Source organism: Flavobacterium sp. NRK1, assembly GCF_024054175.1.
Taxonomy (GTDB): domain Bacteria; phylum Bacteroidota; class Bacteroidia; order Flavobacteriales; family Flavobacteriaceae; genus Flavobacterium.
Map to the genome: position 1 here is coordinate 3,151,995 of NZ_JAMXLA010000001.1, position 57,671 is coordinate 3,209,665.

Annotated in this window: 57 protein-coding genes (2 of these 57 cut by a window edge); 34 read left to right on the forward strand and 23 right to left on the reverse strand. The window is 33.9% G+C overall.

The annotated features are described in order from the left end of the window. The 5 genes from NHE85_RS14490 to NHE85_RS14510 form a co-directional block, all read right to left on the reverse strand. Nucleotides 1–251, reverse strand: the 5' portion of a protein-coding gene (locus tag NHE85_RS14490; RefSeq protein WP_252812860.1) for a Maf-like protein. It extends 343 nt beyond the left edge of the window; the window shows 251 of its 594 coding nt (coding positions 1–251); it begins with the start codon at nt 249–251; the stop codon falls past the left edge of the window. After that, complete coding sequence (locus NHE85_RS14495) at nt 244–1,137, reverse strand: UbiA family prenyltransferase (protein WP_252812861.1); 894 nt, start codon at nt 1,135–1,137, stop codon at nt 244–246. Before NHE85_RS14495 ends, NHE85_RS14490 begins: the two co-directional genes overlap by 8 nt. Nucleotides 1,138–1,189: 52 nt before the next feature. Then, complete coding sequence (locus tag NHE85_RS14500) at nt 1,190–1,717, reverse strand: HAD family hydrolase (protein ID WP_252812862.1); 528 nt, start codon at nt 1,715–1,717, stop codon at nt 1,190–1,192. Further along, nucleotides 1,710–2,465, reverse strand: a complete 756-nt coding sequence (locus NHE85_RS14505; RefSeq protein ID WP_252812863.1) for a Rossmann-like and DUF2520 domain-containing protein — start codon at nt 2,463–2,465, stop codon at nt 1,710–1,712. The genes NHE85_RS14500 and NHE85_RS14505 overlap by 8 nt, the downstream gene beginning before the upstream one ends. Before the next feature lie 144 nt (nt 2,466–2,609). Further along, nucleotides 2,610–4,535 carry a M1 family metallopeptidase gene (locus NHE85_RS14510; protein WP_252812864.1) on the reverse strand — a complete coding sequence of 642 codons (1,926 nt, stop codon included), beginning with the start codon at nt 4,533–4,535 and terminating at the stop codon, nt 2,610–2,612. A 188-nt stretch (nt 4,536–4,723) separates the two neighbouring features. On the opposite strand from NHE85_RS14510, the gene ccsA reads away from it, so the two are divergent. The 3 genes from ccsA (at nt 4,724) to menD (ending at nt 10,255) form a co-directional block, all read left to right on the forward strand. Next, entirely contained in the window at nt 4,724–7,852 is a 3,129-nt protein-coding gene (ccsA, locus tag NHE85_RS14515; RefSeq protein WP_252812865.1) for a cytochrome c biogenesis protein, read from the forward strand. A gap of 95 nt (nt 7,853–7,947) precedes the next feature. Then, entirely contained in the window at nt 7,948–8,538 is a 591-nt protein-coding gene (locus NHE85_RS14520) for a glutathione peroxidase (RefSeq protein WP_252812866.1), read from the forward strand. A 61-nt stretch (nt 8,539–8,599) separates the two neighbouring features. Then, nucleotides 8,600–10,255 carry a 2-succinyl-5-enolpyruvyl-6-hydroxy-3-cyclohexene-1-carboxylic-acid synthase gene (menD, locus tag NHE85_RS14525; protein WP_252812867.1) on the forward strand — a complete coding sequence of 552 codons (1,656 nt, stop codon included), beginning with the start codon at nt 8,600–8,602 and terminating at the stop codon, nt 10,253–10,255. Here menD and NHE85_RS14530 read toward each other — a convergent pair. After that, the gene (locus NHE85_RS14530) at nt 10,239–10,754 is read right to left on the reverse strand and encodes a hypothetical protein (RefSeq protein WP_252812868.1); all 516 of its coding nucleotides are present in this window, start codon (nt 10,752–10,754) and stop codon (nt 10,239–10,241) included. The two genes, menD and NHE85_RS14530, sit on opposite strands and share 17 nt — an antisense overlap. A gap of 112 nt (nt 10,755–10,866) precedes the next feature. Between NHE85_RS14530 and NHE85_RS14535 the strand changes: the two genes are divergently transcribed. Both NHE85_RS14535 and ygiD read left to right on the forward strand, forming a co-directional pair. Beyond that, complete coding sequence (locus NHE85_RS14535; RefSeq protein ID WP_252812869.1) at nt 10,867–11,700, forward strand: S1 RNA-binding domain-containing protein; 834 nt, start codon at nt 10,867–10,869, stop codon at nt 11,698–11,700. A 25-nt stretch (nt 11,701–11,725) separates the two neighbouring features. Continuing rightward, nucleotides 11,726–12,556, forward strand: a complete 831-nt coding sequence (ygiD, locus tag NHE85_RS14540) for a 4,5-DOPA dioxygenase extradiol (RefSeq protein ID WP_252812870.1) — start codon at nt 11,726–11,728, stop codon at nt 12,554–12,556. A 34-nt stretch (nt 12,557–12,590) separates the two neighbouring features. Here the strand turns inward: ygiD and NHE85_RS14545 are convergent, their stop codons facing one another. Further along, a complete protein-coding gene (locus NHE85_RS14545; protein WP_252812871.1) occupies nt 12,591–13,784 on the reverse strand; it encodes a serine hydrolase in 1,194 nt (397 codons plus the stop codon). 224 nt (nt 13,785–14,008) lie between these two features. Here NHE85_RS14545 and NHE85_RS14550 point away from each other — a divergent pair, with 224 nt between their 5' ends. Genes NHE85_RS14550 through NHE85_RS14575 form a run of 6 tightly spaced genes read left to right on the forward strand, consistent with a single transcriptional unit; the run spans nt 14,009 to nt 19,615 of the window. Further along, nucleotides 14,009–14,851 carry a 1,4-dihydroxy-2-naphthoyl-CoA synthase gene (locus tag NHE85_RS14550; RefSeq protein ID WP_252812872.1) on the forward strand — a complete coding sequence of 281 codons (843 nt, stop codon included), beginning with the start codon at nt 14,009–14,011 and terminating at the stop codon, nt 14,849–14,851. 25 nt (nt 14,852–14,876) lie between these two features. Then, nucleotides 14,877–15,404 (forward strand): PH domain-containing protein, encoded by a 528-nt coding sequence (locus NHE85_RS14555; protein ID WP_252812873.1) that lies wholly within the window; start codon nt 14,877–14,879, stop codon nt 15,402–15,404. Next, nucleotides 15,394–16,896 (forward strand): PH domain-containing protein, encoded by a 1,503-nt coding sequence (locus tag NHE85_RS14560; protein ID WP_252812874.1) that lies wholly within the window; start codon nt 15,394–15,396, stop codon nt 16,894–16,896. The genes NHE85_RS14555 and NHE85_RS14560 overlap by 11 nt, the downstream gene beginning before the upstream one ends. 29 nt (nt 16,897–16,925) lie before the next feature. After that, nucleotides 16,926–17,828 (forward strand): 1,4-dihydroxy-2-naphthoate octaprenyltransferase, encoded by a 903-nt coding sequence (gene menA, locus NHE85_RS14565; protein ID WP_252812875.1) that lies wholly within the window; start codon nt 16,926–16,928, stop codon nt 17,826–17,828. Nucleotides 17,829–17,861: 33 nt separating this feature from the next. Continuing rightward, complete coding sequence (locus NHE85_RS14570) at nt 17,862–18,539, forward strand: metal-dependent hydrolase (protein ID WP_252812876.1); 678 nt, start codon at nt 17,862–17,864, stop codon at nt 18,537–18,539. A 41-nt stretch (nt 18,540–18,580) separates the two neighbouring features. Next, nucleotides 18,581–19,615: an o-succinylbenzoate synthase gene (locus NHE85_RS14575; protein ID WP_252812877.1), complete on the forward strand. Its 1,035-nt coding sequence runs from the start codon at nt 18,581–18,583 to the stop codon at nt 19,613–19,615. Nucleotides 19,616–19,650: 35 nt separating this feature from the next. Here NHE85_RS14575 and NHE85_RS14580 read toward each other — a convergent pair whose 3' ends face one another. Then, entirely contained in the window at nt 19,651–21,957 is a 2,307-nt protein-coding gene (locus NHE85_RS14580; RefSeq protein ID WP_252812878.1) for an acyl-CoA dehydrogenase, read from the reverse strand. A gap of 105 nt (nt 21,958–22,062) precedes the next feature. After that, on the reverse strand, nt 22,063–22,641 hold the full coding sequence (gene nudK, locus NHE85_RS14585) for a GDP-mannose pyrophosphatase NudK (protein ID WP_252812879.1): 579 nt from the start codon (nt 22,639–22,641) through the stop codon (nt 22,063–22,065). Between the two features lie 169 nt (nt 22,642–22,810). On the opposite strand from nudK, the gene NHE85_RS14590 reads away from it, so the two are divergent. Next, nucleotides 22,811–23,224 carry a hypothetical protein gene (locus tag NHE85_RS14590; RefSeq protein WP_252812880.1) on the forward strand — a complete coding sequence of 138 codons (414 nt, stop codon included), beginning with the start codon at nt 22,811–22,813 and terminating at the stop codon, nt 23,222–23,224. Between the two features lie 179 nt (nt 23,225–23,403). Here the strand turns inward: NHE85_RS14590 and NHE85_RS14595 are convergent, their stop codons facing one another. Next, entirely contained in the window at nt 23,404–23,910 is a 507-nt protein-coding gene (locus NHE85_RS14595) for a DUF2911 domain-containing protein (protein ID WP_252812881.1), read from the reverse strand. Between the two features lie 147 nt (nt 23,911–24,057). Between NHE85_RS14595 and NHE85_RS14600 the strand changes: the two genes are divergently transcribed. After that, nucleotides 24,058–25,977, forward strand: coding sequence for a DUF294 nucleotidyltransferase-like domain-containing protein (locus tag NHE85_RS14600; protein WP_252812882.1), 1,920 nt, complete (start codon nt 24,058–24,060; stop codon nt 25,975–25,977). A gap of 1 nt (nt 25,978) precedes the next feature. After that, entirely contained in the window at nt 25,979–26,587 is a 609-nt protein-coding gene (locus NHE85_RS14605) for a PolC-type DNA polymerase III (protein WP_252812883.1), read from the forward strand. Here NHE85_RS14605 and NHE85_RS14610 read toward each other — a convergent pair. The 3 genes from NHE85_RS14610 to acs all read right to left on the reverse strand — a co-directional run bounded on the left by NHE85_RS14610 (nt 26,584) and on the right by acs (nt 29,677). After that, entirely contained in the window at nt 26,584–27,030 is a 447-nt protein-coding gene (locus NHE85_RS14610; RefSeq protein ID WP_252812884.1) for a DinB family protein, read from the reverse strand. The two genes, NHE85_RS14605 and NHE85_RS14610, sit on opposite strands and share 4 nt — an antisense overlap. Further along, entirely contained in the window at nt 27,030–27,701 is a 672-nt protein-coding gene (locus NHE85_RS14615) for a hypothetical protein (protein WP_252812885.1), read from the reverse strand. Before NHE85_RS14615 ends, NHE85_RS14610 begins: the two co-directional genes overlap by 1 nt. 68 nt (nt 27,702–27,769) lie before the next feature. Next, entirely contained in the window at nt 27,770–29,677 is a 1,908-nt protein-coding gene (gene acs, locus NHE85_RS14620; protein WP_252812886.1) for an acetate--CoA ligase, read from the reverse strand. A 381-nt stretch (nt 29,678–30,058) separates the two neighbouring features. Between acs and NHE85_RS14625 the strand changes: the two genes are divergently transcribed. From NHE85_RS14625 to NHE85_RS14660, 8 genes are all read left to right on the forward strand, one after another. Then, nucleotides 30,059–30,670 (forward strand): flavin reductase family protein, encoded by a 612-nt coding sequence (locus NHE85_RS14625; RefSeq protein ID WP_252812887.1) that lies wholly within the window; start codon nt 30,059–30,061, stop codon nt 30,668–30,670. Nucleotides 30,671–30,673: 3 nt separating this feature from the next. Next, nucleotides 30,674–32,986, forward strand: coding sequence for an FAD-dependent monooxygenase (locus NHE85_RS14630; protein ID WP_252812888.1), 2,313 nt, complete (start codon nt 30,674–30,676; stop codon nt 32,984–32,986). A 15-nt stretch (nt 32,987–33,001) separates the two neighbouring features. After that, the gene (locus NHE85_RS14635) at nt 33,002–34,618 is read left to right on the forward strand and encodes an AMP-binding protein (RefSeq protein WP_252812889.1); all 1,617 of its coding nucleotides are present in this window, start codon (nt 33,002–33,004) and stop codon (nt 34,616–34,618) included. Beyond that, the gene (locus NHE85_RS14640; protein WP_252812890.1) at nt 34,618–35,043 is read left to right on the forward strand and encodes an acyl-CoA thioesterase; all 426 of its coding nucleotides are present in this window, start codon (nt 34,618–34,620) and stop codon (nt 35,041–35,043) included. Before NHE85_RS14635 ends, NHE85_RS14640 begins: the two co-directional genes overlap by 1 nt. Nucleotides 35,044–35,092: 49 nt before the next feature. Continuing rightward, the gene (locus tag NHE85_RS14645; protein WP_252812891.1) at nt 35,093–36,064 is read left to right on the forward strand and encodes a carbon-nitrogen hydrolase family protein; all 972 of its coding nucleotides are present in this window, start codon (nt 35,093–35,095) and stop codon (nt 36,062–36,064) included. Nucleotides 36,065–36,134: 70 nt separating this feature from the next. Continuing rightward, on the forward strand, nt 36,135–37,238 hold the full coding sequence (locus NHE85_RS14650) for a cupin domain-containing protein (protein WP_252812892.1): 1,104 nt from the start codon (nt 36,135–36,137) through the stop codon (nt 37,236–37,238). A gap of 16 nt (nt 37,239–37,254) precedes the next feature. Further along, nucleotides 37,255–38,175: a fumarylacetoacetate hydrolase family protein gene (locus NHE85_RS14655; RefSeq protein WP_252812893.1), complete on the forward strand. Its 921-nt coding sequence runs from the start codon at nt 37,255–37,257 to the stop codon at nt 38,173–38,175. A gap of 13 nt (nt 38,176–38,188) precedes the next feature. Further along, a complete protein-coding gene (locus NHE85_RS14660) occupies nt 38,189–38,944 on the forward strand; it encodes an Asp/Glu racemase (RefSeq protein ID WP_308219361.1) in 756 nt (251 codons plus the stop codon). Between the two features lie 58 nt (nt 38,945–39,002). Here the strand turns inward: NHE85_RS14660 and NHE85_RS14665 are convergent, their stop codons facing one another. Continuing rightward, nucleotides 39,003–39,386, reverse strand: coding sequence for a helix-turn-helix domain-containing protein (locus NHE85_RS14665; RefSeq protein ID WP_252812894.1), 384 nt, complete (start codon nt 39,384–39,386; stop codon nt 39,003–39,005). Nucleotides 39,387–39,582: 196 nt separating this feature from the next. Between NHE85_RS14665 and NHE85_RS14670 the strand changes: the two genes are divergently transcribed. Further along, nucleotides 39,583–40,113 (forward strand): hypothetical protein, encoded by a 531-nt coding sequence (locus NHE85_RS14670; protein ID WP_252812895.1) that lies wholly within the window; start codon nt 39,583–39,585, stop codon nt 40,111–40,113. A 347-nt stretch (nt 40,114–40,460) separates the two neighbouring features. Continuing rightward, nucleotides 40,461–41,774, forward strand: coding sequence for an ATP-binding protein (locus NHE85_RS14675; RefSeq protein ID WP_252812896.1), 1,314 nt, complete (start codon nt 40,461–40,463; stop codon nt 41,772–41,774). Between the two features lie 8 nt (nt 41,775–41,782). Here the strand turns inward: NHE85_RS14675 and NHE85_RS14680 are convergent, their stop codons facing one another. The 3 genes from NHE85_RS14680 to NHE85_RS14690 all read right to left on the reverse strand — a co-directional run bounded on the left by NHE85_RS14680 (nt 41,783) and on the right by NHE85_RS14690 (nt 43,365). Beyond that, nucleotides 41,783–42,724 (reverse strand): cation diffusion facilitator family transporter, encoded by a 942-nt coding sequence (locus NHE85_RS14680; RefSeq protein WP_252812897.1) that lies wholly within the window; start codon nt 42,722–42,724, stop codon nt 41,783–41,785. Between the two features lie 73 nt (nt 42,725–42,797). Further along, a complete protein-coding gene (locus NHE85_RS14685) occupies nt 42,798–43,154 on the reverse strand; it encodes a hypothetical protein (RefSeq protein WP_252812898.1) in 357 nt (118 codons plus the stop codon). A gap of 16 nt (nt 43,155–43,170) precedes the next feature. Further along, nucleotides 43,171–43,365 (reverse strand): hypothetical protein, encoded by a 195-nt coding sequence (locus NHE85_RS14690; protein WP_252812899.1) that lies wholly within the window; start codon nt 43,363–43,365, stop codon nt 43,171–43,173. A 222-nt stretch (nt 43,366–43,587) separates the two neighbouring features. On the opposite strand from NHE85_RS14690, the gene NHE85_RS14695 reads away from it, so the two are divergent. Further along, nucleotides 43,588–44,802, forward strand: a complete 1,215-nt coding sequence (locus tag NHE85_RS14695) for a DUF763 domain-containing protein (RefSeq protein WP_252812900.1) — start codon at nt 43,588–43,590, stop codon at nt 44,800–44,802. A gap of 7 nt (nt 44,803–44,809) precedes the next feature. On the opposite strand, the gene NHE85_RS14700 is transcribed toward NHE85_RS14695, so the two are convergent. Beyond that, nucleotides 44,810–46,342, reverse strand: a complete 1,533-nt coding sequence (locus NHE85_RS14700) for a DEAD/DEAH box helicase (protein ID WP_252812901.1) — start codon at nt 46,340–46,342, stop codon at nt 44,810–44,812. Nucleotides 46,343–46,500: 158 nt separating this feature from the next. On the opposite strand from NHE85_RS14700, the gene nfi reads away from it, so the two are divergent. Further along, nucleotides 46,501–47,208 (forward strand): deoxyribonuclease V, encoded by a 708-nt coding sequence (nfi, locus tag NHE85_RS14705; RefSeq protein WP_252812902.1) that lies wholly within the window; start codon nt 46,501–46,503, stop codon nt 47,206–47,208. A 13-nt stretch (nt 47,209–47,221) separates the two neighbouring features. On the opposite strand, the gene NHE85_RS14710 is transcribed toward nfi, so the two are convergent. Further along, the gene (locus NHE85_RS14710) at nt 47,222–47,734 is read right to left on the reverse strand and encodes a DUF6155 family protein (RefSeq protein WP_252812903.1); all 513 of its coding nucleotides are present in this window, start codon (nt 47,732–47,734) and stop codon (nt 47,222–47,224) included. Nucleotides 47,735–47,858: 124 nt separating this feature from the next. On the opposite strand from NHE85_RS14710, the gene NHE85_RS14715 reads away from it, so the two are divergent. The 3 genes from NHE85_RS14715 (at nt 47,859) to NHE85_RS14725 (ending at nt 49,907) form a co-directional block, all read left to right on the forward strand. Next, nucleotides 47,859–48,230, forward strand: a complete 372-nt coding sequence (locus tag NHE85_RS14715; protein ID WP_252812904.1) for a hypothetical protein — start codon at nt 47,859–47,861, stop codon at nt 48,228–48,230. A gap of 133 nt (nt 48,231–48,363) precedes the next feature. After that, entirely contained in the window at nt 48,364–48,657 is a 294-nt protein-coding gene (locus NHE85_RS14720) for a DUF3817 domain-containing protein (RefSeq protein WP_252812905.1), read from the forward strand. Nucleotides 48,658–48,662: 5 nt separating this feature from the next. Then, nucleotides 48,663–49,907 carry a mechanosensitive ion channel family protein gene (locus tag NHE85_RS14725; RefSeq protein ID WP_252812906.1) on the forward strand — a complete coding sequence of 415 codons (1,245 nt, stop codon included), beginning with the start codon at nt 48,663–48,665 and terminating at the stop codon, nt 49,905–49,907. On the opposite strand, the gene NHE85_RS14730 is transcribed toward NHE85_RS14725, so the two are convergent. From NHE85_RS14730 to NHE85_RS14740, 3 genes are all read right to left on the reverse strand, one after another. Beyond that, a complete protein-coding gene (locus tag NHE85_RS14730; protein ID WP_252812907.1) occupies nt 49,904–50,296 on the reverse strand; it encodes an acyl-CoA thioesterase in 393 nt (130 codons plus the stop codon). The two genes, NHE85_RS14725 and NHE85_RS14730, sit on opposite strands and share 4 nt — an antisense overlap. Further along, complete coding sequence (locus NHE85_RS14735; RefSeq protein WP_252812908.1) at nt 50,293–50,712, reverse strand: NUDIX hydrolase; 420 nt, start codon at nt 50,710–50,712, stop codon at nt 50,293–50,295. The genes NHE85_RS14730 and NHE85_RS14735 overlap by 4 nt, the downstream gene beginning before the upstream one ends. 124 nt (nt 50,713–50,836) lie before the next feature. Next, nucleotides 50,837–52,813: a thiamine pyrophosphate-dependent enzyme gene (locus NHE85_RS14740; protein ID WP_252812909.1), complete on the reverse strand. Its 1,977-nt coding sequence runs from the start codon at nt 52,811–52,813 to the stop codon at nt 50,837–50,839. 175 nt (nt 52,814–52,988) lie between these two features. Here NHE85_RS14740 and NHE85_RS14745 point away from each other — a divergent pair, with 175 nt between their 5' ends. The 4 genes from NHE85_RS14745 (at nt 52,989) to NHE85_RS14760 (ending at nt 56,240) form a co-directional block, all read left to right on the forward strand. Then, nucleotides 52,989–53,945: an isopenicillin N synthase family oxygenase gene (locus tag NHE85_RS14745; protein ID WP_252812910.1), complete on the forward strand. Its 957-nt coding sequence runs from the start codon at nt 52,989–52,991 to the stop codon at nt 53,943–53,945. A gap of 32 nt (nt 53,946–53,977) precedes the next feature. After that, entirely contained in the window at nt 53,978–54,328 is a 351-nt protein-coding gene (locus NHE85_RS14750; protein ID WP_252812911.1) for a translation initiation factor, read from the forward strand. A 108-nt stretch (nt 54,329–54,436) separates the two neighbouring features. After that, nucleotides 54,437–55,282: a substrate-binding domain-containing protein gene (locus tag NHE85_RS14755; RefSeq protein ID WP_252812912.1), complete on the forward strand. Its 846-nt coding sequence runs from the start codon at nt 54,437–54,439 to the stop codon at nt 55,280–55,282. 25 nt (nt 55,283–55,307) lie between these two features. Further along, on the forward strand, nt 55,308–56,240 hold the full coding sequence (locus tag NHE85_RS14760; RefSeq protein WP_252812913.1) for a transglutaminase family protein: 933 nt from the start codon (nt 55,308–55,310) through the stop codon (nt 56,238–56,240). Nucleotide 56,241: 1 nt separating this feature from the next. Here NHE85_RS14760 and ung read toward each other — a convergent pair whose 3' ends face one another. Then, complete coding sequence (ung, locus tag NHE85_RS14765) at nt 56,242–56,907, reverse strand: uracil-DNA glycosylase (RefSeq protein ID WP_252812914.1); 666 nt, start codon at nt 56,905–56,907, stop codon at nt 56,242–56,244. Nucleotides 56,908–57,038: 131 nt separating this feature from the next. Between ung and NHE85_RS14770 the strand changes: the two genes are divergently transcribed. Then, nucleotides 57,039–57,671: the 5' end (the start) of a DNA mismatch repair protein MutS gene (locus NHE85_RS14770; RefSeq protein WP_252812915.1), read on the forward strand. 1,542 nt of this gene lie beyond the right edge of the window; only the first 633 of its 2,175 coding nucleotides appear in the window; its start codon is at nt 57,039–57,041; the stop codon falls past the right edge of the window.

The window sequence follows — 57,671 nt, forward strand, 5'->3', positions numbered from 1 at the left end:
CCTTCGTGCCATACTATTGTATCACTGGTAATGAGTATCTCATCCTCAGACAAAGTTTCTTCTAATGCTGATGCTTTTAATTCTGCTAAATAGTCTGTAATTTCAGCACCTTGAAGCGTTTCCGGATAAATTTCTTCAACTTCTTTAAGACGTACTTCAAAATTAGTATCAAGCTCTCTTAAAAACTGCTGTCTGCGGGGAGAGCCTGAAGCTAAGATAAGTTTATAGTTTTTTAGTTTTTCCTTAAGCATGATACCTGATGTTGAATGTTATTATTGTGGCAGATAGTGCAGTAAAAAGTAATATTGCCTTAATCACAACTTCTAAAGCTGAAAAATCTTTACTTGTTTTAGCAGATAATATATTTATAAGTAAATACACAAGAGGTCCCAGTATAAAAAGTAGGCAGTATCCTAATGCCCATAATAATTCTCTTAAATATTCATTTATATAATAAAGCAACATAACTGCAGCTATAAGACCTATTACAAATGTTATTTTTACTGTTCGTTTTTTGCCTATAGCTATTGGTAATGTATTAAGGCCTTCATTATAGTCTGCATCTGTATTTTTAAGGTCATTTAATAAAGTAACTAAAAGTCCTAAAACCAAAGTAAAAATGGAATGATCTGTAATAAGCCCAAAAATTGTTGCTAATTGCACTTTGTCAGAAGCTCCAAATACCGGATATATAGCAAAAATGCCGATTATCATTACACTGAGAGCCATAAGGAATGCTATTGTTATATTTCCTAGTATAAAACTTTCCCTCAGGTTTGTTGAATAAAAATAAAGTGTACCTACAGGTATAGCAAAGGCTATCATAAAGCTCGGCCTTCCAATAAGATTGGACAAATAATAGCCTATTACGAGGCCACTAATGGTTAAGCCTCCATAAATATAGTAAGCAGCAGATTCTGATAAGCCAAAGCCTGCACTGCCTTTTGAAGTGATATTTGTAATAAGAAAACCACCGGCTGCAATAAGTACGCTTGCCAATACAAGTAATGTATAATTAGCATCATTAAGAGTAAGTGTTAATCCGGGTTGATAATCCAGAAACCCATATTTAAAAATAAACTGGGAAAACGCTAATAATAAAAGGTGTCCAAACCCTATGAGTTTTAAAAATTTCATGTAGAAAATTTAAAGTTTAAGTTTAATCAATTATACTTTAACGACTAATAAATTAATCATATCTGGCATTAAAATGTTCCATCCATTTTCCCTGAACTTTCATAACCTGTTCTATCACATCCCTAACACAGCCAGTACCTCCGTTTTTATGTGAAATATATTTGCTTATTTCCTTTATTTCCGGAGCTGCATCCTGAGGGCATGCCGGTAACCCTACAAGCTGCATTACATGAAAATCAGGAATATCATCACCCATATACAACACATGTTCAGGATTAATATTATAAATATCTACAAACTCGTCAAACGTTTCTACTTTGTTAGGTACTCCCAGATAAATATCTGTAATACCTAAATTTCTTAGTCTTATGCGCACACCCTCGTTAAGTCCACCGGAAATTATACATACAATATATCCGTTTTCAACTGCCGCTTTCATAGCATATCCGTCACGTATATTCATATTGCGTAACATTTCACCCGTGGGAGTTACATGTATAGAACCATCTGTTAATACTCCATCCACATCAAAAATAAATGTGGTTATATCATTCATTATTTCTTTATAGCTTTTAGCCATTTTTTTCTTGTATAGATTTTGTTAATAGGGTATATATAGCTTTTTGATTTTCATCTTTAATAAAATCCAGATGCCTCTGTATGGTTGTAACATCTCTTCTTCTGGCCGGGCCGGTCTGTGCCTCAAGTGGGGTAAGAGTATCAATCTTGTCTGCCGTTTCCTTTATTAAAGGTTTTAAAATAGCGAACGGAATATTATTTTCTAAACATATCTCACTGCCTATTTCGTATAGGTGATTAGTGAAATTATTCACAAATACTGCAGCTACATGCAGAGCCTGCCTTTGAAGAGAATTAATATTATACACAAGGTTACTTATACAGGAAGACAATTGTTCCAATATTTCATAATCTTTTACATTATCACTTTCCAGGCAAAGAGGTATTTGTTTAAAATCTACTTCTTTATTTTTTGAAAAAGTTTGTAACGGATAAAAAACGCCTCTGCGGTTTTTATTATTGATAACTTCTATTCCGGTACTACCGGATGTATGTACTACCAGCCTGTCATTAAATGGGAGTTGTGCTGATACTTCTGCAATAGCGTCATCACTTACAGATAGTATATAAACATCTGCTTCCGGCAATGTATTAAGATTGTTTGTTATGAGTCGCTTGTCAATTATATTAAATAGTTTTTCAGGATTTCGCGCATAAACACCAGCAAGAACAGTTTTATCCGAACTCTGAAAGGCTTTTATAAGATGCTGCGCCACATTTCCTGAACCTATAATCACTACTTTTAACATGGTCGCTAAATTAGTAAAAAAGTTTTAGGTATCAGGGTAAACAAGGTGTGGTAAAATGACGAATTCAATACGTCAGAACAATTATTTTAAAATGTATATTACACAATTAAAAAAGCGGATAATACAATATCCGCTTTTTAATTATTATTTTATCCATGAATTATCATTTGTATCAATATCAGGGAGCAATCTTAATGGGTCAATATCTATAGCTTTTACTTTTTTAGAGGATTTCAACAGATAATCCCATTCATTAGCACGTTGCCAAACTTCAACAGGAAGTGTTTTTATTTCTTTGGTGTCATCTTCATAAACAACTTTAAATACAACCGGCATAGGTACTTCTCCTTTATTAACAAAAGTAATAATTGCTGAATCAGGATTTTGTATAACTTTTGTTACTCCTAAATCTATATTACCATTCCCTATAAACCATCCTCTCCAGAACCAGTTAAGATTTTCTCCTGATCCATTTTCCATAGCATTATAAAAATCAGAAGGTTGCGGATGCTTAAAGGCCCATTCATTGATATATCCTTTAAAAGCATTATCAAAACGTTCTGCCCCAAGTATATATTCACGTAATAATATTAAACCCGTAGCAGGTTTAGAGTATGCTGTATAGCCTAAGTTCATAGGTCTTGCTACATCAGGATAAGTATTAATGCTTTCTCTGTATTTAGACCTGAACCAGAAAACCCCATTTCTCCCTTTAGCTGCATCAGATGGATATTCTCCATTATTAAAAGCCAGAGTGCTGTAATGATTTATAAAAGTATTAAAACCTTCATCCATCCATGCATATCGTCGCTCATTGGAACCTACGATCATCGGAAACCAGTTATGTCCAAATTCATGATCAGTCACTTCCCATAGGTCCTGTCCATGGCTTGAAGCATGACAGAATGAAACACCCGGATATTCCATACCACCTACATTTGAAGCTACATTGACAGCATTGGGATATGGGTATTCAAACCATTTTGAAGAATAATGTTCTATAGAAGCTTTTACATATTCTGTAGAACGTCCCCAAGCTAAATTGCCATCACTCTCTTTAGTATAAACGGACTGGGCTACTGCTTTTTTGCCGCTTGGCAGGTTGATTCTTGCTGCATCCCAAATAAAACCCTTACAGAAAGCAAATGCTATATCACGGCTATTTTTCATTTTAAAATGCCATGTAGATTTTCCGCTTTGTGAAGGTCTTGTAATTTTAGTGTTACCTGCTTCATTCGGGGCTATCAAATAAACTGTTTTATCGCTTTGCGAAGCTTTATCCCAGCGGTTAAGCAATTCTTTAGAAAGTACATCCTTAGGATTGGCAAGTTCTCCTGAGCCTACAACAATATAATCATAAGGAAGAGTAACTTTATAATCAAAATCCCCATATTCAACATAAAATTCACCTGCACCAAGATAAGGTTCAGTATTCCAGCCTGCTACATCATCAAAAACACACGCCCTTGGATACCATTGAGCCATAGAATAAACAATACCTTCTTTTGTTTTTAACTGTCCCATCCGGTCCATTCCTTCAACAGGTATCTTAAATTCAAAATTTAAGGAAACGGTTGCCGTTCCTCCTTTTGCAGGTATAGGCTCTTTAAGAAATACCTGCATACGTGTATCCGTAATAAGATACTTAGAAGAATTATCTCCTTTAACTTTAGCCGAAAGATCACTTATTTTAAAACCACCATCTGTATCTCCGGCATAACGGTTTGTTCCGGCAATGGGTGTAGTTAATGTACCTCTTGAATCTTCTGTAAAACGGTTTTGTTCTACATACATCCATATATAATTTAACTCTTCAGGACTATTATTATGATACGTCATTACCATTTTACCCTTAAGGATGCCTGCCTTGTCATCAATTTCAGCTTCTATATTGTAATCTGCCCTGTTTTGCCAGTACTCAGGTCCGGGAACACCCGAAGCAGAACGATATACATTGCCGCGACGATACATAACATCATCAAATTTATATTGATTGTTTTGTAATACTTCCTGTGCGAAAGATGTTAGTCCGCTAAGGCAGAATAGTAATAAGATTTTAGGAATTCTCATTAATGTTTTAGATTAGTTAGGGTAATAGTATGAAATAGGTTAGTATGATTGCCAAATATACCTAACTTATAAATATTATAAAAAAATATTTGCATGCTATAATGGCTTAATTTTTATAATTAAATGGGCTCTTAAAATGAAGTTTTGAGTACTTTTGCATCAATTTACAAAAACAACTTTCCGTACTCATGGATAAAATTATATCGTTCTTTTCCTCAACCCGTTTAATGGCAGTACTTTTTTTAGTTTTTGCTCTTTCTATGGGAGTAGGTACTTTTATTGAAGATGCCTATAATACAGATACTGCCCGACTGTTTATTTACAATGCCAGGTGGTTTGAAGCTATTATGTTATTGTTCGTAATAAATTTCTTTGGTAATATTAAACGTTATAGCCTTCATAAAAAAGAAAAATGGGCCACTTTATTACTTCACCTTTCTTTCATATTTATTATTGCCGGAGCGTTTGTTACCCGCTACATAAGCTTTGAAGGAATGATGCCAATAAGGGAAGGAGCTACAGAAAGCCGTTTTTATTCTGATAAAACATATCTTACTGTATTTGTAGATGGTGAGCATGAAGGCGAAATGAGAAGAAGGACTTTTGAAAAAAACCTTTTACTTTCCCCAGTAGCCAATAATTACTTTTCAATGTCTAAGGAATTTAGTGGAATACCAATTGAAATAGAATATAAAGATTTCAAACTTGGAGCTAAAGAGACTGTTGTAGAAGACCCAAAAGGTATTTATTATCTTAAACTTGTTGAAGCAGGTGATGGCGGACGCCACGAGCATTATCTTAAAGAAGGACAGGTAGAAAACATCCATAATCTTTTATTTGCTTTTAATGCACCCACAGAAGGTGCAATAAATATAACCCTGAAAGATGGAAACTATACTATAAAAACTCCTTTTGAAGGGGATTTTATGCGTATGGCCGATCAGATGAAAGGAAGCGTTAATAAAGATTCTGTTCAGCCTTTAATGTTCCGTTCACTCTATAATGTCGGAGGTTCGCGATTTGTTTTACCTGAAGCAGCTATAAAGGGTAAAGTAAATTATGTATCTAATAATAATTATAAAACAAAAGAAGACGCAGCCCTTACAGTTGTAGTGAAATCTGAAGATCAGGAGAAAGAAGTAACGCTGCTTGGAGGTAAAGCAAAAATGGGAGTTCCCCAGTCTTTTAAAATGGGCAGCCTTGAATATACATTAATATATGGCAGCAGACAGTATGATTTGCCATTTTCCATTAAAGTAAATGACTTTATAGCTAAAAAATATCCGGGAACAGAGTCTAGTTATGAATCTTTTGAAAGCAAAGTAACTGTAGAAGATAAGGAAAAGAACAACACTTTTGACGCCAGGATTTTTATGAATAATGTATTGGATTACAGAGGATACAGATTCTTTCAGGCGTCATTTGATGCTGATGAAATGGGTACAGTACTTTCAGTTAATCATGATTTTTGGGGAACATGGATAACCTATATTGGTTATTTCCTTTTATACATTGGTCTTATGGCAATTTTGTTTGACAAAAACACACGCTTTAATGATTTAAAACGCAAACTGGACAAGGTTAAAGCTAAAAAAGCAAAACTAAGTATAATAGCATTATTCTTTTTTGTTTTTAATGGGTATTCTCAAAATCATACGCATGAAGTTCCTACACAGGAACAAATGGATTCTATCATTCAGAAATATAAGGTTAGTGAAGAGCATGCTGCCAAATTCGGGCGCCTGATTATTCAGGATGCAGGAGGAAGGATGAAGCCTATAAATACATTCTCTTCGGAACTGTTGCGAAAAGTAAGTAAGAGTGATACTTATAAAGGATTGAATTCTGATCAGGCTTTTCTTTCTATGATCATGATGGATCAAATGTGGTATAGTATGCCTGTTATTGAGCTTAAACGCAATAATGATAGTTTAAGAATAGTTGCCGGACTTGAAAAAGAAGCAAAATTTGCTGCTTTATCGGACTTTTTTGATGCTCAGGGCAATTACAAGCTTTCAAAAATACTTGAAAAAGCATATCGGGAAAAAGAAGCTACCAAGTTTCAAAAGGATTATATGGAAATTGATAAAAGAATCAATCTTTTATATTCAGCTCTTACAGGACAGATATTAAAAGTGTATCCAATACCTAATGATAAAAATAACAAGTGGGTTTCTTACCTTGAAATACCAGAAGTTAAAAACGCTGAACTTGATTCAATAAAAAACATATTGCCATTTTATTTACAGGCAGTAGGTAAAGCAACAGAAACAGGAGATTATAAGTTAGCAAATAGTCTGCTGGAAGGGCTTACAAAATACCAGCACAAATTTGGAGGCAGTATAATGCCTAACGATGATAAAGTTAATGCCGAGATATTATATAATAAATATGACATCTTTAAAAAGCTATTTTCATGGTATTGCTATGCGGGTGTTTTAATGTTTGTTTTTGTTATCATTAATATTTTTAATTCACGTAAATGGGTTAGTTATGCTGTTAAAGCTTTTCACGGTATTATAATTTTACTTTTTGTACTGCATACAGCAGGCCTTATAGCGCGTTGGTATATATCAGGTCATGCGCCATGGAGTAATGCTTATGAGTCTGTTATCTATGTCGGATGGGCTACAATGTTCTTTGGTTTGGCTTTCGGGCGAAAATCATCGCTTACAGTAGCATCTACTGCTTTTGTAGCTTCCATGATACTTATGGTAGCGCACATGAACTGGACTGATCCGCAGATAGGAAATCTGGTGCCTGTTCTTAATTCGTATTGGTTAATGATTCACGTAGCTGTAATAGTTGCAAGTTATGGTCCGTTTACGCTTGGTATGATATTAGGCCTTGTTTCTCTTATATTAATGATATTCACCAACAAAAAGAACAAAGCTATTGTTGATTTGAATATTAAAGAACTTACATATATAAATGAAATGTCTCTTACTGTAGGCCTTGTAATGCTAACCATAGGTAACTTTCTTGGCGGGCAGTGGGCTAATGAGAGCTGGGGGCGTTATTGGGGGTGGGATCCTAAAGAAACATGGGCGCTGGTAAGTATTATGGTATATGCATTTGTTATACATATGCGCTTTGTTCCGGCTTTAAGAGGTAAATGGATATACAACTTCTTTAGTGTATTAGCTTTTGCTTCTATACTTATGACTTATTTTGGAGTTAATTTCTATCTTACAGGTTTACACTCTTACGCAAGCGGAGAAGTAAGAACGCCGATGTATTTCTTCTGGATGGCTTTAGGTGTATTTATCCTGGGCTTTATTTCCTATATACAATACAGAAAATATTTTAAAAAGTAATTATAGATGAAGCCACGTTAACCGTGGCTTTTCTTTTTCCAGTTTATTAGATTTTGCTTAACTTATTTTAATTAATTTTACAGTAAAATATCATTATGAAAAAATTCGCAATAGCAGCTATGGGGCTTACCTTACTGTTCAGCTGCCAAAACCAGGCACAAACTAAAAAAAATAAAACAACAACAGAAACCACTAAGACTATGTCGGCATCAAATATATACCAGTTTAAAGTAACTGATCTTTATGGAAAAGAATTTGATTTTGCTTCTCTTAAAGGAAAAAAAGTAATTATTGTAAATACGGCATCTAAATGCGGACTTACACCACAATATAAAGACCTTGAGGTTATTTATAAAGAATATAAAGACAAAGGACTTGTAATTGTTGGGTTTCCTGCCAATAACTTTGCGTCACAGGAGCCAGGTACAAGTAAAGAAATTGCTGAGTTTTGCGAATTAAACTATGGCGTTACTTTTCCAATGATGGATAAAATATCGGTTAAAGGAAACGATATGGCACCTATCTATCAGTTTCTTACCCAAAAAAGCAAAAATGGACTACAGGATAGTGAAGTAGAATGGAATTTTCAAAAATACCTTATAAATGAAAATGGTCAGTTGGAAAAAGTAATAAGCCCAAGGACTTTACCAACAGATCCTGAAATTGTAAACTGGATCAAGGCCTAATACTCAGAATTTGGGATATGTTTCTAGAACAACTAATCCCAAATTAGTTAAACTACAAAAAATGATCTATCCTAAAATACCTTTAGCCCAAAGCATTATAGAAATATGCCTGGCTAAAGGATTGACTGATATTGTAATATCTCCGGGGTCGCGTAATGCTCCTCTTACAGTTGGTTTTGCTAATAATACCAACTTTACATGCTATAGCATTGCAGACGAACGCTGTGCTGCTTTTTTTGCAGCAGGTATGGCACAACAGCTTAAAAAACCTGTAGCGGTTGTATGCACATCCGGATCTGCATTATTAAATTATTATCCGGCTATTGCAGAAGCTTTTTACAGTCAGATACCTGTAGTTGTTATTTCTGCCGACAGGCCCCATGATAAAATTGACATTGGTGATGGGCAGACTATACGCCAGGAAAATGTGTATGCAAATCACATACTATTTAGCGCCAATCTTTTGGAAGACGCTTCTACAGAAAATGACAGGCTGATTAATGAAGCTATAAATACAGCTGTATTACTAAAAGGCCCTGTACATATTAATGCTCCATTTGAAGAACCACTTTATGAAACTGTTACAGAACTTTCTGTTCAGTCAGAGGTGTTTAATACCATTATTGATGACATCTTGCCGGAAGATTTGACTCTTTATGCTAATAAATGGAATGAAGCTAAAAAGAAACTGATTTTAGTTGGCGTAAACGATCCTGATATTATAGACCCGAGTATAATTGAGCAATTGGCCAATGATCCTTCGGTTGTAGTTATGACTGAAACGACTTCCAATCTGCATCATGATAGTTTTTTAAATAACATCGACACTATAATTACACCCTTTACTCACGAAGATTTTATAGCATACAAACCGGACATATTAATCACATTCGGGGGTATGGTAGTTTCTAAAAGAGTAAAAGCCTGGTTAAGAAAATACAAACCTGAAGAGCACTGGCATATAGATACCTTAAGAGCTTATGATACTTTTGGTGCTCTTACCAAACATTTTGAGATTGATGCCAATACTTTTTTTAAAGATCTACTTCCGCAAACAATTGCGATAGAAAGTACTTATCGTGAGATGGCGCAAAAACTTAAAGCTTACAGAAAAGTAAAGCATGACGAGTATTTGTCTAAGATTCCATTTTCCGATTTTAAAGTTTTTGAGCTTTTAATTCTTGCACTTCCTGAAAATTTACAAGTGCAGATAAGTAACAGCTCTGCAATACGTTACATGCAGTTATTTGATGTAAAAGAATCAGTTGAAGTGTTTTGTAATCGCGGTACAAGTGGTATAGATGGCAGTACTTCTACAGCGGTAGGAGCAGCAGTAGCAAGTGGTAAAGAAACCATAGTTGTTACTGGTGATATTAGTTTCTTATACGACAGTAATGCACTTTGGAACAATTATATTCCTAAAGATTTTAAAATTGTTATAATTAATAATGGCGGGGGAGGGATATTCAGAATATTACCGGGACATAAAGAAACGCCAGTTTTTAATACCTATTTTGAAACAGAACACCATTTAACTGCTGAACATCTGGCCAAAATGTATGGATTTGTTTATCAGAAAGCTACTAATGAAGAAGAACTAAAAATAGAATTAGAAACATTTATGCAAAAAGGAGCTCAGCCTAAAATATTAGAGGTGTTTACTCCAATGCATGAAAATGATAAGGTATTATTACAATATTTTAAAGAGCTACTATAGATGGGTTTTCATCCATCCATAGTGCTCTTATTGCATAAAAATAATCGCTTTCAAAAGAAATACTCCTTATTTCGTCTATTTCAAATTCAAAGTCATAATTTTCTTCAACGAAACCTTTTGTGTCTATAAAATCTATTATAAGAATGTTTCCAATAATTCTATTTATTATTCCATAGGATAAATGTTTTTCTTCATAATCTTGGAACTCAAAAAGGCCAAATTTATCTTGTACCCATTTCAAACAATTAACTGTATCAGTGAATTTGAAGTCTGCAGGTTTTTCAATAATTGTCTTTCTTAATTTTAGTACTCGTTCAGTAAATCTTTCTTTAGAAGAGTTTATTCTCCTTTTAATAAATTTCTTATTGTAAATTTTATAGCCATCCAATATATAATCACATGGTATGTGTTTCACAAGCAGCCATTCTTTATTTTCACATAAGGTTACGCCTATTTGCAATTCTTCCCAACCTTCAATCTCAAAAGATTCTACATTCATAATATAATATTTACATTCAAATATATGTAATTCCTGAGCTATAGAAAGCGTTAATGCAATTATAAAATTTGATTAAATTATATCCGTACCTTTGTAACCGAAATTTATAAGAATGATTGAAATAGGAAAATACAATACACTTAAGATAGTTAGGGATACTCAGGTAGGACTTTATCTTAGTGATGGAAAAGAAGATATATTATTACCTAATAAATATGTACCACGTGAATTTGAGATAGGAGAGGAGCTAATTGTTTTTGTTTATCTGGATCAGGAAGAACGTCCTGTAGCAACGACTTTAGAACCTTATATTTATCTAAATGAGTTCGCATTGCTAAGAGTTAATTTCACTAATAAATTTGGTGCATTTCTGGATATGGGTCTTGAAAAAGATTTATTTGTACCTTTTCGTGAACAAGCCCGTGAAATGGAAAAAGGCAAACGCTATCTGGTGTTTATGTATCTTGATGAAAAAACCAACAGACTTGTAGGTACAAGCAAGATCAATCAGTTTTTAAATAATGACGTACTGACTGTTGAGCAGGGTGAGGAAGTTGATCTTATTATATCGCATATTACTGATATGGGTATCAATGTGATCATAAATGAACAACATAAGGGGCTTTTATATAAAGATCAGGTATATGAAGATATTCGTACCGGTGACAGGATGAAAGGATATATTAAAACCATACGCCCTGATAATAAAATAGACGTAACCTTGCAAAAACAAGGCTTTGAAGCTATTGAACCTAATGCTGAAAAAGTGCTGGATGAACTTCGTGCTAATCGTGGTTTTCTTCGATTGAATGATGATAGTCATCCTGAGGATATCAAAACAGTTCTTAAAATGAGTAAAAAAACATTTAAGAAGGCTATTGGTACATTATACAAACAAAAGCTCATAGAAATTAAAGAAGACGGAATCTATCTTGTAAAAGAATAATTTAGACTGATTAATACATTATAATATGTCTCTTCATAACTTCAGGAACTGGACAGATAGTCTTAACGAAGAAGATGTAAAGCATCCGGTATTGTTTATTGGTCATGGATCTCCTATGAATGGTATTGAAGATAATGAGTTTTCAAGGACGTGGGCAAAAATGGGTGAGCAAATTGCAAAACCTAAAGCTGTACTTGTTATCTCTGCACATTGGTTAACAAGAGGAACGCATATTACAGCTATGGATGAACCAAAAACGATTCATGATTTTGGTGGATTTCCTCAGGCATTATTTGACGTTCAATATCCAGCAAAAGGTAGTCCTGAATTGGCTACAACTACTGCAAATCTTATAACTTCTACAAATGTTGGACTTGATCACGACTGGGGCTTAGACCACGGTACATGGACTGTTGTTAGACATATGTATCCGGATGCGGATATTTCTGTATTACAGTTAAGTATTGATTACAATAAACCTCCACAATACCATTATGAATTAGCAAAAGAAATTGCAGCACTCCGAAAAAAAGGGGTATTAATTATTGGTAGTGGTAATATGGTGCATAACTTAAGAATGATAGACTGGCAAAGGCTTAATGAACCTAATTACGGCTTTGACTGGGCTATTGAAATGAATGCTATTTTTAAACAAAAAATAGCAAATGGTAATCATCAGGCACTTATTGACTATGAAACCCTTAATAAAGGAGCAAAACTGGCTATACCTACACCAGATCATTATTATCCGTTGCTTTATACTTTAGGACTTCAGGATAAAAAAGATGAAATATCATTTTTCAATGATAAACTTGTAGGAGGATCTTTAAATATGACTTCTGTAAAATTTGGATGATGATATAAAAAATCCTTAATTAAGGGCTTTTTAATTATTCTAGTTCGTCATCTTTATCCGGTTTGATGGGATAATCTCCAAATAAAGGAGAGAGTTTCCATACTTTATACGGTTTATAAGAGAATTTATTTGATAATGCAATAATTGTAACAGTATCTTTTTTTAGAGTTACGTAGGAAGATGTATTACCGTGCCACCAGCCGTTATGATAAAATAACTTTTCTCCGGTTTCCCATTCATGCATTCTGATTCCCAGTCCGTAATTTTTAGTTCCTTTATGTTCGTAGCTATAGCCTTTAAAAGCTTCTTCATAAAGTTCAGGGCTTAAATATTCTTTTGAATAAGTTGCCAGGTCAAATTTAAGTAAATCCCGTGGTGTTGAAAAAATATTTTTATCGCCATAAACATTATCCAGAAAATCATATCCATATAAAACGTTATTGCCTTTGTAAGATCTGCATGCATTGCCTTTGTTTTTTTCATAATCAAAAACATAGGTGTTTTTCATTCCGAGTGGATCGAAAAGTATTTTTTTCATTGCAATACGATAATTCATATGTGTTACTTTCTCTATTATCAAAGCCAGCATTGCATAATTAGTGTTACAATAACCAAATTTTTTATCAGACTGAAAGTATAGGTCGAATTTATGCTTCGCCAGAAGATCTAATATATCCTGATTTGTAATCATGCTATGATCCCACACAGTCCGGTCATCACAGAAGTAGGCATAATTAGGAAGTCCGCTTCTGTGATTTAAAAGCATTCTTACAGTAATATCCTCATATGGAAATTCAGGTAATAAGCTATTTACTTTCTGGTCAAGGTCTAATTTTTTTCTGTCTGCAAGCTTTAGCACCACAGCCGCAGTAAGTACTTTACTGACAGAAGCTAAATGTATCGGCGTTTCAGAATTGATCTCCCTTTTTTCAGACCTGTTGGCAAAACCTCCATATCTTTCAAAAAGTATTTTTCCATTTTTTGCTACTAAAAATCCGCCACTTAAATCATTTCTTCGCCAAAGCTTGTTATAGAAATGTTCAATGCTGTTTGTTTTAGATTTTTTATAACTTGTTTTGACCTTATTTAATTTAGCATCAAGAGGTATAAAATGTAATACAGTGTCTTTAACTTCCTTTTTAATGTTTTCTGCCAGTTGTTTTTTTTCTTTAAGGCACGAAATAAAAGTAAATGCAAATATGAAGGGTAGTAAACGTAATAATCTCATCTTTGGTAATGCGTAAACCGCAAATATAATTAAACCATACTTTTTCAAAAGCTTTTTATGCAAGGTTAACACTTAAAAAAATCTATTTATTTGACTAAAAACGGTTTATAGTAGAGTTTGTTTACTGATTTATACAAATGGCAACACTGATGCATTTGAGCTTACTATTTTTTATTGGCAAATGCAAAAAATGGCTTATTTTTACGGTAAATTATTATACAAGCATGAGTACAATAAACTGGAAAACCGTAAAAGAGTTTGAAGATATAACCTATAAAAAATGTGATGGCGTAGCGCGTATAGCCTTTAACAGGCCTGATGTTCGTAATGCATTCCGACCTAAAACTACCTCTGAACTTTTTGAGGCTTTTCTTGATGCCCGTGAAGATACTTCTATAGGAGTAGTACTGCTTTCGGCTGAAGGACCTTCTTCTAAAGATGGTGTTTATTCGTTTTGCAGTGGCGGAGATCAGAAAGCAAGAGGACAGCAGGGCTATGTAGGAGATGATGGTATGCATCGTCTTAATATACTTGAAGTACAGCGTCTTATACGTTTTATGCCAAAGGTTGTTATTGCTGTAGTTCCGGGATGGGCTGTTGGTGGCGGACATAGTCTGCATGTAGTGTGCGATCTTACTCTTGCAAGTAAAGAACATGCTATATTTAAACAGACTGATGCTGATGTAACAAGCTTTGATGGCGGGTATGGATCGGCTTACCTTGCTAAAATGGTAGGGCAGAAGCGTGCCCGTGAAATTTTCTTTTTAGGCCGTAATTATTCTGCTCAGGACGCATATGATATGGGAATGGTAAATGCTGTAATACCTCATGCCGAACTTGAAGATACTGCTTATGAATGGGCTCAGGAAATACTTGAAAAATCTCCAACCTCTATAAAAATGCTGAAATTTGCCTTTAATCTTACTGATGATGGTATGGTTGGTCAGCAGGTTTTTGCCGGTGAAGCTACTCGTCTTACTTATATGACAGAAGAAGCTAAAGAAGGGCGTGATGCTTTTCTTGAAAAAAGAAAACCTAACTTTAAGGATATTAAATGGATTCCTTAAACAATCAGGAACAGAAAACTCAAAAATGGAAAACTATATAAACGAACCCATTGACGTTACTGCACTACCACGTTTTGAGGATGTAGAACTTAAACCCCTTCATCCTTCATACCTTAAGGTAATCTGGTTAAATTTTGCGATGGTATTTGGTATAATTACCATTGGTTCTGGTTTTGCATTTTATTTTATAAATGAGCTTCATGAGTATTGGCTGCCTATTACTGGCGGCTATATTTTTATTGTTGTTTTTTCAATTTCTATAGCTTTAATAAAATTTCGCAATAGAGGATTTGCATTCAGAACTCATGATGCTATTTATCGCAGCGGTGCAATTAGCATAACTACAACTATAATTCCTTATAACAGGGTACAGCATGTTGCTTTGCATGAAGGTTTTATTTCAAGAATGTTTAATCTGGCTAAAATTGAAATCTTTACTGCAGGAGGAGATAAAAGTGATATACAAATACCTGGAATTGAAAAACAGGAAGCTGAAAAAATTAAATTACTCTTAATGGGTAAAATTTTAACAGAAGAGGAAAATGGAGAATAACTTCAGTCAACCGCAACGCCAGTCGTTAATAGGAGTAGTTGTTATGTTTGCTGATACTTTTCAGGGTGCTTTGCGTGCCCTTTGGCCTATTCTAATTGTCTGGGTTTTTAAAATTGACCAGTTAAGCCAGATAGCACTTTGGTCAGGAATTATTGTTATCATCTTAGGGATCTGTCTTATAGCATATCTTAAATATCTTAACTTTACTTTCTTTCTGGATGAGAATAATGATGAATTTGTTGTACGAAAAGGCATATTTAATAAAAGCAGGATAGCTATTCCGTTAGATAAAATACAGCAGGTAAATATTAACCAGTCAATCATTCAGAAGATTATAGGAGTGCATGCACTTGAGGTAGATACTGCTGGTACGAGTGGTAAAGAAGTTTCTATAAGGGCTATAGATCATGATATTGCTCTATTATTGAAAGAAAGGCTTTTAGAAAACGGTTATAAAAAGAGTTTATCTTTTGATGGCAATCAGGAAAATACAAACACTGAACATCCTTTTATACAAATAAGTCTTTTAAGTTTGTTTAAAACCGGCATAACTTCTAACTACGCCAGAAGCTTTGCGTTATTATTTGCTTTTATCATAACTACTTTTCAGTATATAGAAGATTTTATTGAGGCTGCCGGATATGATGAGGACCCTCTGGATGAATATATTAATGCAGAGGTATTATTAAGGTTTATAACTTTTATTATTGTAGGGATAATGATTGTTACTTTAATAATAAATCTGGTAAGAACAATTATCCGATATTTTAATTTCAGGATTACTAAACAGCATGACTCATTATTGCTTTCTTTCGGATTATTAAATACTAAAAATACTATCATTAGGCCCAACAAAGTTCAGATAGTGACTGTAGGCAGAAATTATTTTCAAAAGAAATTTAATATAAATGATCTTAAAATACGTCAGGCATCAGGAGTAGAAGCTAACGACAGAGATCAGAGGAAGACAGCTATTGAAATACCGGGATGCAGTACTCAGGAAAAAGATGTTTTACTCAAGTTTCTTTTAGATAAGATTCCTGAAAAAGGTGCAGTTTTAAAACCCAGTCTCAGGAAAATACTAATGGAAACTATCATTTTACTCATTATCCCTGTTAGTTTATTTTTATCTTTAGCATATACTGTTTTTCCTAATATTCAGGAATATATTATCTTTCTTCCATTGTATATTTTGTTTTCAGGTACAATGATATATTTCAATTTTAGACATTGCCGCCTGTTTGTTAATGATGATTTTATTGTTAAACAAAGTGGTGCATGGGATATTGACAGAGAATATATTGCTCCATATAAAATACAAACTATTTCTTTAAAGCAGTATTTTTGGCATAAAGGTTTAGATATTGGCATTGTTACACTACATACTGCCGGCGGAACAGTTTCTTTTGGCCTGTCCAATTATACCCGATTAAAACAATTAACAAATTATTGGTTGTATCAAATAGAAACAGGAACAAAAAACTGGATGTAACTGTTTATTACTAAGAATTTAAATATAAAATGTCAAATACAAAAGCATGGCTTAAAGCCGCACGTTTAAGAACACTGCCCTTATCCGTTTCCGGAATATTAGTAGGAAGTTTTTATGCCTTTTCGCAAGGTTTAATAAATTATGGGATTTTAGGATTTGCGTTGTTAACTACTCTTGGATTGCAGGTACTCTCTAATTTTGCAAATGATTATGGTGATGGAGTAAAAGGTACTGATAATGAGAATAGGATAGGTCCGCAAAGAGCTATTCAAAGCGGAGCAATAACAGTAAAAGCCATGAAAAAGGGAATTATTATAACGTCACTTTTAACTTTGGCGTCAGCAATAATTCTTATTTACATAGCATTTGGAAGTGATAACTTTGTATATTCATTGTTCTTTTTCATTTTAGGGCTGGCCGCTATAACTGCTGCTATAAAATATACTGTAGGTAATTCGGCTTATGGATACAAAGGGTTAGGAGATTTATTTGTATTTATATTTTTTGGCCTGGTAAGCGTTTTAGGATGTTATTTTCTTTTCGCAAAACAACTTAATGGATTAATTGTTATGCCCGCCATTACCATTGGTTTGCTAAGTGTTGCAGTACTTAACCTTAATAATATGAGGGACCAGATATCAGATGCTATGTCCGGGAAAAATACTTTAGTAGTAAAAATAGGTGGCCAAAATGCTAAAATATATCATTATACTATCATTATAACAGCATTGCTCTTAACATTGCTTTTTGCTGTTTTTTTAAATTTCAAACCTTTACAGTATATATTTCTTATAGCTTATGTACCTTTTATCATGCATATAAAAACAGTAGCAAAAAATAAAATACCTAAAGAACTGGACCCTGAACTGAAAAAGGTAGCATTGGGTACTTTCTTTCTTTCGGTATTGCTTTGTATAGTATTGCAGTTTTAATTTTTATACATTCAACAAATAAAAACATACATTATGAAAATCACATTTTACGGTCATGCCAGCCTTGGCATAGAAGTGGGAGGCAAGCATATTATAGTAGATCCCTTTATTACTGCAAATGAACTTGCAAAGCATATCGACATTATGCAATTAAAGGCAGATTATATATTTATTACCCATGCTCATGGCGATCATATTCTTGATGTTGATGCTATTGCAAACAATACAGGGGCAGTAATTGTATCAAATGCTGAAATTACAAACTATTATGAGAAAAAAGGTTTCAAAGTCCATCCAATGAATCATGGTGGCAGCTGGAGTTTTGATTTTGGCAAAGTAAAATATGTAGTAGCCCATCATTCAAGTTCTTTCCCGGATGGCACTTATGGAGGAAATCAGGGAGGGTTTGTTATTGAAGGCGAACATAAAAACATTTATATTGCAGGAGATACTGCTGTTACCTTTGATATGAAACTTATACCAATGCGAACAAAGCTGGATCTGGCAATATTGCCAATAGGAAGTAATTTCACAATGGATGTTGAAGATGCCATAATAGCTTCTGATTTTCTGGATTGTGATAAAATTCTGGGATACCATTATGACACTTTCGGTTATATAAAAATTAACCATGATGATGCCATAAAAAAATTCTTTAATAAAGGTAAAGACCTTATGTTACTTGAGGTAGGCGGTTCTTTAGAATTATAATTTTCAATTATTCACGATGTATATAGTGATTAATTTATTACATGAAAGCTACTTGTAAAAAATATATTCTCGATTTTAAACGTCCCAGCGGTACTTCGCGGGGGATACTCACTCAAAAAGAGACCTGGTTTATTATTCTTGAAGATGGATATAAGAAGGGGATAGGGGAGTGTGGGATATTACGTTCACTAAGTATTGATGACCGCCCTGAATATGAAGAAAAGCTAAAATGGATGTGTGAAAATATAAATTTGGGCGAAGAAGTACTTTGGAACGAATTGATAGAGTTTCCTTCAATTCAATTCGGGATAGAAATGGCTTTTCAGTCGCTTAGATCAGATTCACCATATTTGTTATTTCCATCTGCTTTTACAGAAGGAGAAGAACAAATACCAATAAACGGCTTGGTTTGGATGGGAGAGCAGGAATATATGAAGCAGCAAATTGAAGAAAAACTACAACAGGGTTTTAATTGTATTAAATTAAAAATCGGCGCTATAGATTTTCAAAAAGAGCTGGATCTTCTGGATTTTATAAGGCAACATTTTTCTTCTGAAGAAATAGAAATACGTGTTGATGCTAATGGAGCTTTTACTAAAGATAATGCTTTAGATAAGTTATTTCAATTATCTAAATATGAATTACATAGTATTGAGCAGCCTATTAAGCAAGGACAAATTAAAGTAATGGCAGACCTGTGTCAGACTACGCCTTTGCCAATTGCACTTGATGAAGAATTAATAGGTGTATTTGGTTATGAAAATAAAGATATTTTGCTCAAAGAAATTATGCCGCAATATATAATTTTAAAACCTAGCTTAATAGGGGGATACCATGGATGTAAAGAATGGATCGATATTGCTGAAAAATTAGGGATTAACTGGTGGATAACATCGGCACTTGAGAGTAATATTGGCCTAAATGCCATTGCTCAGTGGACTTTTTTACAGAATAATCCAATGCCGCAGGGCTTAGGTACGGGTGCATTATATACTAATAATTTTGAATCTCCACTGGAAGTTAAGCAAGGGCATTTAAATTATAATACCAATTTAGACTGGATAGTAAATATTTAAATAAGAAAGCCGCTAATTTTAGCGGCTTTCTTATTTTATGCTTCTCCTGATTTATTTGTAATAATTGCGGCGAGGCAGCTTTCAGGTATATTAAACGCATCTGTTAACGGAACTGCATCTTGTCGAATTTCCCAGCATAGCTGGCTAACCAGCTTGCGTATTGCTTTTGTTTTAACACCTTCCATATAACCTTGCTCTAAATACCAGGCTTTATGTTCTGCTATTTTATTTAAGGCAAATAAATTATATAGCTTATCTAATACTTCTTTAACACCGGTATCATTAACTGTTGCAAGTTTAGCCTGAAATTGTTCTAAAAACACACGGTCAAGATAACTATCTGAAATTTGTATCATGTGAGGATGCATTACATTAGCAGCATCGAAAGTATCAAGGCCATCATCCACCAGTTTTTTAAACCTTCTTGCAGCAGAACTAACAATTTCTTTTTCCCTGTATTGAAATGCATGCAAATGAAAATTTTTATCTTTCAAATGCTGTTCATCAGTATTTCTGGTTGCAAAAGGATTTTTTTCGGTTATTGAGGTCTTAGCCTGGTTAAGCACATAATTAAAAATACTTGATACGTTCATTTCACCGAATTGTTTACGAAATTCTCCTAATCGGTTTTTGGCGGTAAGCTGCATTAATACAGTATTATCACCTTCAAAAGTTGTATAAATTTCAGTATCATTTTTTAGGTCATCAATACGATTTTCACTTAAATAACCTTTACCGCCACATGCTTCACGGCATTCCTGTAAAGTATCTCTGGTATTCCATGTAGAATATGACTTCATTCCTGCAGCCAATGCTTCTATTTCCTGCATCTGATCTTCAGTCCTGTTTACAAATCTTTTAGTAAGATATTGCAAACCAAAATGAATTGCATAGGCATTTGCTAAATAAGGCATAAGTCTGAGCTGATGCATTCTATAGTTAAGAATAGGCACTTCCATACCATCTTCAGGACCAAATTGTCTGCGTTTATCGCCATATTTTATAGCTATAGTAAGTCCGGTTTTAGCGGCAGCAAGTGCAGAACGGGGTATACCAATTCTTCCTCCAACTAATGTACCCAGCATCGTAAAAAATCTTCTGTTATCGCTGGGAATAGGGCTTTCAAATTCTCCGTTTTCATTTACCTGAGCAAATCGGTCAAGCATATTCTCATAAGGTATAACTACATTTTTAAATGTAATTATACCGTTATCTACTCCGTTCAGTCCCATTTTTGGACCACAATCTCCTATAGTAACACCTTCCAATATATTCTTATTGCTATCTCTGATAGGAACAATGAAGGCATTAACACCGTAATCTTTATTATTAATAATCAGTTTAGCAAAAACAGTAACCATTTCGCCGTGGTTGGCTGTATTACCTATATATTCTTTACGGTCGTATTTTTCAGGCGTATTTATTATGAATGTTCTTTCATCATGGTTATAAACAGCAGTGGTTTTTACTCCTTTTACGTTAGATCCATGATGGGTTTCAGTCATTGCAAAACCTCCGGGAAGCTTAAGTGAAGCAATATCTTTAAGATATTTTTTATAGTGTTTTTCAGTTCCTAAAGAAAGTATGCTCATACCCCAAAGTCCAAATTGCACACCAAATTTAATTACGAGGCTTAGATCATGATAGCTCAGGGTTTCCATAATTGAAAAATATCCTTCTATATCACCTTTACCGCCATGTTCTTTTGGATATGCATAAGCTCCAAGTCCATGTTGGGCTAATAATTTACTCCACTCATAAACTTTTTCACGATATTCCATCATATCAGCAGGAATATCCATTTTAAATTCAGGTGTACTTATTAGTGCTTTAATTTCATTTATTACTTTAGCCTGATCTCCATCAAGTAAGTGAGTCATTAAATCAACATCAAAGCTTTGTTGTGTTTTGTATTTATGAGTAATAGTGTTTCTGTTAGGGTTAAATCCGGACAGGATCTCTTTACTCATAATACCCAGTTCAGATTCCATTTCAGCAAAAGGCCCGGCTAGTCTTTTTATATCCTCATCGGTTAGAGCTAATCGCTCTTCATTTGCAATTAAAATACCTAATTCAGTAAGATTAGCAGGTTTAGGGTGTTTTTTGAATACATTATCGATTTTTTCCTGCCAATGAAATAATTCAGAACGGCTAGGAGGGGAGGTATAGTCAATTTTAGTCTTTAAAAATTCTTTTTCCGCTTTTGTAAACCAATCCTGATTATTAATAAAATTGTTAATTGAATCAAATTCTCTTTTATTCAAAAAATCATCCTGCCAGGCCAAATAAAATATTGGTATTAATATGCTGAGTTTTGGATTATTGTTAAAAGTAATGTCCATATATAAGGGTTTTAGAACCTTAAAAATATGCAATTACTTACAATAGCCATTAAAAATATTGTTAAACTAAAATCGAATCTTACACCATAATTGTTATTTAAACTATTATAACAGATTATTTATTTTAGCATATTGTAAGAGCATAATAGTTTTAGCATCTTTAATTTCTCCGGTTTCTATCATTTTCATAGCTTCAGGAAACATTAACTCAATCACTTCAATATTTTCCTGCTCTTTATCTAAACCGCCACCGGTACTGGTTTTCATATTTTCAGTATAAGCTGCTACAAAAAAATAAAGTATTTCAGTAACAGAACCAGGTGACATATAAACCTCCATTATTTTACGAACTTCAGAAAGTGTATAGCCTGTTTCTTCTTCAGTTTCTTTACGAATACATGCTTCCTGATCATTTTCATCAAGCATCCCGGCACAGGCTTCAATCATAATTCCATCAGAGTTTCCATTAAGCCAGGTAGGTAAACGAAATTGCTTAGTAAGAATTACGGTTTGCTTTTCCTGGTTATATAACAAAATTACCGCTCCATTACCTCTGTCATAAACTTCACGTTCCTGAACCTGTACAGAATTTTCATCTAATTTATACTTATATTTTACTTTAGTAAGTTTTCCCCAATTATCAGATAATAAGGTAGTTGATTCTATTTTTATTTTCTCGGGCATATAGATATTTAATTATGATATTAAAACGCAAACTAAGCTATGAAAGTACGAAAATAATGCAATTATTTTGAGTAATATTATGTAAAATAATATTGAAAGTGAACTTTTTATAGGGATGAATTATTAAAACTCTTTATATTTACATTTATTAATCTGATAAAAAATTAAAATGAAAAAACTACTTATTTGCTTTATGCTGGTGTCTGCTTTTACAATGAATGCGCAAGATAAATCTGTACCGTTGTCTATAAAGAATTTTGAATTATATTCGATTTTAAAAAAATCTAATTCATTTAAAGACTTTCCTGATTTGCCTGAAAATGTTACAGAACATTATGTGGGAAGCCAACTAGAATATACAAGTGCAGAAACGGATAAATTCACTTTAATGATAATGCCTGATGGTGAGTTTAGATTTATAATAAAAAAACCGGCGACAACATTTGTTGAGCAAACTTATTATATACGATTTCCTAACAAAACTGTATTTGGGTATGCAATGAATAAAAGAAAAGATGGAGTTTACCAGGTTACTGTATATCAGGCAGACAAATTCGTTTATACAGGTGAAGTTAAAAAATAGACTTAAATATCAAATAATTAGCGGGTTTTATCCCGCTTTTATTTGAATGATATTTGAACTATAATTTATATTATGTAAAATAATAAATAGTTAAGTTAACCAATATTATAAAGTCTATATAAAATAAAAACACACTGCCCTTTTAAAGCAATGTGTTTTAAATTCTAAAAAATAAAGATTTATTTAACTGAAACCGGTATATCTAAATTTTCCCAGCTTAACGTAACATTATTTTTCCCAACTGTATAAACAAGGCTCTCGTTCATCTTTTCAGATTTTTTTGTTTTTACATTAACTCTTAAAAAATCTTTCTTGTCATCATAATTAAAAACACTCATTTTAGGATCACTTCCAAAAATTACCGTTGCATTTCCTTTTTCAGGTATAATGTAAAGCGCATATTTACCGGCCGGTAATTCTTTGCCTTCAACCTTAATAGCTTTATCAGTTTCAAAGGTTGTTGGTGCATTTGCGCCTGCCCTCCAAATCTTTCCATAAGGAACAAGTTCTCCCCATATGCCTCTTCCTTTTACAAAAGGGCTGCTATAGTTTATTGTAATATTTGCACCATTTATGGTTCCCTTTGCTGTTGCTGGTGGGCTTGCAGGTTTTTTATCCTGTGCAATTGTTACACTTGTAAATAATAACGCTATAAGCAGCGTTGCAATTTTTGTAGTAAATTTCATTGTAATAATTTATTTAATTTTGATGTCGTAAATTTATATAAGAAAATGATTCTAATTAAATTTTAACAAACCTTTAGGTTTTTGCAGTCAACATTTCACTTTTTTTAATACTCAAAAAACATTACTTTTAAGTTCCATTTTAACTATATGAAAAACATTGTAGCTCAAAGTATTGTAGATTTTTTAAAGCACTTCCCTCCTTTCCAGACACTGGATATTTCTGATTTATTAAATATAGCAGAACAATCAAAAATTTTATACCTCGATAAAAACCAGTTATTGTTCAAAGGAGGAAGCACAACTCATGAAGATTTCTATGTAGTAAAAAGTGGAACTATCGGGCTGTCAATTACATCTGATGCAGAGGAAACTTTAATTGACAAATGTGATGAAGGTGATATACTTGGGTTAAGACCTTTTTTTGCCAAAGATGATTATTTAATGACTGCAAAGGCAAGAGAAGAATCAATAATCTATGCTATACCTATTGCTGTTTTCAAACCTTATATATTTCAAAAACAGGCTGTCCTTGATTTTCTGCTTCAGAGTTTTGCTTCCCAAACAAGAAATCCATTTGATAAAGAACGTCAGGGAATATTGATATCTCAAAATATTCTTTTTAATGAGCAGGTGGCAGATATACAGTATTATCAGCCAATAAAATATACTAAAAATCCTATTACTGCAAATCCTGATGATATACTAAAATTTATTGCCAAAACCATGGCTAATAGTTCTATAGGGAGTGTGATAATACAGGAAAATAAATTACCTATAGGAATTATTACAGACAGAGACCTGCGCGTTAAAGTTGCTACAGGACAATATCCTTTAGATATAGATGCCCGTACGATAATGACAAGTCCTGTAATTACCGTACCTGAAAACATATCTGTTGCAGAAGCACAAATGGTTATGCTTAAGCACGGTGTAGGGCATCTTTGTGTGACACAGGATGGAAGTAATAAATCTATAATAAGCGGCATTATAAGTGAGCATGACGTTATTGCTGCGCAATCTAATACGCCGGGAATACTTTTAAAACAGACCAGAAGAGCTGGAAGTGCAAAAGAACTTAAATATGTAAGAGAGAAATTATCCGATCTTATTCAAAATTCTATAGATACCAATATTCCTGTATCTCATATATCTAATATAGTTGCAGAAATTAATATTGAACTTACCAGAAGAGCTATAGAGCTTTCTGTCGAAAAAATCGGAATACCTCCCCCTGTGCGTTTTACATGGGTTAATATAGGCAGCCAGGGGCGCAAAGAGCAGTTACTTAAAACAGATCAGAATAATGCACTTATTTTTGAAGATGTTGAACCTGAGCAATATGAAGACATAAAGTCTTATTTTATGGAATTAGCTGAAATGGTAAATGAATTTCTTGAAAAAGTGGGTTATGAACCCTCTCCTGCCGGACTTTTAGCAAGCAACTCTTTATGGTGTAAATCTCTATCAGGATGGATCAAACAATATAATACATGGATAAATACACCTGCTGAAAAAGGGGTTGAACTTAGTACAACTTTTTTTGATTTTGATTTTATATATGGCGCACCTGAAATAGAAGATACTTTAGTTTTAAGTATTAGAAATAACATGGATCATAATAAAAAATTCTTCGGATATATGGCTGCCGACACTCTTAGAAATCCACAGCCTTTAGGGTTTTTCAGAAATTTTGTTTTAGAAAGTGAAGGTGAACATAAGGATAGCTTTGATATAAAAAGCAGGGCTTTAGAGCCCTATATAGATGCTGCTAGAGTACTGGCATTAAGCCATAATTTATTTGAAATAACAAATACATATCATCGCTTTAAAAAACTTGCAGAGCTTGAGCCTAAAAACACGGAGTTATATGAAGATTGTGCCGAAGCATTTAATACTTTAATGCGTTTTAGAACAGAAGAAGGATTAATAAATGATTCTGACGGGAGATATATCAATCTAAATGATCTGTCAAAATCCGATAAAGTAAAACTTAAAAATTGTTTTGAACCTTTAAACGATTTACATGATATAGTAAAAAATCGTTTTCCAATAACATATATTAACTAAAATGGCATTTGACTGGTTAACAGGAAATACTCTTCCTCAATTTTGGAAAAATTACGTTTTATTATTCGATGATGATAATGAAACTAAATTAAAACGCTATGTTATTTTTGATATTGAAACCAGCGGACAGGACTGGAAAGAAGACGTTATTTTATCTATTGGAGCAATTAGTGTTACTAAAAATGCAATTGATGTAGGTGATTATTTAGAACTCAATCTATTACAGGAAAGTACTACCCTGCAGCCAGGTACAAAAACAGGAATTATTAAAAACACCGTAGAAAAAGTTGTTGAAGCAGAAGCTATAATACAATTTCTTAATTTTATTAAAGATTCCGTTTTGGTTGGCCATAATATTAATCCCGATATAGAAATGTTAAACCAGGCACTAAAGCGGCTTGACTTAGGAAGGTTAAAGAACAGATTTATGGATACAAATGTATTGTATCAGAAATGGAAAGATTTACCAGATGATTCACTGTTTTCACTCGATGAAATATGTGATGCGCTTAAAATTAAAAAAAATGAAAGGCATACAGCAGCCGGTAATGCTTACATTACATCTTTTATTTTTTTAAAACTTAAAAGCAAACTTGGCATTCAGGATTAAATTTCTCTTTTGTAAAAAATATAATCTGTCACTAAAGGAGTTATCTCGTTTATTTTACAATCAGTTGCAATCTGACCTCTATGATAGGTAGAATGATTGACTATATGAAATAATATGTCACGTATAGTATTAATAAAATGTATTCCTTTACTGTTTTTATAGTTTATAATAGTATTAAAATCTGAAGTCTCTATAATAGAAAGAGAATTTATATAATTTAAACGGTTGATTTCTTTCAAATTATTCAAATCTCTTATATCCCATACTCCTACTTCTGCATATTCTTTGGTAATGCGTGAATTCCATATCTCATGAGCATTCAGAGTATGATTAATGAGGCGTATAGATTTTTCCGGAGGAAAATTTACAGACATTAAAGAATCGATAACCTTATCGTTGTGTATATGAGTATATTCAATAAGTTCTTTAAAAAAGTCTTCCATTATTTACATTTATCATCAATTAATATCAGTTTTCTAGTAGGCATACATTCTGCAAGTTGAAGAATAACCTTTTTACCGTCTTTAGTATTTTGGTATATTTCCTTAATAACGCCATTAGGAAGTTTCTCTCCTTTTTTCCATTTCCTGTATAACACATTTGCCGGCGTTACTACAGGAAAATTAAAATTATATTTGTTATCGATAATATAGTATGTAGGACTAAGATTAAACTTTTTAATCTCTTTCTTATTTAGAGGTAGTACAGTATATCTTTTAAATACTTCTGTATTAATAAGAGTGTCTTTATTATTAATAACCTGAAAATCTTTCAAATTTTCATAATCACTATTGTTTTTATACCAGCTTTTTGGACACTTTAAACTAATTGCTTCTACAAAAAAGTCCTCTCTTATAATGTCGCCAATATATACTTTTCCGGTATCCAGCATAAGCTGCATATTTATTTTTTCTTTACTGTCATAAACAGTTAGTATATAGCTATTGTCTTTAGAGTTTATGAAATCATACCGTGTGTAGAAATCCTGAAGTATGCCACTACTCCCCTGCTTTGAGATATTATACTGAAGCACATAATCAAATTCATAACTCTGCTGGGCAAAATTCACTGAAATTTGAAATAATAAATAAATTAGTAGTAATTTTCTAATCATAGATAATAATTTCAATGTTAAAAATAAAAAAAAGCGGCTAAATGCCGCTCTTTTTTATTTTAAAGATATTAAACTTTTTCATTTTTTATTTCTTCAACTATTTCAGGATTTAATAAGGTGGTAGTATCACCAAAATTAGAAAAATCTCCTTCGGCTATTTTTCTTAATATTCTACGCATAATTTTTCCTGATCGCGTTTTAGGCAATCCGGAAACAAACTGGATCTTATCAAGTTTTGCAATTGGACCAATATGACTGGAAATATGCTCATTAATTTCTTTTTTAAGATTTTCCCTGTCACGGCCTTCTCCTGATTCTTTAAGTATAATAAAGCCATAAAGAGCATTACCTTTAACATCGTGTGGAAAACCTACAATAGCCGATTCTGCAACTGCAGGGTGTTCATTTATGGCATCTTCAATAGGAGCTGTACCTAAATTATGTCCGGAAACAATAACAACATCATCTACCCTTCCTGTTATTCTGTAATACCCTACTTCGTCTCTTAAAGCGCCATCTCCTGTAAAGTATTTACCGGGATAGGCTGAAAAGTAAGTTTCTTTAAAGCGCTGATGATCTCCCCATATTGTTCTTGCCATTCCCGGCCAGGGGAATTTTATACACAGGCTTCCTACAACCTGATTGCCTTCAATTTCATTGCGAAGCTCATCCATAAGAACAGGTTGAATACCCGGTAATGGTAAAGTTGCATATGTTGGCTTTGTAGGTGTTACAAAGGGTATAGGCGATATCATTATTCCACCAGTTTCAGTCTGCCACCATGTATCAACAATCGGAGATTTTTTCTTACCAACATGATCATTATACCAGTGCCATGCTTCTTCATTTATAGGCTCACCTACAGATCCAATAACCTTTAAAGAAGACAGGTCATGCTTATCTACCCATTCCCAGTTCTCTTTCGCTAATGAGCGTATTGCTGTTGGTGCAGTATAAAACTGTGTAATATTATGCTTATCAATAACTTCCCAAAAACGGCCAAAATCAGGATAAGAAGGAACACCCTCAAAAATTACAGTTGTAGCTCCGTTAAGTAAAGGCCCATATAAAATATACGAATGTCCTGTAATCCAACCGATATCAGCTGTACACCAGTAAATGTCATTTTCTTCGTAAGCGAATATGTTTTTGAAGGTATAAGCTGTATATACCATATAACCGGCTGTAGTATGAAGCATACCTTTAGGTTTTCCTGTAGAACCCGATGTATAAAGAATAAATAAAGGGTCTTCAGCATCCATAATTTCAGCAACATTATTAGGTAATGCTTCGTCAAGTAATGGTTGCAGCCATAAATCGCGGCCTTCCTGCATATTTACTTTCGTATTTGTTCTTTTTACAACCAGAACAGTTTCTACACACGGAGATTTCTGAAGAGCTTCATCAATAATGCTTTTTAGTTCTATTGTTTTACTGCCTCGGTAGCCACCATCGGAGGTTATAACCATTTTGCATCCGGAATCATTAATTCTGGTAGTTACGGCAGATGCAGAAAAACCTGCAAAGATCACAGAATGTATAGCTCCTATCCTGGCACAGGCTAAAACAGCAATAGCAAGTTCAGGTATCATGGGAAGATAAATACATACTCTGTCTCCTTTTTTAATGCCTTTATCACGTAAAACATTAGCCATTTTAGAAACACGCTCATATAACTCATTATAAGTAATATGCACAGCTTCTTCATCAGGATTATTAGGTTCAAAAATAATAGCTGTTTTTGTTCCTCTTTTTGCCAAATGCCTGTCAATACAGTTTTTGGTAATATTAACTTTTGAGTTAATAAACCATTTTACTTCGGCTTCCTGCATATCAAATTCTACTACCTTATCCCATTTTTGGTACCAGGTAAAGTTTTCATCTGCAATTTTATCCCAAAATTTACGTGGTTCACGTATAGATTTATTATAATGTTTAAAGTATTGTTCTAAACTTTTTACCTGATAGTAACTCATTCTGTGCAGTGTTTTAATTCTTATCTATGTTGCGTAAATATACAATCCTAAAATTATTTTATAAAGTAATTTAGGGCAAATTAATTAATAATTTCTTTATTTTTAATAAGAGAATATTATGTGTAATTGCAGAATTTCAGATAATTATAAATCTAAATTTCATCAAAATTTAATTTCTTTATATTTTTGAATTATATGTAATTTTATATTCTGTTTTTTGTCAAATCATAAAATTTAAATCATTTATATATAAGACTGAAAATAAGGGTTTTTTGTAACTTTATTTTAAAAATAATCAGGATGATTGAATTTTATAATGAAAAAGTTTAAAATTTCATGGTTAAAATTTCTTTTATTTGCAGTAATCATTATTCTTAATTCATGAAAATAGATCCGGCAAATACAAGCCAGAAAGATATATATAAAATATTAACAGGTACTGTTATACCACGCCCTATCGGCTGGGTATCGAGTATCAGTGAATCAGGACTTCCTAATCTGGCGCCTTTTTCATTTTTTAATGCAGTTGGAGAAGATCCTCCACATATAATGTTTTCAACTGTCCGAAGCGGAAATACTAATAAGGATACACTTAATAATGTACTGGCAACAAAGCAGTTTGTAGTAAACATGGCTACTGAAGATCTTGTTGATGCTATGAATGCCACATCGGTTAATTTACCTCCTGATAGCAACGAATTTGAATTTGCAGGTGTAACGCCATTGGCATCAGATATTGTGGCTGCACCAAGAGTAAAAGAAAGTCCGGTCTCATTTGAATGTGAACTTGTACATCATTATAGCCTGGAAGGGCATCAGGATGGTGGAGCTACAATAATGATAGGGCGCATAGTAATGTTTCATGTAGATGACTCAATTCTTTTAGATAATTATAAAATCAATCAGGATGCATACAGGCCTGTAGCACGGCTTGCCGGCGCTAACTATGCAAAACTGGGAGAAATTTTTTCAATTAAAAGACCTTTTATATAAATAATGAAAGTAACAGTAATAGGCGGAGGCCCTGGTGGATTATACTTTTCCATTCTTTTAAAGAAGGCTATGCCTGATTGTAATATAAGTATATACGAACGCAACCGTGCAGATGATTCATTTGGTTTTGGAGTTGTGTTTTCTGATGAAACCCTGAGTGAATTTCTTACCAGAGACCCACAATCATATGAGCTTATACGTACGAAATTTGCGTATTGGGATGAGCTTGATGTTGCCCGCGATGGAGAAAAGGTACGTATAACGGGAAATGGATTTTGCGGATGCTCACGAAAAACATTACTACAACTATTACAGCAGCGTTGCCTTGAAGAAGGCGTAAACCTTCACTTTGAAGCTAATATTGATGACCTGAGGCAGTTTTCAGACTCTGACATTATAGTGGCTGCGGATGGAATAAACAGCGCTATCCGTGACAAATTTTCAAATGATTTCGGTACAAAAACTGAACTAAAAAGCAATCGTTTTGTATGGATGGGCTCTACACGTCCTCTTGATGCCTTTACCTATTTTTTCAGAACTACACCGTACGGAACTTTTGTAGCCCATACCTATCAATATGAAGAAGGAATGAGCACATGGATTTTTGAAACTACAGATGAAACTTGGAAAAAAGCAGGATTTAATACTACAGATGAAGAAGATACTATAAATAAACTATCGGAGATATTCAAGGAAGAGCTTGACGGGCATGGTTTAATTTCTAACCGTTCACACTGGAGACAATTCCCTGCAGTTACAAATAATAAATGGTATAAAGATAACATTGTGTTATTGGGAGATGCAAAAGCTACTGCCCACTACTCTATTGGGTCAGGAACAAAACTGGCTATGGAATGTGCTATTGCCTTAGCAGATTCGGTTATAAAATATAAAACGGATGTAAAATCAGTTTTTGAAAACTATGAGAAACTAAGGCGCAATCGTGTTGAGATGATTCAGCATGCTGCAAACGTATCTTTAGACTGGTTTGAGCATATGGACAGGCACATACAACATGATTTTATGAAATTTGCGTTTAGTGTTATGACGAGGGCTAAAAAAGTAACTTTTGAAAATCTTTCGTTAAGGGATCCTTCGTTTACAGAAAAAGTATTGGCTGAATTCAATACATGTGAAGGTATAAACAAAACTAAAACGTCCGCAGCTTTTACTCCTTTTAATTTAAGAGGAATGACATTGGATAATCGTATTATAATGAGTCCTATGGAGCAATACTCTGCAAAAGATGGCTTGGTAAATGACTGGCATCTGATGCATTACGGATCGAGGGCAACAGGTGGTGTAGGACTTATTTTAACTGAAGCCACAGCAATATCACCTACTGGAAGAATTACTTTAGGATGCCCGGGTATATGGTCTGATAAACAGGTCTCTAAATGGAGAAAAATAATAACATTTATTCACAAAAAAAGTACTTCTAAAATCGGTGTGCAAATAGGGCATTCGGGAAGAAAAGGTGCCGTAAAAATGCCTTGGGAAGGAAATAACGAACCTATTGATAATGCCTGGGGTTTACTATCAGCCTCCCCTATTTCTTTTAACGAAAAAATGGGTATTCCTCATGAAATGACTATTGAGGATATGACTATTATTAAGGGAGAGTTTGTAAATGCTGCAAAAAATGCAGAAAAAGCAGGTTTTGATATGATAGAGTTACAAGCACATCATGGTTTCCTTTTAGCGTCTTTTCTATCACCTTTAACAAATATTCGCACTGATGAATTTGGAGGTAGTATTGAAAACAGATTAAAATTTCCAATTTCTGTATTTAAAGCTATGCGCGACGTTTTTCCACACGAAAAGCCCATGAGTGTACGTATCTCGGCATCGGACTGGGCAGAAAACGGAATAACTGAAGAAGATGTTATTAAAATAGCCACAGCATTTAAAGCTGCTGGAGCCGATATTATTAATGTATCTACAGGATTGACAGTAGAAAATCAAAAACCCGCAGTTGGGAGAATGTGGCAAACACCATTTTCTGACATGATTCGCAATGAAGTACATATCCCAACTATTACTGCAGGATACATACAGGATATAGACCAGATAAATACTATTTTATTAAATGGACGAGCCGATTTAGTGGCTCTTGGTAAAATATTACTGCTTGATTCTGCTTTTGTTCGCAATGCACAAGCATATGAACAATTCAATGCTGAGAACTTAGATTCTTTAGGTATTCCAAAACCATATATGTCAGCCGTTTCCCATTTGTATCCTTATAAAGGCGGCGAGCGCAAAGTTATGGAAGGCATGAAAAAAGCTTTAAAACCGCTAACGCATAAAAAGTAATAACACAGTTAAGTGATGAAACATTACGAAGATAATTTTGCACACGATCATCTGCCGCATTCCTCTTTGCAGGCTGAATGTTTTACAGGACATCCTGATTTTGAGTTTCCTGAAAACTTAAATTGTGTAGAAAGGCTTTTAGACAGGCACATTGCCGAAGGAAACGGTAACAGAATTGCTATTCGTACTTTTGAAAGTTCATGGACATTTAATGATCTATATGAGAAAACCAATCAAATAGCTCACGTGCTGACGGAAAACCTGAATTTTAAACCGGGCAATAGGGTTTTAATACGTTCGGCTAATAATCCAATGTATGTTGCCTGCTGGTTTGGTATTTTAAAAGCGGGCGGTATTGTCGTTGCTACTATGCCTTTACTTCGTGAGAAGGAACTAAGTATAATGATTGAAAGTGCAGAAATATCACATGTGTTCTGCGATTATAGGCTCGAAGATGCCATGATGGAAGTAAAATCTCCTTTTCTAAAACATGTTATTACTTTTGATGGAACAGGGCAAGGTATATCAAAGCTTGAAACCTTAATGAGCAATAAACCTAAAATATTTAATAATTACCCGACTAAATCGGATTCATTATCAATTATAGGGTTTACATCAGGTACAACGGGTAAACCTAAAATGACATCGCACTATCATAAAGACATTCTGCTTATATGCGAGGCATTTCCTAAATACTCTTTGCAACCAACTCAGAACGATGTATTTACTGGTAGCCCTCCTCTTGGTTTTACTTTTGGATTAGGTGGTTTGGTTTTATTTCCATTTTATTTTGGAGCATCTACCTTTCTTATAGAAAAACCTACACCTGAATTATTACTACAGGCTATAGAGGAGTTTAAAGTAACTATATGTTTTACCGCCCCTACTGCATGGAGGGTACTGACAACTAAAGTTAATGAGTTTGATGTTTCTTCGTTGCGCAAATGTGTATCTGCCGGAGAAACATTACCTGTAAAAGTTTGGGAGGACTGGTATGAAGCTACAGGTTTAAAAATAATTGACGGAATTGGCTCGACAGAGATATTACATATCTTTATATCATCTAATGAAGAAAATATGCGTAAAGGAGCCACAGGTAAAGCTATACGCGGTTATGAAGCAAAAATAGTAGATAAAAAGGGTAATGAAGTGCCTGATAATACACCCGGAAGACTAGCAGTACGCGGTATAACTGGCTGTAAATATCTCAATAGCCCTGAAAAACAAAAAGAATACGTTGAAAACGGCTGGAATATTACCGGAGATGTTTTCCGTAAAGATGAAGATGGTTATTTTTGGTTCGTGGCACGTGGTGACGATATGATTATATCATCAGGTTATAATATTGCAGCAATAGAAGTTGAAAGTGTATTACTAACACATGACGAAATAGCAGAATGTGCTGTTGTCGGCCTGCCTGACGAAAACAGGGGAATGCTGGTATGTGCTTATATAGTATTAAAAAATAAAGATAAAGCCTGTGAAGAATTTACAAAGACTATTCAGGATTGGTTCAAACAGGTTGCTGCTCCTTACAAATACCCTCGTGAAATAAGATATATGGATTCACTGCCAAAAACGGAAACCGGAAAAATTCAACGATTTAAATTAAAAACTACATTGCAGGCTTAATGGAAAATGCATTTATAAAAAAAGAAAAAGTACGCTTTCAACATGTAGATTATGCGGGTATAGTATTTTATCCACGATTTTTAGAGATGCTTAACTGTCTTGTTGAAGATTTCTATGAAGAGGCATTAAATATGCCCTTTAAAAATATTCATAAAACAGGAGGCATACCTACTGTAGATCTTAAGGTTCAGTTTAAAAAAGCGGCACGACTTGGTGATGAATTAACTAAATACTTCTGGATAAAAAACCTTGGTGGATCTTCAATGAATTGTGGATTTAAGTTTGAGCATGAAGATGGCTCTACCTGTCTTGAAGGCGAAGTAACTTTGGTAAAAGTAGATTTTCTGGATGACAGAGGTGCAATAAAATCCAGCTCTTTTACTAATGAAATGAGAGTTACTCTTGAAAAATATAAAACTGAGTAATATGTTTCTGTTTTAAAGAATTATCTAGAAACAAAATAAAATAATATAAATGTTAGATTTACCAAAATTTAAAGCTGCTGCAGTTCAGGCTTCCCCTGTATTTCTTAATATTGATGCAACAGTAGATAAAGCTATAGCAATTATTAAAGAAGCAGCTACTAATGGAGCTTCGCTTGTTGCTTTTCCTGAAGTTTTTGTAGCCGGTTACCCCTATTGGAACTGGATTATGACACCTGTGCAGGGAAGTAAATGGTATGAGCAGCTTTATGTAAATTCTATTACTGTTCCGGGCCCTGAAGTTGAAAGGCTTTGTGAAGCAGCAAAAGAATATAATACACATGTAGTTATAGGTGTTAATGAGCGGGGACAAAGCTTTGGTGAATTATATAATACTAATCTTATTATTGACAGTAAAGGTAACTTAGTGGGTAAGCACCGTAAACTTGTACCAACCTGGGCAGAAAAACTTACATGGACAGGTGGTGACGGTTCATCACTTAAAGTCTATAATACCGAAATTGGACCTATTGGTACATTGGCATGTGGTGAAAATACTAATACGCTGGCAAGGTTTACCTTACTTACACAGGGAGAACTTATTCATATAGCAAATTATATTTCTTTACCGGTAGCTCCTCCCGATTATAATATGGCAGAGGCAATAAAGATTAGGGCAGCCGCACATTCTTTTGAGGGAAAACTATTTACGATAGTATCCTGTTCTACAATTACTAAAGAAATTATTGATATAATGAAGCAGGATGTACCTAACGCGGAAGAATTACTTACACGTAAAAACAGTGCTTTTTCAGGTGTTATCGGTCCGAATGGTGCGGTAATTGGCGAGCCGCTTATTGATGAAGAAGGCATTGTATATGCAGATATTGATCTGTCAAAATGCATTCAGCCAAAGCAAATGCATGATATATTAGGGCACTATAACCGTTTTGATATTTTTGATCTTAGGGTAAATACAGCTCCTAGAAAAAACATAACTTTTACTGACAATTTTGAAGAATAACATCTGATATAAAATAATTTAAAGAAATTCATATAAACTATTTCTTTAATAACCATAAAACCTTTTGGATATGGAAACAAAACATGACGATAGTGTATTAGGCCGTGCAAGAGTACAGAATACTCCTGAACTTGAAGCTTATTATAAAGAACTTGAAAGCCTTGGTGCAGGTGCTTTATGGACAGTAGCTAATGATATTGAGCCATGGGAACCACGCACTTCATCAGTACCAATGCTTTGGAAATATGAACAATTACGTGAGTTGGTACTTAAATCATCTGAACTTGTAACTCCTGAGCAAGCAGGGCGGCGTGTGGTTTATCTTGTAAATGATAAACGCAAAGACGTTAGTGCAGCAGTTGGCTGGTTATATACAGGTATTCAGGTTACCCGCCCCGGCGAAAGCACATCTGCACACAGGCATAAAGCCTCTGCCCTTAGATTTATAATGGAAGGAGAAGGCGGTTATACTGTTGTAGATGGAAATAAAATAATGCTTGAAGTTAACGACTTTGTTATAACACCAAACAGCACATGGCATGAACATGGTGTAGAAGAAGGTGGAAAAACCTGTATATGGCAGGACGGTTTAGATATTCCGCTTGTAAATGCATTGGAAGCCAATGATTATGCTGTGTTTGATGGTAAACAACCGCTTACAGCTCCTGTGAATCATCTGCCTTTGACCTATGGCGGAGCTGGACTTGTACCAGCCGATAAAGAATGGAATAAACCTTACTCTCCCCTTTTTAAGTATTCATGGAAACAGGTATATCCTGCACTTTTGGAAGCAGCCAAAGTAAATGAAGGATCACCTTATGATGGAATTCTTATGCATTATACAAATCCGGTTACGGGTGGCCATGTCATGCAGACAATGGGGGCTTCAATACAATTGTTGCGTGCCGGAGAGCATACAAAAGCGCACAGGCATACAGGGTCATTTGTATATCAATGTGCTAAAGGGCGCGGTTATTCCATAATTGCAGGTAAACGTTTTGACTGGAAAGAACGCGATATTTTTTGCGTTCCTTCGTGGGCTTATCATGAACATGTAAACCTTTCAGAAACAGAAGATGCCTGCCTGTTCTCTTTTAACGATTTGCCGGTAATAACATCACTTGGGTTGTATCAGGAAATGGCACATCCCGAAGGAAATCAATCTATTAAATAAAAAGAATGAATATATAATGAAATTAGTTACCTACAGAATAAACCATACTCCTTCCCGCTTAGGATTTATAGAAGAACAGATGATAATTGATGCGGAAAAGCTAGGACATATAAAAAACAGTCCGCTTCCGGACAATATGCTTGATTTTATTGACTTGGGCATGAATGCTATCAATCATGCTGTGACTCTTATAAATACTGCTACAAAAGAAGAATTGGAAGAATGTTCCATACCAATAGCAAATGCTACTTTAATGGCTCCCATACCTAAGCCTCGAAAAAATATTTTTGGTATAGGGCTTAACTATACAGAACATGTTGCAGAATCGGCGCGAACATTAGACACTTCTAAAGAACTGCCACAGGAGCCTGTTATATTTTCTAAACCAACTACAGCTGTTACTGGCCCTGAAACTGATATTATCCATAATCAAAAAATAACAAAACAACTTGATTATGAAGTTGAACTCGCAGTTATTATTGGAAAAGGCGGTAAAAACATTTCAAAAGAAAACGCAATGGATCATGTTTACGGATATACTGTAATTAATGATATTAGCGCCCGCGACTGCCGCCGTGCCGGACAGTGGATTGTGTCTAAAGGACAGGATACTTTTGCCCCTATGGGGCCTGTATTGGTAACACGTGACGAAATTGCCGACCCACATAACCTAAATTTGCGCCTTACGGTTAATGGTGTAGAAAAACAAAACTCGAATACTAAGTTCATGCTTTTCAATATTGAAGACCTTATTCGTGATTTAAGTACCGTATTTACACTTGAAACCGGAGATATTATAGCAACCGGTACACCGGCAGGTGTAGGTGCAGGCCGTAATCCTCAGGAATTTATGTGGCCTGGTGATGTTGTTGAAGCTACTGTAGAAGGTATTGGAACATTAAGAAATACTATTGTTGACGCTGAAGAAGTTAAATAATCTGAATTATAAAATGACAAAAAAAACATATAGAATAGGCCAGATTGTACCAAGTTCCAATGTTACAATGGAAACTGAAATTCCTGCATTATTGCGTTCGCGCGAAACTATTTCCCCTGAGCGCTTTACATTTCATTCAAGCCGTATGAGAATGAAAAAAGTGACCAAAGAAGAACTGGAAGCAATGGATGCTCAAAGTTTAAAGTGTGCACAGGAACTTTCGGATGCCCATGTAGATGTAATGGGGTATGCATGCCTTGTTGCTATTATGAGTATGGGACGTGGTTATCATTGTGTATCTGAAGCTAACCTTTATGAAGAAACGGTTAAAAATGATGCCCCTGCTCCTATTGTGACCAGTGCCGGAGCTTTAATTAACGGGCTGAATGTTTTAGGCGCTAAGAAGGTTGCTGTTATAACACCTTATATGAAGCCTCTCACACAATTAGTAGTAGATTATATTGAACACCAGGGATTTGAAGTAGTAGATTCTATTGCTTTGGAAATACCTGATAATCTTGAAGTAGCAGCACAGGATCCTATGAATTTACTTGAAATTTATAAACGTTTAAATTTAGAGGGTGTTGATGTGTTGGTTGTATCGGCATGTGTTCAAATGCCTTCACTTGAAGCTATAGATGCAATAGAAAAAGAAATTGGAATTCCTGTAACATCTGCTGCAGTATGCACAACATACGAAATGCTTAAAAAACTTAACCTTGACACTAAGGTACCTATGGGTGGAGCCTTATTAAGTGGTAAATATTAATAAAACTTTTATAAATCTCCCCCTTCATCTGTAAAGGGGGATTTTTTTATAAATCATTTTAAATATCGCCAAATTTATTACGGTACCGGTCTACCTCTGCTTCTGTTTTTTCTAATAATTTTTGCAGAAGCTGTATTTTATCTTCGTAAAGACTTTTAATAAAGTCAGTATTATCAGTAGTTATAGTAATACTACCATTATTATTACCTTTTACATTATTAAAACTATTAAAATACTTCTGACTGTCAAAAGCTATTATATCTTCAATATTGATTTCAAGTATTTTTGCTATCTGTATTAATTTAGCATATGTAAGTACTGTTGTACCATTTTCTATCTTGCTATAGCCTGCCTGGGTTATACCCAACTTCTCTGCCATATATTCCTGAGTGAGATTTTTCAGCTCACGTATATTTCTGATTTTTTCTTCTACTGTGGCCATTTTTCTTATTTTAAATTATAACCATTAGGAATATAATACAACTGTGATATTAATATTTTATAAACGATAAATAATAGTTTTGATGTGCCAATCCAACCATACCTTATCTACTATTTTACTACCGCTATAAAGGCCTCATTGATATAAATTAATAAGGTTTCATTTCATTATTTTTTACGTTCACTGCAAAAATACTATGGTATTTATTGCAATGGATATTATTGCCTTAACCGATTATAATATTATCATGCATTATTCAGGTAAAGTTCCTGTTATAAATAAAATTATTACTCTAAATACAGAAGTAATAGAGATTAGGTATAACAACAAAAAAATGACGTTAGCCTTTTCTGATGTGCATGATATTAAGCTTGTTAAAATGAAAATTAAAAAAAATATACTACTATTAAATACTCTTCTTGTAAGCCTGGTACTTGTGCCTATTGCTTTTTATCAGAAATTTGAAAATGTTAATGTAATAATAATATACGTTATATTATTACTTTTTATGCTGCATTTTAAAAGCCATAGATATGAACAGGCTTATTACATAAAAATAATTCTTAAAAGCGGAAAACGTTTGCGTTTAAAGATTGATTATAAAGACCGTCTTGATGTGATAAGAGAAATAACTACTTATATAGATTTTCGTTTCAGGCAGTCAATGTATGAGTTATTTCATGATACTAAAGAAAATAAGCCATCAATTAATACTAGTGCTTCTTAATAATTAATTACAATTTTAACAACAACTTTTCAATGAGCATGGGGTCTGGTCTACTATATCCATTATGGAATCACACAAATATAATATCCAAAATCTAATTTAAAAAATTAACAATATACATTTAATCGATAATTTATAATTAAATTTTTGAATAATTAATTAATTGCAGTAATATCAATCATTTACTTTTTAATTATTTAAATAAAAAAATTATATTATAGATTTAATAATATTTCGCTCGTGCCAGAATTTTCGCTGAATTTTGGCACGAGCGCAACTAATAATATTTTAGTTACTTATATTCCTGCAAAAAAGAGTAATTTAGGGCTACAAATTTTTCAATATTAATGGAGATACGCGAAGAGGAATTTAAAAAGGATATTTCAGCTATTGAGGCGATGCCAATAGTTTCAACAATATTGAATATAATTTGCCACACAACAGGTATGGGATTTGCAGCTATTGCAAGAGTTACATCTGACCGCTGGATTACATGCAGTGTTCGCGATGATATTAATTTCGGACTTAAACCTGGTGACGAACTTGAAGTTAAAACTACTATTTGTGATGAAATCAGAGAATCAAAGAAAAAGGTTGTTATAAACCATGTTTCAGAAAATTTAGATTTTAAATATCATCATACGCCTGCTAAATATGGTTTCCAAAGCTATATATCAGTACCTATCATTAAAAAAAATGGTAGCTTTTTTGGAACTTTGTGTGCTATAGATCCAAATCCGAATGTACTTGATACCCCAACCGTAATAGGGATGTTTGAACTATATGCCGATTTAATTTCCTTTCATCTTAATGCAATTGAAGATGCCAGAATAAATGAAACCATTTTAAGTGAAGAAAGGGCATTTAATAATGAATTGGAAGATTTGGTTAAAAAGCGAACAGGAGAACTCAAAGAGTACAATATATCCTTAGAAAAAATGAATAAAGATTTACAGGCTTTTGCTTTTATATCAAGTCATGATCTTCAGGAACCTCTTAGAAAAATTCAGACGATTGTTAGTATTATAAATGAAAAAGAAAGTAAAAACTTAAGTAAAAAAGGAAAAGATTATTTTGGCAGAATTCAAAAGGCAGCAGAAAGAATGCAATCTCTCATAAATGATCTTTTAGCTTATTCAAGAACAACTATTGTACAAAATAATTTTGAAGAAACAGATTTAATTAAAATAGTTAATGATGTAAAAGATGATTTTTCTGATGATCTTAAAAATTCAGGAGGTGTAATTTCTGTTACTGAAATGTGCAGAGCAAATGTAATTCCTTTTCAATTCAGGCAATTGTTATATAATTTAGTGAGTAATTCAATTAAATTCAGTTCTGATAAAAGACCTTTAATAATTACTATTGAAGGACATATAGAAAACAGTAATACTATACCACTAAAAAAAATAAAACCTGATACGCAGTATTGCCATATAATATTTTCAGATAATGGTATCGGTTTTTCATCAAAATTTAATGAACGTATTTTTGAATTGTTCCAACAACTTAACGACAAGGTAAAATATGCCGGTACCGGTATAGGTTTAGCAATAGTTAAAAGAATTGTAGAAAATCATAATGGATTTATTACAGCCTATGGAGAACCTGATAAGGGGTCAACATTTGATATTTATATTCCTTTAAAACAATCTCAATAACTTTTTAATTAATCAGTAGTTTCAATCATCCAGGGGCGATTTTTCCCTCCAAAATACTTCGCTTCAATATAGATTTTCTTTACGTTTGGAAATGCTGCTTTTATATCTTCTTCTAATTTATTTACAGATTCAAAAAGTTCTTCTACTGTCATTTCTTTTTTGAATTCTACATCAAGAGCTAACAATATTTCATCAGGTGCTAAATGCATTGTAAGCGGAAAATAAAGAGTTTGTACTTTCTCTTCTTTTTTTACCAGATTATAAATACCCTCAACTATTTCTTTGTTTGCACTCTCCCCTACCAATAAACCTTTACTTTCCTTTACCATAGTAATTGCTACGATAATAAGTACAAACCCTATAAGCATAGAAGCTAAAGCATCAAAAAGCGGATTTTGAAAATAGTGCCCTAAAAAAACACCTAATAAAGCAATAATAAGCCCTGTAATAGCAGCGCTTTCTTCATAAATAACAGCGAAAAGCCCTGGATCTTTACTCATACTTACTTCTTCCCAAAATCCTAGTTTCCCCTTACTTTTATTAAATTCCTTTACCGCATAAATTAAAGAAGCTCCTTCAAACACCATTGAAGAAAATAATACAATATAATTCCAGAAGGGATCTTTTAATTGTACCGGATGCTGCAAATGTGAAATACCCTCATAAACGGACATTCCTCCTCCTAATGAGAAAACGAGGATAGCAACAATCAGTGACCAGAAGTAAATTTCTTTTCCATGTCCAAATGGATGACCTCTGTCAGGCGGGCGCTGGCTCCGTTTCATTCCGAGCAAAAGCAGTAAAGAATTTCCACTGTCTACTGCACTGTGTATTCCTTCACTAACCATTGCAGAACTACCGGTAACGGAAGCTGCAACAAATTTGACTACGGCAATTGCAATATTTGCAATTAAGGCTCCATAAATGGCTATTTTAGAATTTCCTTTCATTAATAATGCTCTTAAAAAAATCCCCAATACTTAAAGCAAGTATTGGGGAAAGGATATAATTTAGTAAAATGAATTAATAACGTTCGTTTGTTTCTTCAAAGTCATCATCATCACTTGAAATAGATTTATTCTGATCTTCATCAAGATCTATATTATCATCAAGCATATAATCATCCTGATTAAAAGCATCGGAATTTTTACTATTGCCACCTTCCTCTTTCCATGTTTTTTTATGAGTTTCAGCACCAAAATCTGCTTTATCAGAATTTAGTATAGGCATCTCTTTTGTATAGCTTACTCCCGGCTGCTCTAATGCAAGATATTTATCTGTATCATCCAATTCTTTATTTTCATGATGTGGTGGATGTTTCTGTTCATGATGATTTACAAAAGTGCCTTTTTTGTGTTCTTTTCCCGATTCATTTTTCATAACAAATGTTTTTTTTTTAAAGCAATAGTATAGTGCTTATCTCATTAATTTTAAGAAGCTTTAAATTATTCATTAAAAGATTTTTTAGCAATAGACTGCAGGAAAGTTCTTCAACTTTTTCACTCTCTTCAGCAAATTCCGCAGCAGCCTTCTCGTATGACAAAGCATTTAATTCATTAATGCTATTCATATGTGTAATGACGCGTTCCATGATCCTGTATTTTTTAAATGTATTATTGCTTCTTTTATGGTACTCCTAAGTTACGTAGTAAAATCGTAATTATTCTATAATATAGTATTAAATTATAGCCAAATTCAATCAAAATGCTAAGTTATTGAAAAATAACTACTGCCATAGCTTTTTAACAGCCTCTAAAAGTTAAACCTTAGGGTTTATTCAATTAAACAAAAAGTTATTTAATAATTTTGTTACATGAAACGATCAGGTTCTGCAGATTTACCCTTGCACGGAGGCCATGTCCCTCTTTGGCTGTCCGAAAGGATGGCAAAGCTCGGATTGGCAATAGTAGAGACTATAGCAATGGAATTTTCTACTTCTGAAGTGATAAGTAAATTATCTAACCCTTTTTGGTTTCAGAGTTTTGGTGCTGTAATGGGAATGGACTGGCACTCATCAGGCATTACTACATCTGTTTTAGGTGCTCTTAAAAAGTCGGTTAATCCTCATGCTAAAGAGCTGGGAATTTATATATGTGGTGGAAAAGGAAAACATTCTGTAAAAACTCCTGATGAATTAATGATAGTTGGTGAACGAACAGGCCTGAATGGTACTGAGCTTGCCGGATTAAGCAGACTTACTGCGAAAGTAGACAACACAGCTATTCAGGATGGTTTTCAGCTTTACCAGCATAATTTTATTGTAAATAATAAAGGAGAATGGTGTGTTATTCAACAGGGAATGAATGATAATTCAGGTACTGCCCGGCGTTATCACTGGCATTCAGAAAATCTACAGTCATTTATAAATGAACCACATACTTTTATTTATGGACAAAATCAGGGAAAAATATTAAATCTTACAGCCGCCACTGCTGCAGATACAAGAGAAAAATCGCTACTGATTGTAAATGAGCACCCTGACAGGGTACTTAAGGAAATAAATCATCTTGTAATGCCTAATCATCATGATGTCAGAATGAAAGATGTAAATATGAAACGATTAGGCGCCATGCTTTGGGTTGCACATGAAAATAAACCACAGGATTTTGAAGAGCTGTTAATGCTTAAAGGAATGGGACCAAGAACTATACAATCTGTATCATTAGTAAGCGAAATTATTTACGGAACCCCTACCCGATTTGATGACCCTGCCCGTTTTTCTTTTGCTCATGGTGGTAAAGACGGACACCCATTTCCTGTCCCGGTAAAGGTATTTGATGAAACTATTTCTACATTACAGACTGCCATTCAAAGAGCCAGGATTGGAAACAGCGACAAAATGGATGCTATAAAGAAGCTTTCCGAAATATCGCGTAATGCCGAAAAGGATTTTTCACCAAATAACAACTTTGAAGCTTTATTGCAAAAAGAAAGGGATGAATCTTATAAATACGGTGGGCGAACTATTTTTGGAAAAGCAAAACCACCAAAAAATAAAAATGATGACAACCAGTTATCACTATTTTAGCGGAGCATTAATCTTCAGTATCATCTAATTGATATTTAATAAAAAGCCTTCCGATAAGTATTCCCAGTCTGGTTTTATAATCTTCAATCAGCCATTCTCTGTAATTCTTTGTAGTCTTAGCTAAAAGCTTAGCGTATTGTTTTACACGGTATTCAATATCCGGATCAAGCAATTTTGCCAGTTTGCGGGCTTCGGGAATACTGTCTGTATTTTCAATACACATAATTGCATGTTGTAGGATCGATTTATCAATTACAGCTTTAGGCTTAAGTTTTTCTTCAGCAGCAAGACGGAATTCCTCTTCTACATCAAAATTAATATCTTCACTTTTAGCAAATTTAATGCGCAATTCATCGGGCATATGATAAGTATGATAACTCTCTATTTCTGCATCTGTTCTGATGTTTTCAAGAAATTGCTCGGGATATTTAAAAATATAATGCCAGTCAACAGGATCACTCCATAAGCCGAAACGCTGTGCATTGTTTCCTAAATCTATAACTGTAAAAATATCCTTATGGGGTAGTTTTCTTGATCCGCGTCCTATCATTTGAAAATAAAGTGTTAGCGATCGTGTTGCCCTGTTAAGTATAATTGCTTCAACAGTAGGTTCATCAAATCCTGTAGTAAGTATTGACACAGATGTTAATATAGCATCAGGTGTTTTTTTAAACCAGCTCAGTATCTTTTTCCTTTCTATTTCAGGGGTTTTGTTGTCCAGATGTTTAATAGGTAATCCTGCCGCCTTAAAAGTTTCATATACATAAAGTGATGTATTTATACCATTATTAAAAATCAGTGTTTTTTTGCCCTGCACGCGCCCAAGGTATGACTGTAGAAGCAAATCCTGCATCGCAGAACGTGAATATAATTCATCAGATGAACTAACCGTATAATCACCATTTATTCCCAGCTTTAAAGATGTAAGTTCAACATCATAGCCATACATTACTGCTTTAGCAAGAAATCCCTTGTTTATTAATGATTGTATAGGCTCACCAACTATAAGCTCATTATAAGTCTCATACATTGGCAATTCAATATTAGAACTTAAAGGAGTAGCTGTGACACCAAGAAAAAGTGAATTTTTAAAATAAGTAAACAATTTTCTGAAAGAATTATAGTGGGCCTCATCTACTATTACAAGTCCCACATAGTCCATGTGAAATTTTTTATCTTTCAGCCTGTTATTCAGGGTTTCTACCATAGCTACATAACAGGAATAATCGTTATGATATGGTAGGTCTTTTACGTTGCTGTCTATAATTGTATTTTTCACACCAAAGCTTTTCAGCATTTGTGATGTTTGTTTGCTAAGCTCTATCCGGTGTGTAAGCACAAGCACCTTACGTTGATATTTTTCAATATAACGACGTGCAATTTCAGAAAATATAACGGTCTTGCCACCTCCTGTAGGCAGTTGATATAATAAATGGAAATTATCTGATTTACCTTCAAATCTCTCAAATATGGCGTCAATATCTTCTTTCTGATAGTGGTACAGCTCTTTCCTGTCCTCAACATTTTCTTCTCTTTCCATGTAGGCGTGTTAATTTTCAAAAATATGGTATTTACTTACATTTATTGGTATATAAAATCATAATTCTTATGAATTGATGAAAATTTAATGAAACATTATGAATTCTAAACAGATTATCAGTGGTTTAATTATTATGTTTGATTTTTAAGAAAGTTAGTATGCTAAACTATGATACTATTTCGTTAACGGAAGCTACAGAAATACAAAACAGGCTGCGGGAAAACATTTCTCTGACTACAGAAAATAAAAATATAACTACAATTGCCGGTGGAGATATTTCACATAATAAAGATACCGATATTGTATATGCAGGTATAGTGATATTGAGCTATCCAAACATGCAGCTCCTCTACTATTCATTGGTGATAGATAAAACAAATTTTCCTTATATACCGGGTTATTTAGGATTCAGGGAAGTTCCTGCACTAATAAAAGCATGGGAACAGATACCTCAAAAGCCTGATTTAATAGTTCTTGACGGACAAGGAATTACACATCCCAGAAGAATGGGAATTGCCTCCCATTTTGGATTGCTTACTGATAGCCCGTCAATTGGATGTGCCAAAAATATGTTGTATGGCAAATACAGCCCTTTAGGATTAGCTAAATACAACCATAGTGCTATTATTACTAATAATGAGCATTTGGGTTATGCTTTGCGGACTAAAGACAATGTAAAGCCTGTTTATATTTCTCCCGGGCACAAAGTATCTGTTGCTGACAGTCTTGAATTTATAAATCCCTGTATTTTAAAACACAGAATACCTGAGCCTACAAGAATAGCTCATGAAAAAGTAAATCTTTTCAGAACAGGCAGATTAAAAGAAGGGTATTATCTTGAAAATATACAGGGTGAATTATTTTAAACATCACAACCGTTTATTCAAAATTGTCAAAAATTCTTTCAAATTCCTTTCTGTTTTCCCATCGCTGCCTTGATGTTTCCTCATATATAAATTTAATGCGGTCTTCAAAATTACTTTTCATACCATTTGCCGTAACATATTCAACTGCCTGCTTGTAAGAGTTAAAAATACTCTTATAGAAAGATGAATTGCTAAATTCTTTTTTTGCAGAATAAGTTTGTGCAATTTCAATATTGTAAAGCATAACATCGGCAATTATATAAGGATCAACCCCTAAGGAAAGAAAGTTTTTTATAAATTTTTGAGCCGTTGACCGGCGCAGTTTTGGCCTCTTTCCTTTTATAGGGAAATATTCGTTGCTTATCTTAACCTTTGCTTCCTGTTCAAGTTTTTCCTCTTTCGGATTAAAAACAAAATCATAGTAGGTTTTTACATCTGCAAATTTTTCATAAAGAGAAAGCAATTGCTCTTCAAGTTCTTCTTTTGGCAATGAAGCCAGGTATTTTTTTAAATCACGTTTACTCATTGTTTTCAAAAATAAGCCTTAATTTTACCCTGAGCAATAAAATCTTAAAAAGAGTTCGGAAAAACTATATAAAATAGTATTTTTGCAATCCTTAAATTAAAGTCAAAACTAAATAACTTTTACTGTGGAAAATCCGAGTGCACAAAAACTGATCAACAAAATACAACTTGACCTTTTTAAAAAAGGTTTTGAATCTGAAACATTGATTACCGATCTGAAAAAATTACGCGAATATTCCCTTGAAGAGCAAAATCCTGTGTTAACTAAGGCAATACGTCTTACTTATGAGCACTTAGAAGCTAACGGAGCTTTTCTAATTCCTATTCCGGATGATGAGCCTGTAGATGAAGAAACAGAATTGGTTAAAGATTCAGCTGCTGCCACAGAAAATAATTTGGAAAGCCTGGAGTACTTAATATCTCTCTTCAGCGATCTTAGCCATAAAAATAACATTCTGGATTTAAGAGAATATAATAAAGCTTTCCTTGCTTTTTAAGTATCTTTGAATCTATTATAATATAAGCTGCCTGATAAAGGCAGCTTTTTTATTTATAAAAGGAATTACTTTATTTTCTTTTCTGCAATACATCTATATCCTACATTTGCAGAATAAACTTAATCCATGCCTTATGACACGCCTGTTTAAAATTATTGCTACACTTGAGGGTGTATCTCTTCTTTCATTATTATTTATTGCAATGCCATTAAAATATATTTATGATATGCCGGAATATGTTCAGGCAGTAGGTATGGCTCACGGATTGTTATTTATTGTTTATATAGTTTTAGCAAGTATATTAAAAGCGGAGCTTAAATGGCCTATAGGCAAATTTTTAATAATCTGCATAGCGTCTGTAATTCCTTTCGGTACTTTTTACATTGAATATAAATATTTTAAAAATATTAGCAACGAAAATTCTTAATTATAATGGAATGGTTTAACTGGGCTTATAAATTATTGAAGGAAATTGGCTTAGGCCATATTTCAGCTATATATATAAATCTGGTTATTAATCTTATAACCATAGCTATTATTGCCTATATAATTGATAAACTTACAAAAAGAGCACTTATACTGGGATTTATAATACTGGCCAGAAAGACTAAGACTTCTTTTGATGATTTTCTTGTAAAAAACAGGACCTCCAAGTTTGTTGCTCATTTAATACCACTATTATTTATATATAAAACAGTGCCTATAGCACTTAAAGATTTTACCTATTGGGAATATATCTTTTCCAAAGGTATAACTACTTTTATCATTCTTATTAGCTTGTGGATAACACGGAGTGTATTAAATGCTCTTAAAGATTACCTTAAAATCCAGCCGGAATATAATGACAAACCTATTGACAGTTATATTCAGGTAGTCATGATTATTTTATGGATTTTTGGTATAACTGCAATTATACTTTTATTATTTAATATTGAAATAGAAAAGTTGCTGGCAACTTTTGGGGCGATATCAGCCATCGTAATATTGATATTTAAAGACACCATATTAGGGCTTGTAGCAAGTATACAGGTTACAGTTAATGATATTGTGCGTATAGGTGACTGGATAACCATAGAAAAATTTGGCGCAGATGGAGATGTTATAGAGATAAATCTTGCTACGGTTAAGGTTCGTAACTTTGATAATACCACTACTACTATCCCAACTTACAGCCTTATATCTGATTCATTCAGAAACTGGAGAGGAATGGTAAATTCGGGAGGCAGGCGTATTAAAAGGCATATTCTTATTAAAGCCAATTCTGTACGGTTTGTCCATAAAGATGAGATTGCCGATATGAAAAAGATTCAGCTTATTTCGTCATATATTGAGCACAGGCAGGCTGATATTGATAAGTATAATAGTCAGACCGGCGCTGATAAATCACTCTCCATAAATGGAAGAAATCTCACTAATCTTGGGCTTTTCCGTAAATATATAAATAGCTATATAGAAACACATCCGGGTGTAAACAAAGAAATGACTATAATGTGCAGGCATCTTCAGCCTACTGAAAAGGGAATTCCTATTGAAATCTACGTATTTACGTCTGATAAAAGATGGGTTAACCACGAGTATATTATGGCTGATATTTTTGATCATATAATAGCATCGGTTGCATATTTCGATCTGGAAATATTTGAATTGCCTTCAGGAAAAGGCTATATAGATGCTTAAGGCTTAGATATTCTGTCTTTAACGTATTCAATTTTAGTTTTACCGTGTGCAGACGGGCGTCCAAAACTATCAAGGTTTACCATAGTGATATTATCTACGGTAATAATTTTTTCCTGTGTCATTTTATTCCTTACTTCAGATCGCAATACAATAGAAGTTGTTCCGAAGCGCACTACATCAATTCCAATCTCCACTATATCGCCCTGCTTAGCAGAACTCATGAAATTAATTTCAGACATGTGCTTTGTTACTACCCTTTGGTTTTCCAACTGTATTATAGAATACAGGGCGGCTTCTTCATCTATCCAGGCCAGCAGCTTACCGCCAAATAAAGTTCCGTTAGGATTAAGATCTTCCGGTTTTACCCATTTTCTTGTATGAAATCTCATAAACGATGTTTTTGTAGTGCTAAATTTACAATATCTGCATGGTCAAATGCTAGTTCTGGTAAGTTTTTAACCGAAAACCATTTCGCTTCATCAGCATCATCTGCTCCATTCACCTCTGAATTTTCATCTGCAAATCCTGTATAAGCAACAGACACTGTATGCTGTCTTGGATCACGGCCGGGTTTACCAAAAGCACCTAGTTGTTCCAATGCTGTTAATTGCAATTCTGTTTCTTCAGTTAATTCCCGTTTTACAGCATCCAGTAAATCTTCATTTTCATCCACAAAGCCACCAGGTAATGCCCATCTACCTTTAAAAGGATCGTTTTTTCTTTTTATGAGTAATAACTCATAATTGTCATTTATTTTCCTGAATACAACTGCATCAACCGTTACAAATATTTTTGATGTTCTCATAAGTCAAAGTTAAGAAAAACGTTATGCTCTAAACGTAGCTTTTCAATGATTTTATCTATGTAGATATAATAAAAAACACCCTGTTTTAGCAGGGTGTTTAGGATAATTTATATTAGATACTCATCTAATAAGCTAATAATTCATTTAAAGCTGTTTTAAAGCGCTGTTTCGGCAAATACTGATCTTCTAAAGCTTTAGTAAAAGGGATGGCACTTTCAAGGCTTCCTACCCTTTTAACGGGAGCATCAAGATATTCAAAACACTCTTCCATTATCATAGCAGAAATATCACTTGCAATACCGCCAAAAAGTGTATCTTCCTGTAATATGATAACTTTTCCTGTTTTCCTAACCGACTTATATATTGTTTCTGTATCCAGTGGCTGAAGCGTTCTTAAATCAATCAGATCGGCCTTAATATTCTGATTTTTATCAAGTGTTTCAAGCGCCCAATGTACGCCTGCCCCAAAAGATATAATTGTAACATCTTCACCCTCTTTAAGCATTGCAGCTTTACCAAAAGGTATAGTATAATAATCTGTTGGCACATCCTGGTATATACTTCTGTATAATGCCTTATGCTCAAAGAACATAACAGGGTTAGGGTCATTTATAGCTGTTGCAAGCAAACCTTTTGCGTCATAAGGAAATGCAGGATACACCACTTTTAACCCTGGCGTTTTTGTAAACCAGGCCTCGTTTGTCTGCGAATGGAAAGGCCCCGCCTGTACGCCTGCACCGCAAGGCATACGTACTACTACATCGGCATTTTCCTGCCAGCGATAATGTACTTTGGCAAGATAATTTACAATAGGATTAAATCCTGTTGATACGAAATCTGCAAACTGCATTTCTATCACCGATTTGTAACCGTTTATTGATAAGCCCATTCCGGCAGAAACTATAGCCGACTCGCATATAGGTGTATTACGTACACGCTCTTTTCCAAAAGCTGCAGCAAAGCCATCAGTTATTTTAAAGGCTCCGCCATATTCGGCAATGTCCTGTCCCATAATAACCAAATTATCATGACGTTCCATAGACTGCTTTAACCCTTGTGAAATTGCATCTATCATCCTTACATTTTCAAAAGAACTATTAGGCTTAACTTCCTCAAATACATAAGGTTTGTAAACATCATCTAACTCATTGCTTAAAACTGCTTCTATAGCAGGTTCAGCTGATGCTTTTTGATAATTTTCATCTATTTCCTGTTTAAGTTCGGCGCGCAGATTCTCATCAAGTTCATCACTTAACACACCTTCTTCTTTCAGGTAATTTCTATAATTATTTACAGGATCTTTTATAGTCCACATATCCATTAACTCTTGCGGTACGTATTTGGTACCGCTTGCTTCCTCATGCCCACGCATTCTGAAGGTTTTAAATTCAAGTAATACCGGCCTCGGGTTTTCACGTAATGAAGCAACTATATCGGTAAGTTTATTATATACTTCCAGAATATTATTGCCATCAATTATATGAGACTCCATTCCGTAACCAATACCCTTATCAGCAATATTTTCGCAACGGTATTGTTCGTTAGTTGGCGTAGATAATCCATAACCATTGTTCTCTACAATAAACAACACAGGTAATTCCCATACGGCAGCAATGTTTAAGGCTTCATGAAAATCACCTTCACTTGTTGCTCCTTCTCCTGTAAATACAGCAGTAACATTTTTATTATTGCTAAGTTTATTAGCCAGCGCTATACCATCAGCCACTCCTAATTGAGGGCCGAGGTGTGATATCATTCCAATAATTTTATATTCCTGGGTACCAAAATGAAATGAACGGTCACGGCCTTTGGTGAAACCATTTGCTTTTCCCTGCCATTGCGAAAAAAGGCGATATAGAGGAATATCCCTCCCTGTAAACACACCTAAATTACGATGCATTGGCAATATGTATTCATCCTTGTCTAATACGGCAGTTACTCCCACAGATATAGCTTCCTGCCCTATTCCTGAAAACCATTTTGAAACTTTACCCTGACGGATAAGAATCAGCATCTTCTCCTCTATCAGTCTTGGTTTTATTAATTTCTTATATAAATCAAGTAATTGTTCGTTGGTTAATTGTTTTCTATCGAAATTCATGGTGATTTTTGAATAATCATTATTAATCGCTTTCAAAAGTAATAAAATAACAGATCGAAGTATTAATGTTACATAAATAAATTTCCTAATCCTAAATTCAGCTGTTGATAACTAGTAAACAGCTTGGACATTATATTTTTTACTTTTGTTGAAAATAGATAATAGCAAACACTTTATGCAGAAAATCCCAAGCGTTGATTTAACCGATTTTCTTTCAGGAAATGAAGAAAGAAAACAGAAGTTTGTAAAAGAAATAGGCAAGGCTTATGAAGAGATAGGCTTTGTAGCATTAAAAGGGCATTTTCTTGACGATAAACTAACAGAAGACTTATATACAGAAGTTAAAAACTTTTTCAATCTGCCTGAAGAAATTAAAAAGCAATATGAAATTCCCGGCATAGGAGGTCAGCGCGGATATGTTTCTTTTGGTAAAGAAAAAGCTAAAGATCACACTGAAGCAGATTTAAAAGAGTTTTGGCATTTCGGTCAATATTTAGCTGATGATTCTAAATATATTGGACATCCACATTATCATAATAATATTGAAGTAGAAGAACTGCCTGATTTTAATGCAACAGGAAAACAAGCCTATAAAATGCTCGAAAAAACAGGCATATATGTTTTAAGAGCATTAGCTATTTACCTGGAACTTGACGAGTATTACTTTGATAATTATGTTTCGGAAGGGAATAGTATTCTAAGGCCCATCCACTACCCTCCTATTACAAAGCAGCCTAAAGGTGCCGTAAGAGCTGCAGCTCATGGTGATATTAACCTTATAACACTATTAATGGGAGCTCAGGGACGCGGATTACAGGTACAAAATCATAACGGTGAATGGATAGATGCCATTGCCGAAAATGATGAATTGGTTATTAATGTTGGTGACATGCTTTCCCGTCATACAAATAACAAGCTAAAATCTACAATACACAGAGTTGTTAACCCACCCAGAGAGCTATGGGGTACATCAAGATTTTCAATTCCTTTCTTTATGCACCCTATTGCTGAAATGAAATTAGACTGCCTTGATAATTGTATTAATGACAAACAACCTAAGCTATATGATGATATTACAGCAGGGGATTTTTTATATGAACGCCTGGTAGAATTAGGCCTTATTCAGAAATAAACTGTAATTTTATATTTTCTTATTTTAATCTTATGGCAAAGAAATTAAGCAGTTTGGACGATTTGGGAGGATTTGTATTTTCTACAAACAAAGAATTTGAGTTTGACAATAATGAAGAACAATTGGAAACCCTACCTAATAACCAGCAAAAGCTGGAAGCTCATCTTGACAAAAAAAATCGTGGAGGCAAAGTGGCTACTATAATTAAGGGGTTTGAAGGTACTGATGAAGATCTTAAATATTTAGCAAAAAAATTAAAAACTTTATGTGGGGTTGGAGGCTCTGCTAAAGATGGAGAAATTATAATTCAGGGAAATTTTAGAGACAAAATAATTGATTCCCTGACTAAAGACGGATATAAAGTAAAAAGAGTTGGTAGTTAGCTAACCTTTACTTTTTATAAAAAATCCCTGAAGCGTTTTGTTTTCAGGGATTTTTTATTGTTAAATCTTTATTCTCTTATTACCTTTATCTTTTAATCAAATAATATCATGACATCATTAAAAATTGCGGGAGTACCGGAACATTTTAACCTACCGTGGCATATAGCAATAGAAAATAAAAAATTTGAAGCACAAGGCATAGATATTGCATGGACAGATGTACCGGAAGGAACAGGTAAACTATGTCAGATGCTACGCGACGGAAGTACTGATATTGCTGTTATCCTTACCGAAGGTATAATTAAAGATATTGCAGCTGGTAATAATAGTACAATTGTGCAGGTATATGTTCAGTCACCGTTAATTTGGGGTATACATGTAGCAGCAAAATCACCCTATACAACGCTGCAGGATATTGAAACAGGAAAAGTTGCAATAAGCCGTTACGGATCAGGATCACACCTGATGGCCTATGTAAACGCTAAGAATCTGGGCTGGGATACTGAAAATATTCAGTTTGAATTAGTAAATACATTAGATGGTGCAGTTGAAGCCCTGACTGATAACAAAGCAGACTATTTTATGTGGGAACGCTTTATGACAAAACCGATTGTTGATAAAGGTGTTTTCAGAAGAATTGCAGACTGTCCTACTCCGTGGCCATGTTTTGTTATTGCTGTTCGTAATGAAATCCTTGAAAAGCATCTGGAAAAAATTGAAAAGATGCTTACAGTTATAAATAAAACAACATCTGATTTTAAAAATACAGACGGAATAGAAAAAACATTGGCTGAACGTTATGTGCAAAAAGAAAAAGACATTCATGACTGGCTGAAAATAACCGAATGGTCACAAAAGAAACTTGATAAAAACACGTTTGATAAAGTACAAAACCAATTATTTGAACTTAATATAATAGATAAAAAAACTGCATTTGAAACTTCGGCAGGATAAAACACTGTGTTTTATTTAATGCATAATGATAAAACTGGATTCGACCACTATAAAAAACTTTAAAGCTAAGCTTCAAATTAAGGAGCCGTGGGCATCTATTATCATTTTTGTACTTAATATATTAATTGCAATACCACTTTTTATCATAATTCACCAAAATCTAAAGGATCCTGAATGGCCGTTACATATCGACAGAATTCTCATTTTTATAGTACTTGTAGTAATTATTCAATTAATACTAAGGCTTTTAAAAACAATTCTTATAATTTGTATCTTTCTTTACCTAATGGCTTTGCTCTATGGCTCTGTTTTTGGCAATTATGGCTTTAATGCCGTTTTTGAAGACTATCGGTCGATGATTTATACGATGGCAGATGATGCTAACCCACAAGATATAATTATATCTAAATTATTGCCATTTCCTAATAAATCTAAAACTATTGATGCTGTTGAGTATGATAACCCTAAAGTGAGAAATTTTGCTTTGATGGCAACTACAAAATATTTTAGGGATATTAAAGGCTATAAAAAACAACGGTTAATGATTCAGTGCTTTGCTGTTTTCAAAGAAATAAGAAACCGATGGAATTATGTTAACGATCCTAAAGGTAAAGAATACATAGCCTTTGCAAGCGAATCACTTCAGCATTTTTCGGGTGACTGTGATGACCATGCTATACTTATGGCCGCCTGTATAAGAGCCATAGGCGGAACGCCGAGAATAATACATACCGGAGGACACTTATATCCTGAAATGCTTGTGGGCACAAAAGCAGATTTGGAAACCGCAAATTACTTAATTAAAGAGTTGCTTTTTCCTAATGAAAGCCGCGGTAAAGAGGTTCATTATCATATTGATGAACGGGGCCAGATATGGCTAAATCTTGATTATACCGCTACTTACCCGGGAGGGCCATTTATGAGTGAAGAAATTTTAGGAGCCCTTACATTTAATTAATTTACCAGTCTATCTGTTTTTTGCCTTTCTGAGCAAGAAATTCATTTGCTTTACTAAAATGTCTATTACCAAACCAATGCCCTTTATTTGCACTTAAAGGTGATGGGTGTCCTGATTCCAGTACTAAATGCTTGTTTCTGTCTACTCTGGCTCCTTTCTTTTTTGCTGCTCCTCCCCATAGCATAAACACAACATCTTTCTTTTCGTCTGATATTTTTTGAATAACTGCATCGGTAAAAATTTCCCACCCTTTACCCTGATGACTATTCGCTTCACCTTTTCTAACTGTAAGTACAGCATTTAAAAGCAATACTCCCTGATTTGCCCAACGTTCAAGATTACCTGTTTGAGGAAATGGTTTGCCAAGATCAGTTTGTATTTCGCGAAAAATATTTTGAAGTGACGGGGGCATTGGGATGCCATCACTCACTGAAAAACATAATCCGTTAGCCTGCCCCTCACCGTGATAAGGATCCTGTCCTAATATTACCACTTCAACATTGTCAAAAGGGCAATGATCAAATGCTGAAAATATTTTTTTACCAGGTGGATAACATGTACGATGAGAATATTCACTTTTTACAAAATCTATCAGGCTGCTGAAATAAGGCTTTTCAAATTCATCTTTTAGCATTTCCTTCCATGAAGATTCAATATTTACCTGCATATAACATTCTTTTTAGCAAATATAATCAATGCATATAAATACAGATATAAAGCTCATTTAAACTTTATATAATGTATATACAACCCTGCAAAATATATAGTATTTTTGTATAAAAATCGCTATTAACTATAATGATCGCCATAACAGATAAAACTTTAAAAGATTTAGAATTCCACACCGTTCTTGAAGCTGTAGCTTCAGGCTGTACTACAGAACCGGGTCATCAAAAAGCTTTACAAATCATCCCTTTTAAAAGTAAAGATGAATTGATGGATTCTCTTTTACAAACGTCAGAATATGTATCTTCTTTTGATAATAATAATGCCCTGCCCAACCATAGTTTTGAGCCTATAAGCAATGAGGTGAAATTTTTAGCTATAGAAGACAGCTATCTGGAAGCTTCAGCATTCAGGAAAATTGCGGTTTTATCTGAAACAGTAAATACGCTTATAAAATTTCTTGAGAAATTTGATGACTACTATCCTACTCTTAACTCCAGAGCGACAAAAGTAGAATATACTAAGGAAATCCTTAAAAACATTGACAAAGTAGTAGATAAATATGGCGAAATAAAAGATGATGCTTCTCCTGATTTGCAAAACATCAGAAGGGAGATGAATTTGGTAAAAACTAAAATTAATCAAAGCTTTGCTTCAGCATTAAGTCAGTATAACGGCTTAGGTTATCTTGATGATATTAAGGAAAGTGTTGTTGAAAACAGAAGGGTTCTTGCTGTACTGGCTATGTACAGACGTAAAGTGAAA

Coding starts and splice junctions, on each gene's coding strand:
- NHE85_RS14685 (WP_252812898.1), bottom strand. CDS start 43,154: ATGAAAAATGAATCGGGAAAAGAACACAAAAAAGGCACTTTTGTAAAT.
- NHE85_RS14520 (WP_252812866.1), top strand. CDS start 7,948: ATGAAAAAATTCGCAATAGCAGCTATGGGGCTTACCTTACTGTTCAGC.
- NHE85_RS14760 (WP_252812913.1), top strand. CDS start 55,308: ATGATAAAACTGGATTCGACCACTATAAAAAACTTTAAAGCTAAGCTT.
- NHE85_RS14610 (WP_252812884.1), bottom strand. CDS start 27,030: ATGGAAGACTTTTTTAAAGAACTTATTGAATATACTCATATACACAAC.
- NHE85_RS14595 (WP_252812881.1), bottom strand. CDS start 23,910: ATGAAATTTACTACAAAAATTGCAACGCTGCTTATAGCGTTATTATTT.
- NHE85_RS14600 (WP_252812882.1), top strand. CDS start 24,058: ATGAAAAACATTGTAGCTCAAAGTATTGTAGATTTTTTAAAGCACTTC.
- NHE85_RS14710 (WP_252812903.1), bottom strand. CDS start 47,734: ATGAGTAAACGTGATTTAAAAAAATACCTGGCTTCATTGCCAAAAGAA.
- NHE85_RS14725 (WP_252812906.1), top strand. CDS start 48,663: ATGGAATGGTTTAACTGGGCTTATAAATTATTGAAGGAAATTGGCTTA.
- acs (WP_252812886.1), bottom strand. CDS start 29,677: ATGAGTTACTATCAGGTAAAAAGTTTAGAACAATACTTTAAACATTAT.
- NHE85_RS14590 (WP_252812880.1), top strand. CDS start 22,811: ATGAAAAAACTACTTATTTGCTTTATGCTGGTGTCTGCTTTTACAATG.
- NHE85_RS14560 (WP_252812874.1), top strand. CDS start 15,394: ATGGAGAATAACTTCAGTCAACCGCAACGCCAGTCGTTAATAGGAGTA.
- NHE85_RS14570 (WP_252812876.1), top strand. CDS start 17,862: ATGAAAATCACATTTTACGGTCATGCCAGCCTTGGCATAGAAGTGGGA.
- NHE85_RS14670 (WP_252812895.1), top strand. CDS start 39,583: ATGGTATTTATTGCAATGGATATTATTGCCTTAACCGATTATAATATT.
- ung (WP_252812914.1), bottom strand. CDS start 56,907: ATGCAGGTAAATATTGAATCTTCATGGAAGGAAATGCTAAAAGATGAA.
- NHE85_RS14535 (WP_252812869.1), top strand. CDS start 10,867: ATGATTGAAATAGGAAAATACAATACACTTAAGATAGTTAGGGATACT.
- NHE85_RS14735 (WP_252812908.1), bottom strand. CDS start 50,712: ATGAGAACATCAAAAATATTTGTAACGGTTGATGCAGTTGTATTCAGG.
- NHE85_RS14665 (WP_252812894.1), bottom strand. CDS start 39,386: ATGGCCACAGTAGAAGAAAAAATCAGAAATATACGTGAGCTGAAAAAT.
- NHE85_RS14510 (WP_252812864.1), bottom strand. CDS start 4,535: ATGAGAATTCCTAAAATCTTATTACTATTCTGCCTTAGCGGACTAACA.
- menD (WP_252812867.1), top strand. CDS start 8,600: ATGATCTATCCTAAAATACCTTTAGCCCAAAGCATTATAGAAATATGC.
- NHE85_RS14675 (WP_252812896.1), top strand. CDS start 40,461: ATGGAGATACGCGAAGAGGAATTTAAAAAGGATATTTCAGCTATTGAG.
- NHE85_RS14720 (WP_252812905.1), top strand. CDS start 48,364: ATGACACGCCTGTTTAAAATTATTGCTACACTTGAGGGTGTATCTCTT.
- NHE85_RS14730 (WP_252812907.1), bottom strand. CDS start 50,296: ATGAGATTTCATACAAGAAAATGGGTAAAACCGGAAGATCTTAATCCT.
- NHE85_RS14550 (WP_252812872.1), top strand. CDS start 14,009: ATGAGTACAATAAACTGGAAAACCGTAAAAGAGTTTGAAGATATAACC.
- NHE85_RS14495 (WP_252812861.1), bottom strand. CDS start 1,137: ATGAAATTTTTAAAACTCATAGGGTTTGGACACCTTTTATTATTAGCG.
- NHE85_RS14615 (WP_252812885.1), bottom strand. CDS start 27,701: ATGATTAGAAAATTACTACTAATTTATTTATTATTTCAAATTTCAGTG.
- nfi (WP_252812902.1), top strand. CDS start 46,501: ATGCTAAACTATGATACTATTTCGTTAACGGAAGCTACAGAAATACAA.
- NHE85_RS14580 (WP_252812878.1), bottom strand. CDS start 21,957: ATGGACATTACTTTTAACAATAATCCAAAACTCAGCATATTAATACCA.
- NHE85_RS14755 (WP_252812912.1), top strand. CDS start 54,437: ATGACATCATTAAAAATTGCGGGAGTACCGGAACATTTTAACCTACCG.
- NHE85_RS14505 (WP_252812863.1), bottom strand. CDS start 2,465: ATGTTAAAAGTAGTGATTATAGGTTCAGGAAATGTGGCGCAGCATCTT.
- NHE85_RS14575 (WP_252812877.1), top strand. CDS start 18,581: ATGAAAGCTACTTGTAAAAAATATATTCTCGATTTTAAACGTCCCAGC.
- NHE85_RS14680 (WP_252812897.1), bottom strand. CDS start 42,724: ATGAAAGGAAATTCTAAAATAGCCATTTATGGAGCCTTAATTGCAAAT.
- NHE85_RS14625 (WP_252812887.1), top strand. CDS start 30,059: ATGAAAATAGATCCGGCAAATACAAGCCAGAAAGATATATATAAAATA.
- NHE85_RS14605 (WP_252812883.1), top strand. CDS start 25,979: ATGGCATTTGACTGGTTAACAGGAAATACTCTTCCTCAATTTTGGAAA.
- NHE85_RS14695 (WP_252812900.1), top strand. CDS start 43,588: ATGAAACGATCAGGTTCTGCAGATTTACCCTTGCACGGAGGCCATGTC.
- NHE85_RS14530 (WP_252812868.1), bottom strand. CDS start 10,754: ATGAATGTAGAATCTTTTGAGATTGAAGGTTGGGAAGAATTGCAAATA.
- nudK (WP_252812879.1), bottom strand. CDS start 22,641: ATGCCCGAGAAAATAAAAATAGAATCAACTACCTTATTATCTGATAAT.
- NHE85_RS14645 (WP_252812891.1), top strand. CDS start 35,093: ATGTTAGATTTACCAAAATTTAAAGCTGCTGCAGTTCAGGCTTCCCCT.
- ygiD (WP_252812870.1), top strand. CDS start 11,726: ATGTCTCTTCATAACTTCAGGAACTGGACAGATAGTCTTAACGAAGAA.
- NHE85_RS14750 (WP_252812911.1), top strand. CDS start 53,978: ATGGCAAAGAAATTAAGCAGTTTGGACGATTTGGGAGGATTTGTATTT.
- NHE85_RS14745 (WP_252812910.1), top strand. CDS start 52,989: ATGCAGAAAATCCCAAGCGTTGATTTAACCGATTTTCTTTCAGGAAAT.
- NHE85_RS14740 (WP_252812909.1), bottom strand. CDS start 52,813: ATGAATTTCGATAGAAAACAATTAACCAACGAACAATTACTTGATTTA.
- NHE85_RS14690 (WP_252812899.1), bottom strand. CDS start 43,365: ATGGAACGCGTCATTACACATATGAATAGCATTAATGAATTAAATGCT.
- NHE85_RS14555 (WP_252812873.1), top strand. CDS start 14,877: ATGGAAAACTATATAAACGAACCCATTGACGTTACTGCACTACCACGT.
- NHE85_RS14500 (WP_252812862.1), bottom strand. CDS start 1,717: ATGGCTAAAAGCTATAAAGAAATAATGAATGATATAACCACATTTATT.
- NHE85_RS14640 (WP_252812890.1), top strand. CDS start 34,618: ATGGAAAATGCATTTATAAAAAAAGAAAAAGTACGCTTTCAACATGTA.
- NHE85_RS14545 (WP_252812871.1), bottom strand. CDS start 13,784: ATGAGATTATTACGTTTACTACCCTTCATATTTGCATTTACTTTTATT.
- NHE85_RS14635 (WP_252812889.1), top strand. CDS start 33,002: ATGAAACATTACGAAGATAATTTTGCACACGATCATCTGCCGCATTCC.
- NHE85_RS14650 (WP_252812892.1), top strand. CDS start 36,135: ATGGAAACAAAACATGACGATAGTGTATTAGGCCGTGCAAGAGTACAG.
- NHE85_RS14700 (WP_252812901.1), bottom strand. CDS start 46,342: ATGGAAAGAGAAGAAAATGTTGAGGACAGGAAAGAGCTGTACCACTAT.
- NHE85_RS14630 (WP_252812888.1), top strand. CDS start 30,674: ATGAAAGTAACAGTAATAGGCGGAGGCCCTGGTGGATTATACTTTTCC.
- NHE85_RS14660 (WP_308219361.1), top strand. CDS start 38,189: ATGACAAAAAAAACATATAGAATAGGCCAGATTGTACCAAGTTCCAAT.
- NHE85_RS14655 (WP_252812893.1), top strand. CDS start 37,255: ATGAAATTAGTTACCTACAGAATAAACCATACTCCTTCCCGCTTAGGA.
- ccsA (WP_252812865.1), top strand. CDS start 4,724: ATGGATAAAATTATATCGTTCTTTTCCTCAACCCGTTTAATGGCAGTA.
- menA (WP_252812875.1), top strand. CDS start 16,926: ATGTCAAATACAAAAGCATGGCTTAAAGCCGCACGTTTAAGAACACTG.